Origin of the sequence: Exiguobacterium sp. s36, from assembly GCF_018618345.1 — a bacterium.
Lineage (GTDB): Bacteria > Bacillota > Bacilli > Exiguobacteriales > Exiguobacteriaceae > Exiguobacterium > Exiguobacterium chiriqhucha.
Map to the genome: position 1 here is coordinate 1 of NZ_JACSLW010000010.1, position 53,572 is coordinate 53,572.

Sequence of the window (53,572 nt, forward strand, 5' to 3'; positions counted from 1 at the left end):
TTCGTCCTGAGCCAGGATCAAACTCTCCAAAGAATTTGATATAGCTCTTTAAAAATGACGAAGCTTGCGCTTCATTCAAAAATTGTAAATCATTTTTGCCTCATCGTTCAGTTTTCAAAGACCAAATGTTGTCGTGTTAGCGACTTTTTAATAATAGCGATTTGACTTTTTAAAGTCAACCGTTTTTTATTATTTTTTTAATTCGCTTTCTGTTGTTCGTGTGTGAACAGCAGCGACGTTTATTAATATATCAACGCTCCCCATTTTCGTCAACTGTTTTTCTAAAAAAACTTTATTTTTTGTTTTACACTCTGTAACTGAACGAAGAACGTTTCAAACAAACAAGCCCAGACGAATGTCTGAGCTTGTACTAGTACGCTGTCACGATGATTTAGATGACACACGTTTCTTCGTTTTGGCCTTTCCCGCTGTCGACGGTTTGACGCTCTCTGCCTGAGCAGGCGCTTGGAAGCGATGCAGCATCAAGACTTGATACGCATTGGCAAACACGAGCGTCGCTAACGCCGGCCACAAGAGGGCGATTTCATCCGTCGCCTGTAGGGCTGGAATCCATTCGATCAACGTGATGACGATCATCAAGAAGAGCGTCGGGATGAACGCACTCGCGTTCGTCTGTTTCGCCTTACTCGTCGCGATAATCCAAGATACCATCACCAACACGACCATTTCACCGATATAGCGCCACATATGATCGTTGCCGAACGCGAGCATGCGAAGATATACCGCATCAAATAACGCAAAGGCGATCAATAGCACTTGCACGCGATTCCATAACCTTGGTCCTCGGAACAAGTCCAATCCAACCCGGTGGACAATCAAATAAGCAAAGAATCCCATCATGCTAATTCCCGTCCACGTGCTCGAGTAGCTAAGCGCCGTGACGATCGCTTCCCAAGATTGACTCACTAAATAACCTGGATTGGCCAGTAAGTTCATCACAAACCCAAATAACGTCCCGAAGACGAGCGTCGTCCAAAACAACCTTAAAAATCCTTGTACCTTCATTTGTGAACCATTACCCTTCTATCTGTTGAATGACCGCTTGTGCCAATCCATCGTATGTTTTCTCAAACGGATGCCCGTCCCGATAAACCGATGGGGCAAAGTCTTCTTCGTTTTCGTACGGCTGACCGAGCGGAATTTGAGCGAGCAACTTGCTCTTCAATGCCTCGGACAACTTTTCGCCTCCGCCGTAACCGAAGACATACTCTTTCTCTCCAGTCACTTTGCTTTCGAAGTGCGCCATGTTCTCGATGATGCCAAGCACTTTGTGGTTCGTCTTAATCGCCATCGCCCCAGCCCGTGCAGCGACGAACGCAGCCGTCGCATGCGGTGTCGTGACAATCAACTCTTGGCATGCCGGGAGCATCGAATGAATATCGAGCGCGACATCACCCGTCCCTGGCGGTAAATCGAGGAGCAAGTAATCTAGGTCGCCCCATTCGACGTCGTTAAAGAAATTATTTAGCATCTTCCCGAGCATCGGTCCACGCCAGATGACCGGCGCGTTATCTTCGACAAAGAAGCCCATTGAAATGACTTTCACACCGAACCGCTCGACCGGGATGATTTTTTCTCCACGCACGACTGGTCGTTCTTCGATTCCGAGCATATCCGGCACACTAAAGCCATAAATGTCCGCATCAATCAATCCGACTTTTTTCCCGGCCCGCGCGAGCGCGACGGCTAAGTTGACGGAGACCGTCGATTTCCCGACGCCGCCTTTCCCTGATGCGATTGCGATGAACGTCGTACCGGCGTTCTCACGAAGAATCGCCGGCTTTGTCGCTTCTTTCAAGCTCTCGTCATTGAGCGCCTCGAAGCGGAGGCCGACCGTCTTGAAACCTTTTCCTTTGAGCAACGTGACAATCTCTTGTTGAAGTTGAAGCTGTTCCCCGCTCCCGGTTTGACCGAGCGCGACTTTAACACTGACATAATCTTCTTTAATGCGAATATCCTTCACGCCAGCTGTATCTCCAAGCGTACGGTTGATTGTTGGATCGATCAACCCCGCCAATTCTTCACGAACTTGTTCTACTGTAAGCATGTGGTTTCCCCCTAATTTCTGTCTCGCTAACAGTATATCAAAAAAAGCGTTTTCTTGAGGGAACGGAATGCAACAATTTCATGAGCAACAAAAAAACTCTCCGCCCCAATGGACAGAGAGTTTGAACCAAATTGTTCGAAGATTAACGCTTCGAGAATTGTGGTGCGCGACGTGCAGCTTTAAGACCGTATTTTTTACGTTCTTTCATGCGAGCGTCACGAGTCAAGAAGCCTTTTTCTTTGAGGCTTGGACGGAATTCTGGGTCCGCTTGAAGAAGCGCACGTGATACGCCGTGGCGAATCGCTCCAGCTTGTCCTGTGAATCCACCACCGTTAACGTTAACGATTACATCGTATTTACCTTCTGTTTCAGTCAATACGAGTGGTGATTTTGCCATCATGATCAAAGTCTCATGACCGAAGTATTCTGAAATATCACGGCCATTTACAACAACTTTGCCGTCACCTGCAACGAGGTGAACGCGAGCCACCGAGTGTTTGCGGCGGCCTGTTCCGTAGTAACGTACATCTGCCATCGTTTAGTTCCTCCCTGTGTCCCGATTAACCGCGAAGTTCGTAAACTTCTGGTTTTTGTGCTGCGTGGTTGTGCTCAGCTCCAGCGTAAACGTGGAGTTTGTTGAATGATTGACGACCAAGTGATCCTTTTGGAAGCATCCCTTTGATTGCGAGTTCAAGCATACGCTCTGGACGTTTTGCGAGAAGCTCTTTTGCAGTTTGTGATTTCAAACCGCCTGGATGACCTGAATGACGGTAGTAAATCTTGTCGTTCAATTTGTTACCAGTCAAGTGGATTTTCTCAGCGTTGATGATGATGACGTGGTCTCCGCAATCAACGTGTGGTGTGAAAGTCGGCTTGTGCTTACCGCGAAGAAGTGATGCTACTTCACTAGTCAAACGACCAAGTGTTTTGCCTTCTGCGTCGATAAGGAGCCATTTGCGTTCTACTTCAGATGCTTTTGCCATGAATGTCGTGCGCATGTGGAATACCTCCTAAAATGTCTGTTTACTTAATTTTTTTAGTGCTTGTTTGATGCTTTATCATAATCCTAGTTTACGGGGCTAAGATTGTGGTTCATCTCTCAATGTGAAAATGAAATGCCAATGAATATAATACGATTTTATAGGGGGAATGTCAATCTACTTTTTCATAATTCACATTCCACAAATATAGACCGTGCGGTGGGGCTGTAATCCCAGCGCTACGCCGGTCTTTAGAAGCGAGCATTCGACTCACATCTGCCGGCTCATATTTCCCTCGCCCGACCTCAAGCAACGTACCTACCATAATCCGAACTTGGTTATAGAGAAAGCCCGAGCCGACGAATCGGAAGTACATCTCATCGCCTGCTCCAACGAGCTCCGCTTCATAAATTGTTCTGACGCGGTCCTCCACTTCCGCCTTCGTCACCGAGAAGGACGTGAAGTCGTGGGTCCCGACTAATAGACGAAGCGCCTGGCGCATCCGCTCATGATCGAGCGTATACGTAACCGTCACGGCATGGTGGCGTCGGAACGGATCGGCGTCGCTTCGGAAGAAATAGCGATACTCTTTCCGTTTCGCCCCGTACCGTGCGTGAAACGAAGCATCGACTTCTTCAGCCGCTTGGACGAGGATATCATCCGGTAACATCGCATTCAACGCTTTGACGAACCGATCGACCGGCATCGAGAGGTGCGTATCGAAGTGCAAGACTTGCCCTCTCGCGTGGACCCGAGCATCCGTACGCCCCGAGGCCACGACTTTCACGGCTCGGCTATGCATCCGCGCCAAGACGGCCTCCACTTCGGCTTGAATCGTGTTTCCGTTCGGTTGTACCTGATAGCCTGCATAGTTCGTCCCGTCATACGCTACCGTCAGTTTGATTCGCTTCATCCAATCCCTCGCAATCCGATTAGAATGAGTGTCACGATGACGAAGATGAGGAGTAACGCCGTATCACGGCGATGCCACGTCATCTCACGCAACCGCGTCCGCCCTTCACCCCCACGGTACCCTCGAGCTTCCATCGCCGTAGCGAGGTCCTCAGCACGTTTAAACGCAGATACGAATAAAGGGATCATGAGCGGGACGACCGCCTTGAGGCGATCCATGATTGGACCGCTCTTCAAATCGACTCCTCGTGCCTGTTGGGCCTTCATGATCCGATCCGTCTCGTCGGCCAACGTCGGCAAGAACCGGAGCGAGATGGACAACATGAGGGCGATCTCATGGGCCGGTACCCGGAACCGCTCTAACGGACGGAGCCCGGCCTCAATCGAGTCGGTCAGTTCCATCGGCGTCGTCGTCAGCGTCACGAGCGTCGTCAACATGACGAGATAGAAGAAACGGAGCGAGACGATTAAGCCCATGCGGACACCTTCCGAATAAATGGCGAACGGTCCGAATGAAATCAACTCGGTTCCCTCGCGATTAAAGAACAACTGCAACAACAGCGTAAATAGGATCAGGAATAGAATCATCTTCAGTCCGTTCCATAAATACCGCCACGACAGTTGAGACAATCGCACGGCGAACAACGTGAAACCGAGCAAAAATACGTTCGTCCATAAGTTATCCGCCAAAAAGACGATGGGAATGAAGGCGAGGATAAACAACGTCTTGGCTCGCGCGTCGAGTGTGTGGAGCCAAGAGTGTCCGGGAATGTACTGTCCGATAATCAAGTCGCTCCCCCCCTTCCTAGCTCGAGCGCAATCCAGTCCGCCAATTCGGTCTCTGTTCGGAGAGACGGTGTGGCGACCCCAAACACAGGGGCGAGTTCAGTGGCGAAACGGAGCACGTGCGGAATCTCGAGCTGGAGTGACTCGACAAGCGCCTCGTCTTTGAATAAGTCGAACGGATCTCCGTCAAAGGCGACCTGTCCGCGTTCCATGACGACGACACGTTCCGCATAGGCCAACACATCATCCATATCGTGTGAGACGAGGATGAGTGTCAAATCAAGTTCTTGTTTTAATCGTTTGAATAACGCCAGCATCTCGCGACGGCCGAGCGGATCGAGCCCTGCCGTCGGTTCATCCACGACGAGAACGTCCGGACGGCTCGCGAGTACTCCGGCGATGGCGACACGGCGCATCTGTCCGCCGGAGAGATCGAACGGCGAACGGCTCCAAAGCGCTTCATCGAGCCCGACAAGGCGTAAGGCGACATGAGCCCGTTCTTTCGCTTCGTCTTCAGACGCCCCGAAGTTACGTGGACCGAACATGACGTCGCGTTCGACCGTCTCTTCAAATAATTGATGTTCCGGATATTGAAAGACGAGCCCAACGCGGCGCCGAAGCGGGAGTAAGCTTTGCTTTTTATCGCGACGCTTCGTGATCGCACGGACTTCGATATCATCGACAACGACACGACCTTTTGTCGGCCGCAACAGGCCGTTCATATGTTGAACGAGCGTTGATTTTCCAGAGCCGGTGTGGCCAAGAAACGCAACAAGCGCCCCCGACGGAATCATCACATTCACATCGCGCAGCGCGGTTCGTTCAAACGGAGTATTCAATTGATATTGGTAAGTCACTTCTTCAATGCTAATCGGCATAGATGGTTCACCAACTCCGAATGTTGTAGCATCAGACGATCGAGTGGTATGCCCCGTTCCTTCAGTTCGAGTTGCATCCGGACAATAAACGGTACGTCGAGCTGAATGGCTCGTAACGCCTCCGGATTTTGAAACACGTCTTCGGGTGTGCCGGTCATCGCAATCTTGCCTTTCGACAACGCAATGATACGGTCGGCAAACAACACTTCGTCGAGCTCGTGGGTAATGGCGACAACGGTCATCCCTTCTGAGACGAGCTGTTGCACCGTTTCAATCACCTCTTTGCGCCCAATCGGGTCGAGCATCGAGGTAGCTTCATCGAGCACGAGGACATGCGGGCGCATTGCGAGAGCCGAAGCAATCGCAACACGCTGCTTTTGTCCACCGGATAACTGATGCGGTTCACGGTCCGCTAGTTCCGATAATCCAACGCGCGCTAGACTGTCATCAATTCGACGAACCATTTCTTGACGTGGAAGTCCCATGTTTTCGAGAGAGAATGCCACATCATCGCGCACGGTCGCCCCGACAAACTGGTTGTCAGGATTTTGGAAGACGACACCGATCCGTTTCCGAACGTCCCACACGTCTGTGGCGTCCGTTGGATCGAGTGTCTCAACCCGGACTTCTCCTTCTTGAGGAAGCAAAAGCCCATTCCACAACTTCGTCAAAGTCGACTTGCCAGAACCGTTATGGCCAACGATTGCGAGCCATTCCCCTTTGTATACGTCGAGTGACAACCCATTGAGGGCTGGCTCGGTCTGTCCCGGGTAACGAAACACGATATCGCGTACCATAATTTGAGATTCCATCTGCCGACTCCTTTCCGATGTGGAAACAGGGCAATACGTCACCGCATGCCCTGTTGACTGCCTAATGAATTAGACGAGTTCGATGATTACGACTTCCGCACCATCACCGCGGCGTGGGCCGACTTTCATGATGCGTGTGTATCCACCTTGACGTTCAGCGTAGCGTGGTGCCACGTCTTCGAACAATTTTTGGATTGCGTCTTTTTCTCCAGCGTTCTCTTTGCGAACGAATGAAGCTACTTGACGACGGGCATGAAGATCGCCACGTTTCCCAAGAGTGATCAATTTTTCAACGACTGGGCGAAGTTCTTTCGCTTTTTGTTCAGTTGTTTGAATGCGCTCGTTGATAATAAGGTCAGTTGCAAGATCACGTAAAAGTGCCTTACGTTGCGAGCTTGTACGGCCGAGTTTCGAATAAGCCATTACATTTCCCTCCTTCGTTTGAACTTAGTCTTCTTTACGCAAGCCCAAACCGAGTTCGTCCAACTTGAGTTGAACTTCTTCGAGTGATTTACGTCCGAGGTTACGAACTTTCATCATCTCTTCCTCAGATTTGTTTGCGAGTTCTTGAACCGTGTTGATGCCAGCGCGCTTCAAGCAGTTGTACGAACGAACTGAGAGATCGAGTTCTTCAATCGTCATTTCGAGTACTTTTTCTTTTTGGTCTTCTTCTTTCTCGACCATAATTTCTGCATTGAGAGCTTCGTCAGTCAAGCCAACAAAGATGTTCAAGTGTTCTGTCAAAATTTTCGCCCCGAGCGATACCGCTTCTTCCGGACGGATTGAACCATCTGTCCACACGTCTAATAGAAGCTTATCGAAGCTAGCATCTTGACCGACACGTGTTTTATCTACTTCGTAGTTCACGCGTTGAATCGGTGTGTAGATCGAATCGATTGGAATTACGCCAATCGGCATATCATCACGTTTGTTATCTTCTGCCTGGACATAACCACGACCACGGCGAGCAGTCAAACGCATGCGAAGCGTCGCGTTGTCAGCGAGAGTCGCGATGTGGAGCTCAGGATTCAAGATTTCAACGTCGCTATCATGGGTAATGTCTGCCGCAGTGACAGCACCGGCACTTGAAACGTTAATCTCAAGCGTTTTCTCTTCGTCCGAGTACACTTTGAGTGCTAACTTCTTGAGGTTAAGTACGATTTGCGTGACGTCTTCGACGACTCCGTCAATCGTAGAGAACTCATGAAGTACGCCATCGATTTGAACCGCTGTTACCGCTGCACCAGGGAGCGATGACAAAAGAATTCGACGTAGTGAGTTGCCGAGAGTAGTGCCATATCCACGTTCAAGCGGTTCCACCACGAATTTACCAAACGTAGCATCCTCGCTGATTTCGACCGTTTCGATCTTTGGTTTTTCAATCTCGATCATCTGAACCCCTCCTTGAGTGTATCCTGCCATGCAGCGCGAGCTGCATTGTATATGCTGTTTGTGCTAGGTAAGCCCTTCACACGCACAAGCGATTATACGCGGCGACGTTTTGGAGGGCGGCAACCGTTGTGCGGAACTGGTGTTACGTCACGGATTGCAGTTACTTCAAGACCAGTAGCTTGGAGGGCACGGATAGCCGCTTCACGTCCAGCACCAGGACCTTTAACGTTAACTTCTACTGTACGCATACCGTTGTCCATTGCAACTTTCGCTGCAGTTTCAGCAGCCAATTGTGCTGCGAACGGAGTCGATTTACGTGATCCTTTAAATCCAAGGTTACCAGAAGTAGCCCATGAGATCGCGTTACCTTGCGTGTCAGTGATTGTAATGATTGTGTTGTTGAAAGTAGAACGGATGTGTACCACACCGACTTCAACATGTTTTTTGACTTTACGTTTTGAACGTACATTTTGCTTACGTTTCGCCATTGTTCAATTCCCTCCTTTACTTCTTCTTGTTCGCTACTGTACGGCGTGGGCCTTTACGAGTACGCGAGTTGTTCTTCGTGTTTTGTCCGCGAACAGGGAGACTACGACGGTGACGAACACCGCGATAAGCGCCGATCTCGATCAAACGTTTAATGTTGAGTGAAACTTCACGACGAAGGTCACCTTCAACTTTGATTCCGTCAATTGCTTCACGGATACGGTTGATTTCGTCTTCTGTCAAATCACGTGTGCGTGAATCTTCAGATACGTTTGCAGTCTTCAAAATTTCTTGTGCTCTTGTTTTACCAATACCAAAGATGTATGTGAGCGAAATAACGATACGTTTTTCGCGTGGAATATCTACACCAGCAATACGTGCCATGTGTGCACCTCCTCTTAGATTAACCTTGTTTTTGTTTGTGTTTCGGGTTTTCGCAAATTACCATTACTTTACCCTTACGACGAATAACTTTACATTTTTCGCAGATCGGTTTTACCGACGGTCTTACTTTCATGATTATACCCTCCTCCTGGAAAAATCGGAGTTACTTGTAACGGTACGTAATCCGCCCGCGAGTCAAGTCGTACGGAGACAACTCGACAGTTACGCGGTCACCTGGAAGGATTCGAATATAGTGCATCCGAATTTTCCCTGAGACGTGCGCGAGCACCGTGTGGCCGTTTTCTAACTCCACTTTAAACATTGCGTTTGGAAGTGGTTCGACAACAGTGCCTTCCACTTCAATGACATCTTGTTTCGCCATCATTTATTCCCCTTTCTATATGAAGATATTTAGGAGCACAGACGATCTATCGCATTGTACTGTGAGAGAAGGATCCGTTACGGATCAGCACGAAGCAATAGAGCCTCATTCACCGGAATCGAGTTTCGTTAAAATCTCGTATCCATCGTCTGTGATGGCGATGGTGTGCTCAAAGTGGGCGCACATGCTACCGTCCACTGTCACAACTGTCCAGTTGTCAGCCAGTGTTCGAACATAGCGTTGACCAGCATTGACCATTGGTTCAATGGCTAACGTCATTCCAGTCTTCAGGCGCGGCCCTTTCCCCGGTGGACCATAGTGCGGAATTTGCGGTTCTTCATGCAAATTTTGTCCGACACCATGACCGACGTATTCGCGGACGACAGAGAAATCATGAGATTCCACATACGCTTGAATCGCATGCGAAATGTCTGTCAGACGCTGCCCAGCCTTAGCGTGCTCCAATCCTTTATACAGACTTTCTTCAGTTACGTCAAGTAACTGCTGCGTCTCTGCTGAGATTGTTCCCACTGGATACGTCCAAGCGGAATCTCCATGGTATCCGTTATAGTAGGCACCGATGTCGATTGAGATGATATCTCCATCGTTCAATACCCGCTTTCCGGGAATCCCATGAACAAGCTCTTCGTTCACTGAAGCACAAACGCTACCGGTAAACCCGTTGTAGCCTTTGAACGACGGTGTCGCACCTTGGCTGCGAATGTATTCTTCCGCGATCCGGTCGAGCTCAAGCGTCGTAATACCTGGTTTGATGTGCTCTTTGAGCACCTGGTGTGTTCGAGCAACAATTTGCCCAGCCTCACGCATAATCGCTATTTCACGAGGCGTCTTCGTGATGATCATTCAGTACCACCGAGTAACGCTTTGACATCGGCGTATACGACATCGATTGGACGATCTCCATCCAATGTACGAAGATACCCTTTTTCAGCGTAAAAGTCAATGAGTGGTTTCGATTGCTCGATGTTGACGTCAAGGCGACGGCGGACCGTTTCCTCTTTATCGTCTTCACGTTGCATGAGAGCCGACCCATCCACATCACAGATGCCTTCCACTTTAGGTGGGTTGAAGATCACATGATATGTCGCACCGCACGTTGGGCAGATCCAACGACCTGTCAAACGCGGGACGAGAATTTCCGCATCCACATCGATATTCACGACATGGTCAATCTGTTTTCCCAAATCTTTAAGCAAACTTTCGAGTGCCTCTGCTTGAGCAACAGTACGCGGGAATCCATCGAGTAGGAAGCCGTTTTTCGTATCATCTTGACTCAAACGCTCACGTACGATTCCGATTGTTACCTCATCCGGTACGAGTTCGCCTTTATCCATGAACGATTTTGCTTCTTTGCCGAGTGGCGTTCCGCCTTTGATTGCCGCACGAAACATGTCGCCTGTCGAAATGTGTGGGATTTGGTACTCTTCGACGATTTTAGCCGCTTGAGTCCCTTTCCCTGCACCCGGTAAGCCCATGAGTACTAGATTCATCTCAGTTAGCCTCCAGTTTTGATTTTCACAACACGTCGTAAACACGACAGGAAGGAAGGGTGTACCCTTCCTTCCGCTTTAACGGATAAAGCCTTTGTAGTGTCGTTTTACAAGTTGACTTTCGATTTGTTTCATCGTTTCGAGGGCTACCCCGATCACGATCAACAAGCTCGTTCCTCCGATTTGCACCGAAGTTGGGAGACCGGCAAGCTTAATGAAGATTGTCGGCATGATCGCAACGAGCGATAGGAAAATCGCTCCGAAGAATGTCAAACGATAGAGCAACTTCGTGATGTACTGTTCTGTTTGCGCCCCAGGACGAATCCCAGGAATATAGCCACCTTGCTTCTGCAGGTTTTCTGCCATCTGTTCAGGATTGACCTGAATGAATGTATAGAAGTAAGCGAACGCGATGATGAGCGCTACGTAGATTGACATTCCGATTGGAGCTGTCGTATCGAAGTAGGTCTGCAACTTCTGCGTCGTTTCCGGAGAAGCAATGAAGCTTGCAACAGTTGGTGGTGTCACCATGAAGGAAATCGCGAAGATAACCGGGATGACACCGGCAGCGTTTAGTTTGATTGGCAAGTGCGTCGACTGTCCGCCCACAGGGGTACGGTTCGCCGTGCGTTTTGCGTATTGAATCGGAATTTTGCGAGCGGCCTGTTGAACATAAATGATCCCCATAGTCACCGCAAGGATAACGAGCAATAGCACAACCAAGTAAACGATGTTAATGAATAACGCATCTCCAGCATTTTGGAGCTTCGTCTCATAAATCTGCGTGAAGATTCTTGGGAACCCAGCGACGATACCGGCGAAGATAATGATGGAAATACCATTCCCAACACCCTTCTCCGTCGTCATCTCACCAAGGAACATCAAGAACGCCGTACCGGCAGTCAGTACGATCGCGATCACGAAATAGGTTGCCGTGCCCCACGTCTCATTGACGAGACCTGGATAGAGGCGGTTAAATCCAAACGACAATGAAGTCGCTTGAATAAACCCTAAGATGATCGTCCCATAGCGCGTGACCGTCGCTAGCTTTTTACGTCCAGACTCGCCTTGTTTTGCCCATTCGGCAAACTTCGGAACGACGTCCATTTGTAAGAGCTGCACAACGATCGATGCCGTAATATACGGCATGATCCCCATTGCGAACAGGGAGAAGTTCTGTAAAGCATTTCCTCCAAACAAGTTCAAGAAGTCGAGTAGACCTCCTGAGTCAAAACGCAACACATCCGTATTCACCATCGGCACCGGGATATGGGCCCCGATGCGGAAAATGATGATGATTGCGAGTGTGAAGAGAATACGCTGTCGAATATCTTTCACGCGCCACATATTGGAGATCGTCTGAAACATCAGATCACCTCAACTGAACCGCCAGCTGCTTCGATCGCTTCTTTCGCTGCACCCGAGAATTTGTTGGCTTTTACAGTCAATTTTGTTTCAAGCTTGCCGTTAGCAAGTACTTTGATTCCGTCTTTAGCAGAGCTGACAACACCAGTCTCGATTAAGAGTTCTGGAGTAACTTCAGTACCTGCTTCGAAACGGTTAAGCGTGTCTAGGGAAACAACTGCATACTCTTTACGAGTAGGGTTGTTGAAACCGCGTTTTGGAAGACGACGGTAAAGTGGGTTTTGCCCACCTTCAAATCCTGGACGAACGCCACCGCCCGAACGAGCTTTTTGACCTTTATGTCCACGGCCAGAAGTTTTACCGTTACCAGTCGCCATACCGCGACCGACACGGTTGCGTTCGTGACGCGAACCTGGAGTTGGCTTCAATTCATGGAGTTTCATAGTGGCACCTCCTTATTTAGTAAAATCTTTATTATTCGTTGATTTCGTTTACAGTCACAAGGTGCGACACCTTTTTGATCATACCACGCATCGCTACGTTGTCAGGGACAACGACAGTCTGATGCATTTTACGAAGACCGAGTGTACGTACTGTTACACGCTGATCCTCAGGACGACCAATAGTGCTGCGTGTGAGGGTGATTGCGAGTTTCGCCATGTCTAATTCCCTCCCTTATTTAAGAAGTTCTTCTACGCTTTTACCGCGTAGTTTAGCAACTTCCTCTGCTTTTTTAAGCTCTGTCAAGCCTTTAACCGTCGCACGGACGATGTTGATTGGTGTGTTAGATCCAAGCGATTTCGAAAGGATGTCACCTACACCTGCAAGTTCGAGCACTGCACGAACCGGTCCACCTGCGATAACCCCAGTACCTTCAGAAGCTGGTTTCATGAATACACGACCTGCTCCGAATACTCCTGTGATTTCGTGTGGAATTGTTGTACCAACCATCGGTACTTGAACCATGTTTTTCTTAGCGGCTTCAATAGCCTTGCGGATCGCTTCTGGCACCTCTTGTGCCTTACCTGTACCGAAACCGACGTGACCATTCTTGTCACCTACGACGACGAGAGCGGCGAAACGGAAGCGACGGCCACCTTTCACGACTTTCGCGACGCGGTTTACGGTAACAACGCGTTCTTCAAGTTGTTCCATGTTAACGTCTAACTGGCGCATCGAGTGTCCCCTCCTTTTTGTTAGAATTTAAGACCTGCTTCACGAGCTGCTTCAGCAACAGCTTTGACGCGGCCATGATAGAGGTATCCACCACGGTCGAACACAACAGTGTCGATACCTTTCTCGAGTGCACGTTCAGCTGCAAGTTTACCAACAGCTTTCGCTGCTTCAACGTTGCCGCCGTTTGTAAGATCGAGAGCTTTATCTTTCGAAGATGCTGACACAAGCGTTGTTTGTGCTGCATCATCGATGAGTTGAACGTAGATGTGCTTGCTCGAGCGGAATACGTTCAAACGTGGACGAGCTGCTGTCCCCGTGATCGTACGACGTACACGAGCATGACGTTTCTTACGAACTGCATTTTTGTCTGCTTTTGTGATCATTTATGCCACTCCTTTCCGTTCATTTCGTGACGAATTACTTACCAGTCTTACCTTCTTTACGGCGAATACGTTCATCAGAGTAACGAACACCTTTACCTTTGTAAGGTTCTGGAGCACGGTACGAGCGGATTTGAGCTGCAACGTGACCGACGCGCTCTTTGTTAATCCCTTTAACGATGATTTGCGTGTTTGAAGGAACTTCAATCTCGATACCTTCTTCAGCAACGTACTCGATTGGGTGCGAGTAACCGAGGCTGAGGACGAGTTTGTTACCTTGCTTAGCTGCACGGTAACCAACCCCTGAGATCTCAAGTGTTTTCTGGAATCCGTTAGACACACCTTCCACCATGTTGGCGATAAGGGCACGTGTCGTACCGTGGATCGTACGGTTCTCTTTCGAGTCATCCGGACGAACAACAGTCAATTCGTTTTCTTCAACTTTGATTTCCAAGGCTGGGTTAGCTGAAAGCGAAAGTTCACCTTTAGCACCTTTTACTGTGACCGTGTTGTCTTCTGCAACCGATACAGTAACGCCAGCTGGAATCGTAACTGGTTTTTTACCAATACGTGACATTGATTACACCTCCGTTCTTGTTAGAAAAGTGACTTACCAGATGTAGGCGAGCACTTCGCCGCCGACTTGTTGTTGGCGAGCTTCTTTATCAGTCATAAGACCTTTTGATGTCGAAAGAACTGCGATACCGAGTCCTCCGAGTACTTTTGGTACTTCATCTGCTTTTGCGTATACACGAAGACCTGGTTTCGAAATGCGTTTGAGACCAGTGATAACACGTTCGTTGCTTGCTCCGTACTTAAGGAACAAACGAAGTGTACCTTGCTTAGCGTCCTCGATATATTCAACATCGCGAATGAAACCTTCACGCTTGAGGATCTCTGCAACCTCACGTTTGATATTAGAAGCTGGAAGCTCTAATTTTTCATGGCGAACCATGTTAGCGTTACGGATACGTGTAAGCATATCTGCAATTGGGTCTGTCATTACCATGCGATGTACCTCCTTTCACACTGTTAGTGGATTACCAACTTGCTTTTTTAACACCAGGGATTTGACCTTTGTATGCAAGATCACGGAACTTGATACGGCTGATCCCGAATTTACCCATGTAACCATGTGGACGACCTGTGATGCGGCAACGGTTATGAAGACGCACAGGTGAAGAGTTACGTGGCAATTTGCTGAGTCCGATGTAGTCGCCTTCAGCTTTCAATTGTGCACGTTTCTCAGCGTACTGGGCAACGAGTTTCTCGCGTTTTTGTTCGCGATTCACCATTGACTTTTTAGCCATGTTGTCGACCTCCCTTTAGATTATTTTTGGAATGGCATTCCGAGAAGTGTGAGCAATTCACGAGCTTCTTCGTCTGTGTTCGCTGTTGTAACAACAACGATATCCATACCGCGTACTTTTGTTACTTTATCGTAATCGATCTCAGGGAAAATAAGTTGCTCTTTCACACCAAGCGTGTAGTTACCGCGTCCGTCGAATGCTTTCTTCGATACACCGCGGAAGTCGCGTACACGTGGAAGTGAAACAGTTACCAATTTGTCGAGGAAATCGTACATACGCTCGCCACGAAGAGTAACCTTCGCACCGATTGGCATGCCTTCACGAAGTTTGAAACCAGCGATTGATTTCTTAGCCTTCGTTACGAGTGGTTTTTGACCAGAAAGAATTGATAATTCTTCCACTGCCATGTCAAGAGCCTTCGAGTTCGAAACAGCGTCACCTACACCCATGTTGATGACGATCTTGTCGACCTGTGGGACTTGCATAACTGAGTCATAGTTGAATTTATCCATCATCGCTTTCACGATGTCGCTTTTATACTTCTCTTGCAAACGGTTCATAGTCGAATGGACCTCCTTTCGTCACGTTCTTCTTATTTATCGAGTACTTCGCCCGATTTCGCGACACGAACTTTTTTACCATCGACTACTTTGAAACCAACGCGAGTTGGTTTGCCCGTTTTAGGGTCGAGTGGCATGACGTTCGAGACGTGAATTGGTGCTTCGATTTCAAGGATACCGCCTTGTGGATTCGCTTGTGATGGTTTCGAGTGTTTTTTAATCACGTTGATACCTTCTACGACTACGCGGTTCTTGCTTGGCATAGCTTTGAGGATAACCCCTTGCTTGCCTTTATCTTTACCAGACATTACCTGGACTGTATCGCCTTTTTTAACATGCATCGTTTTGCGCACCTCCTTATAGGATTGAAATTGGAAATTAAAGTACTTCCGGTGCCAACGAAACGATCTTCATGAATTCTTTTTCACGAAGTTCACGTGCAACTGGCCCGAAGATCCGAGTGCCGCGTGGGCTCTTGTCATCTTTGATGATGACTGCTGCGTTCTCATCGAAACGGATGTACGAACCATCTTTACGACGAGCGCCGCGTTTTGTACGAACGACAACTGCTCTGACAACGTCACCTTTTTTAACAACGCCACCTGGTGTTGCTTGTTTTACCGTTGCGACGATAATGTCACCGATGTTGGCAGTCTTACGACCTGAACCACCGAGGACTTTAATTGTCAACAGTTCACGCGCGCCAGAGTTGTCTGCTACTTTCAAGCGAGATTCTTGTTGAATCATGCGAGTGTACCTCCCTCCGGATGTTTATAGATCCGAACTGTTATTAGATGATTACTGACTCTTCTACTACTGTTACGAGACGGAAACGTTTGTCTTTAGAAAGCGGACGTGTTTCCGCGATGCGTACCACATCGCCGATTTTAGCGACATTGTTCTCATCGTGTGCTTTAAATTTCTTCGTGTAGTTTACACGTTTGCCATAAAGCTTATGACGTACTTTTGTTTCAACTGCAACGACGATCGTTTTGTCCATTTTGTCAGACACGACGCGTCCAGTGAGTACTTTACGCTTATTGCGTTCCATGAGTGTTACCTCCTCTTAAAGAATCCGATTAGATTAGCCGTTGTTGATGCCGAGTTCGCGTTCACGAAGAATCGTTTTAGCACGCGCAATCGACTTGCGTACTTCACGGATACGAGCAGGATTCTCAAGCTGACCTGTAGCCAATTGGAAACGAAGGTTAAAGAGTTCTTCTTTCCACTCGCCTACTTTACCGTTGAGCTCTTCAGTTGTTGATTGACGGAGATCAGTTGCTTTCATTCGTATCACCACCATTTTCTTCACGTTTCACGAACTTACATTTAACTGGAAGTTTGTGTGCAGCAAGACGAAGCGCCTCACGTGCTACTTCCTCAGATACACCCGCGATTTCAAACATAACTTTGCCAGGCTTAACTACAGCTACCCAGCCTTCTGGAGCACCTTTACCCGAACCCATTCGGACTTCGAGAGGCTTTTTCGTGTATGGCTTGTGTGGGAAGATCTTGATCCACACTTTACCACCACGTTTCATATAACGTGTCATTGCGATACGTGCTGATTCGATTTGACGGTTTGTGATCCAGCTCGCTTCGAGCGATTGGAGACCGAATTCACCGAAATGAACTGTTGTGCCGCGTTTTGCATTTCCGCGCATTTTACCACGGTGTACACGACGATATTTCACGCGTTTAGGTAACAACATAGTGTGTTGCCTCCTTCCTGAAAGAGTGTTTATTATTCAGCGTTTTTAGCTGTGTTGTTTTTTGTTGGAAGAACTTCACCATGGTACAACCAGACTTTAATTCCGATTTTACCATAAGTTGTGTCAGCTTCAGCTGTTCCGTAGTCGATGTCGGCACGGAGCGTGTGAAGTGGAACTGTTCCTTCCGAGTACTTCTCTGAACGAGCGATATCAGCGCCACCAAGACGACCAGAAACTTCTGTTTTGATCCCTTTGATGCCAGTGCGCATCGAACGTTGGATTGATTGTTTCATTGCACGACGGAATGACACACGGCCTTCCAATTGACGAGCGATGTTTTCAGCAACAAGTTTAGCGACAGCGTCCGCGTTTTTCACTTCAACAACGTTGATGTGAACACGTTTGCCTTCAGCAAGCTTGATGATGTTTTTACGGAGTGATTCGATTTCCGAACCACCTTTACCGATAACCATACCTGGTTTCGCAGTGTGAAGTGAAATGTTTACGCGATTTGCAGCGCGTTCGATTTCTACTTTAGAAACACTAGCATCCTTCATTTTGTTTTCGATGTATTCACGAATAACGAAGTCTTCATGAAGGAGATCTGCGTAGTCTTTCTCAGCGTACCAACGCGAATCCCAGTCTTTGATAATACCAACGCGAAGACCGTGCGGATTTACCTTTTGACCCACTACATATCCCTCCTTATTTCTCAGTTACCACGATGTGGATGTGGCTTGTGCGTTTGTTAATGCGGCTTGCGCGACCCATCGCACGTGGGCGGAAGCGTTTGAGTGTTGGACCTTCGTTGACGAAGATTTCCGACACTACAAGGTTCTCAATATTCATATCGTAGTTGTGCTCTGCGTTTGCAATCGCTGACTTCAATACTTTTTCAACGATTGGCGACGCTGCCTTGTTCGTGTGAGCAAGGACAGAGAGCGCTTCGCCGACTTGTTTCCCGCGAATTAAGTCTACAACGAGACGTGCTTTGCGAGGAGCAAGACGGACCATATTAGCTGATGCTTTAGCTTGCATGGATTTGACCTCCCCTCAAATTACCGTTTCGTTTTCTTGTCTGATCCGTGACCTTTGTACGTACGTGTTGGAGCGAATTCACCAAGTTTGTGACCGACCATGTCTTCTGTCACGAATACTGGTACGTGTTTACGACCATCGTGTACACCGAACGTGTGACCCATGAATTCTGGGAAGATTGTCGAGCGACGTGACCAAGTTTTGATGACTTGCTTCTCACCAGATTCGTTAAGTTTGTCAACTTTAGCGAGCAAATGGTGATCTGCGAATGGACCTTTTTTCAAGCTGCGACCCATGATAGAACCTCCCTTTGGAATGATTCGGGAACGGCCCTTTCGAACCGCCCGAGAATCATGTAGTAATTATTTCTTACGGCGACGAAGGATGTACATGTCGCTCGATTTGTTTTTCTTACGTGTTTTAAGACCAAGAGCTGGTTTACCCCAAGGAGTAAGTGGGCCCGAACGACCGATTGGCGCACGACCTTCACCACCACCGTGTGGGTGATCAACCGGGTTCATTACAGAACCACGTACTGTTGGGCGTTTGCCTAACCAACGTGAACGTCCTGCTTTACCGATGTTTACGAGTTCGTGTTCTTCGTTACCAACTGAACCGACTGTCGCGCGGCAAGTGCCGAGGAACAAACGTGATTCACCTGATTGAAGACGAACGATAACGTACTTGCCGTCACGTCCTTGGATTTGTGCCGATGCACCAGCCGCACGAACAAGCTGACCGCCCTTACCAGGCTTAAGCTCGATGTTGTGGATAGTAGTACCGACAGGGATGTTCATAAGTGGAAGAGCGTTCCCCACTTTGATATCCGCTTCTGGGCCAGCCATGATTTCCATGCCTACTTTGATGCCCTTAGGAGCGAGGATGTAACGTTTCTCACCATCTGCATAGTTGATGAGGGCGATGTTTGCTGAACGGTTTGGATCGTATTCGATCGTAGCAACGCGTCCGACGATGCCATCTTTGTTACGTTTGAAATCGATGATACGGTATTTACGTTTGTGTCCGCCACCTTGGTGACGTACTGTCAAACGACCTTGGTTGTTACGACCGCCTTTTTTCGAAAGCTTTTCAGTTAACGATTTTTCAGGGCGATTCGTTGTGATCTCTGCAAAGTCGAGAGATGTCATGTTACGGCGACCGTTAGTGGTCGGCTTAAACTTTTTAATTGCCATCGAGGATTCCCTCCTTTTCTTCTAAGGTAGTAAATTAACCGAGGAAGTCGATTGTGTTGCCTTCAGCAAGAGTTACGATCGCTTTTTTACGACGCGATGTGTAACCAGAGTGACGACCGACACGTTTCGCTTTCGGTTTCATGTTCATTGTGTTTACCGAAGCAACTTTCACGTTGAAGATTGTTTCGATAGCGTGCTTCACTTGTGATTTAGTCGCTTTAACGTCGATCTCGAAAACGTATTTGTTAGCTTCCATGAGGCTAACAGAACGCTCAGTGATGATAGGACGTTTGATGATATCGTATGCTTGAGCCATTATGCAAGCACCTCCTCTACCTTCGCAACCGCATCTTTAGTGAAGATGACTTTGTCGTTAGCAACGAGGTCAAGAACGTTAACGCCGGCTGCTTCGATCACAGTCACTCCTGGGATGTTACGAGCTGCGAGAGCGATAGTCTCATTGTAGTCCGCTGTGACTACGAGAGCCTTACGTTCTACTGATAGGCCAAGAAGTACAGCGACCATATCTTTTGTTTTTGGTGCATCGAAAGCAAGGCCTTCGAGGACGATCATTTCGTTGTTTTTCACTTTTGACGACAAAGCCGAGAGAAGTGCAAGACGACGAACTTTTTTAGGAAGCTTGTAAGAGTATGAACGTGGTGTTGGACCGAAGACTGTACCACCACCAACCCATTGTGGTGAGCGGATAGAACCTTGGCGCGCACGACCAGTTCCCTTTTGTTTCCATGGTTTACGGCCGCCACCGCGTACTTCCGAGCGACCTTTCGTATCGTGAGTACCTTGACGGCGTGATGCTTGTTGCATAACGATCGCGTCATAAAGTACTGAGTCATTTGGCTCGATACCGAAGATGGCTTCTGCCAATTCGATTTCGCCAACTTGTGAACCTGTTTGGTTAAGCAAAGCTACTTTAGGCATTCGTAATTCCTCCTTTCCGTGCAGTTAATTAGTTACCCTTTACCGCTGTTTTGATGATGACGTTCGACTTGCGAGCGCCTGGGATTGCGCCTTTAACGAGTACAAGGCCGCGTTCCACGTCAACTTTGACAACTTCAAGGTTTTGAATCGTTTTACGCTCGCCACCCATTTGACCAGGAAGAAGCTTCCCTTTAAATACGCGGTTAGGAGCTACAGGACCCATCGAACCAGGACGACGGTGGTAGCGCGAACCGTGAGCCATTGGTCCACGTGATTGTCCGTGACGCTTGATCGCACCTTGGAATCCTTTACCTTTCGATGTACCTGTTACGTCTACTAATTCACCTGCAGCGAAAATGTCCGCCTTGATCTCTTGACCGATTTCGTATCCTTCTACTGAAGTACGAATCTCTTTGATGAAGCGCTTAGGTGTCGCACTTGCTTTCGCAGCGTGACCTTTTGCTGGTTTGTTTTGACGTGATTCTTTGATGTCTCCGAAACCGAGTTGAAGTGCCTCGTAACCGTCTGTTTCAACCGTTTTAAGTTGAAGAACGACGTTTCCTTCGACAGCAACTACTGTTACTGGTACGACTTCGCCTGCTTCGTTGAAGATTTGAGTCATACCGAGTTTTGTTCCTAAGATTCCTTTAGCCATGAGATACACCTCCTGTTTAATAATTATTGTCTCTTCTGGCTAGTATCTACTATATGAAGAATTAAAGTTTGATTTCGATGTCCACACCTGATGGTAATTCGAGACGCATAAGCGCATCAACCGTTTTTGGTGTTGGGTTAACGATGTCGATCAAGCGTTTGTGTGTACGCATTTCGAACTGTTCACGAGCATCTTTGTACTTGTGAACGGCACGAAGGATCGTGTAGATCGATTTGTCAGTTGGAAGCGGGATTGGTCCCGAAACCTTTGCACCTGAACGCTTCGCAGTATCAACGATTTTCTCAGCTGATTGATCGAGTACGCGATGGTCGTATGCTTTTAAACGAATACGGATTTTTTCATTTGCCATGTAAGTTTCCCTCCTTTGTCGCCTATTTTTAAAAATAGACAGTTCTCCGCGGAAATTTCCACACCGGCCATGGCAAAGCTGCCTGGCGTGTCATAACCTCCCGCTTCATCGCAGCGTGCTTGTGTCAGCAGAGGTATCCGATCATTGCAAATCAACGATTGGACCCGATTTCTGCTGTAAAGTCTCTCACCACTCGCACAAACACTTAATCATTATATCGAATCTACATATGAAATGCAAGATTTGATTTTTTAATTGTGCCGGATGTCTGATGAGTTGTTCAACGTTCACTAATGTAACAAGATTCGAACCCATTTGCAAGCTATTTTCCTTCTTTTGTTGAACTATTTCTTTCGAGAACCGCCGTGCCAACTCGACCTAGCGTTTCATATAGGTTCCGAAGCGTTCGGTGACGGCTTCAATGACCGAGGCGGGGGCTCGTTTGAGGCATGTTTGGACAATCCCTTCATTGAGCTCATGCGTCTCAAAATAATCCGCCAGTCGATTAAGCCGATCTTCCCGACCGATGACCGTATACAGCACGACCCACTCTTCGAGTCGCATCCAGCTGCCGACCGGTTCAATGTAGGGATGCGTATAAATCCCATCGGTACACTTCATCCGGAAACTGGCCATCACATCGATGTCGCCCCCTTCAAACACATATTCACTAAAGTATGTCGTCATGTAGTCGGCATGCGGTTTCGTTTCAACTTTCTCGCCGACTCGGCTCAACACTTGATCCAATCGTTCGAATTGATCCGGCTCCACGAATACATCCAAGTCATTCGTCGTTTCGATGAGTCCATGATGCTTCAATAACGTCGACCCACCGAACCGACACGCAATCCCGTTCAGCCGGCATAACGTCTCGACTTTTTTTTCCATCCTCGTCACCCCTTCCTGCAACATATGTCCCATCTTACCACGTCTCGCCATAAAACAAAAAAGCAGCCCGCAAAATGCGGACTGCTTGAAAGGTCAGTGTATCAATCGATTACTCGATGATTTCAGTTACTGAACCAGCGCCTACTGTACGGCCACCCTCACGGATTGAGAAACGTGTTCCGTCTTCGATCGCGATTGTAGAAATCAATTCGATCGTCAACTCGATGTTGTCTCCTGGCATTACCATTTCAGTACCTTCTGGAAGGTGAACGATACCTGTTACGTCAGTTGTACGGAAGTAGAACTGCGGACGGTAGTTCGCGAAGAATGGCGTGTGACGGCCACCCTCTTCTTTAGAAAGAACGTAGATTGAAGCTTTGAACTTTGAGTGCGGCGTGATTGAACCTGGCTTAGCAAGTACTTGTCCACGCTCGATGTCTTCACGTGATACACCACGGAGAAGAGCACCGATGTTGTCGCCAGCTTCAGCGTAGTCGAGAAGCTTACGGAACATCTCTACACCAGTACATACAGTTTTCTTAGTTTCTTCTGTAAGACCAACGATTTCAACTTCGTCGTTGACGCGGAGAACACCACGCTCAACACGACCAGTCGCTACAGTACCGCGACCAGTGATTGAGAATACGTCCTCAACTGGCATCATGAATTCTTTGTCCGTGTCACGAACTGGCTCAGGGATGTACTCATCAACTGCGTTCATGAGTTCCATGATTTTTTCTTCCCACTGTGGCTCGCCGTTAAGCGCGCCAAGTGCTGAACCTTTGATTACAGGGAGGTCGTCGCCTGGGAAGTCGTACTCAGAAAGAAGTTCACGGATTTCCATTTCAACGAGCTCAAGGAGTTCTTCGTCGTCAACCATGTCAACTTTGTTCATGAATACGACGATGAAAGGAACACCTACTTGACGTGAAAGAAGGATGTGCTCACGTGTTTGTGGCATTGGGCCATCAGTTGCCGAAACAACGAGGATCGCGCCGTCCATTTGTGCAGCACCAGTGATCATGTTTTTAACATAGTCAGCGTGACCTGGGCAGTCAACGTGTGCATAGTGGCGTTTGTCAGTTTCGTACTCGATGTGAGCTGTTGCGATTGTGATACCGCGCTCACGCTCTTCAGGAGCACCATCGATTGCGTCAAACTTTGTAGCTGTTTTACCTTGTGCTTTTGAAAGTACAGCTGAGATCGCTGCAGTCAAAGTTGTTTTACCGTGGTCGACGTGGCCGATTGTACCAACGTTAACGTGCGGTTTAGAACGGTCGAATTTTTCTTTACCCATTCTAGATTCCTCCTCTATTAGACAATTAGTTTTTTATTTAACTAGGAAGACGTAGGCTACTTTTAACATACGTCCTCCTTAGCTTACAACAATCAATTAAGCGTTACAACCGTTATTAGCCGTTCGCTTTTTTGATGATTTCTTCTGCGATTGACTTCGGTACTTCTTCGTAGTGATCGAAGTGCATCGAGTACGTTCCGCGTCCTTGCGTACGTGAACGAAGCGATGTCGCATATCCAAACATTTCTGAAAGTGGAACCATTGCTTTAACGACTTGAGCGTTACCGCGTGCTTCCATACCTTCTACGCGTCCACGGCGTGACGTGACGTCACCCATGATGTCTCCCAAGTATTCTTCTGGGATAACAACTTCGACACGCATCATTGGCTCAAGGATTACAGCTTTCGCTTGTTCCTTAAGTTGTTTAACCGCCATCGAAGCAGCAACTTTAAACGCCATCTCGTTCGAGTCGACATCGTGGTACGATCCGAAGACGAGGGCAGCTTTAACGTCAACTACTGGGTAACCAGCGAGGATACCGTTTTCGAGAGCTTCTTCAATCCCGTTCTGAACAGCTGGGACGTATTCACGTGGTACAACACCACCGACGATCTTGTTCTCGAATGCGAATCCAGCGCCTTCTTCGTTCGGCTCGAATTCTACGACAACGTGACCGTACTGACCGCGTCCACCTGATTGACGTACGAATTTCGAATCGATCTTCGCAGCGCCACGGATTGTCTCACGGTAAGCAACTTGTGGTGCACCAACGTTAGCTTCTACTTTGAATTCGCGACGCATACGGTCAACGAGGATATCAAGGTGAAGCTCACCCATACCAGAGATGATCGTTTGACCAGTCTCTTGGTTTGTTTCAGTGCGGAAAGTTGGATCCTCTTCTGCGAGTTTCGCGAGGGCTTGACCCATCTTGTCTTGGTCAGCTTTCGATTTAGGCTCGATAGCGACCGAGATAACCGGTTCTGGGAATGTCATTGACTCGAGAACGACGTTGTCTTTCTCTGAGCAAAGCGTATCACCAGTCGTAGTATCTTTAAGACCAACGGCTGCGGCGATGTCACCAGCGAATACCATTGGGATTTCTTCACGGCTGTTCGCGTGCATTTGAAGGATACGACCGAGGCGCTCACGCTTACCTTTAGTCGAGTTCTTCACATACGAACCAGCTTGTGCTGTACCAGAGTACACGCGGAAGAACGTCAATTTACCGACGTAAGGATCCGTCATGACTTTGAACGCAAGTGCCGAGAACGGAGCTTCGTCAGAAGGCTCACGCGTGATTTCTTCTTCTGTGTCGAGGTTAACACCTTTGATTGACTCAACATCAACTGGTGATGGGAGGTAATCAACAACAGCGTCCAACATCAATTGAACACCTTTGTTTTTGAAGGCAGAACCAACGAGTACAGGGTAGAATTCTACGCTGAGTGTTGCTTGACGGATACCAGCTTTGAGTTCTTCGATTGAGATCTCTTCGCCTTCGAGGTATTTCATCATCAACTCTTCGTTGTAGTCAGCAACCGCTTCGATCAATTGACCGCGAAGTTCTTCAGCTTCGTCAGCCATGTCAGCTGGGTAGCCATCCGTTACTTCGATGTCAGTACCGAGGTCGTTCGTGTACATGTATGTCTTCTTCTCAACGAGGTCGATGATTCCTTTGAATTCATCTTCCGCACCGATTGGAAGTTGGATTGGATGTGCGTTTGCGTGTAAACGTTCGTGAAGTGTTTTCACCGAGTACAAGAAGTCCGCACCGATCTTATCCATCTTGTTGACGAATACGACACGTGGAACACCGTAAGTCGTCGCTTGACGCCATACAGTTTCTGTTTGTGGTTCAACACCTGACTGAGCGTCAAGTACCGCAACAGCGCCATCAAGTACACGGAGTGAACGTTCAACTTCAACTGTGAAGTCTACGTGTCCAGGTGTATCGATGATGTTTACACGGTGGCCATTCCACTGTGCAGTTGTCGCTGCAGAAGTGATCGTGATTCCACGCTCTTGCTCCTGCTCCATCCAGTCCATTTGTGAAGCTCCTTCATGAGTTTCACCAATCTTGTGGATACGACCTGTGTAATAAAGAATACGTTCAGTTGTTGTCGTCTTACCGGCATCGATGTGAGCCATGATCCCGATGTTACGAGTATTCTTTAGGGAGAATTCTCTTGCCATACTGGGTATTCTCCTTCCGCATGTGTTTTTCGTGTGCTGGCACACGATATGATTATACCCGAAAGCCACTCCATTAAGCCACCGCTTGGTGACGTGGAGTGGTCTTTACGTTTAACTTACCAACGATAGTGAGCAAACGCTTTGTTCGCTTCTGCCATCTTATGCATGTCTTCGCGTTTCTTAACAGACGCACCAGTGTTATTGGCTGCATCCATGATTTCATTCGCGATACGTTGCTCCATCGTTTTCTCGTTGCGGAGACGAGCGTAGTTCACGAGGTAACGAAGACCAAGTGTCGTACGGCGCTCTGGACGAACTTCAACAGGAACTTGGTAGTTTGCTCCACCAACACGGCGAGCTTTAACTTCAAGTACAGGCATGATGTTGTTCATTGCTTCTTCGAACACTTCCATAGGCTCTTTGCCTGAGCGTTCAGCGATGAGGCCAAATGCGTTGTAAATGATAGTTTGAGCTGTACCTTTTTTACCGTCTAACATGACACGGTTAATGAGGCGAGTTACCAATTTCGAGTTGTAGATCGGATCTGCGATAACGTCACGACGTTCTGCACGGTTTTTACGCATCCGAGTACCCTCCTTTCAAAATTTCAGTAGTTTTTAGTTTTGCGAGAATTACTTCTTCGCAGCTTTCGGACGTTTCGTACCGTATTTAGAACGGCCTTGCATACGTCCGTCAACACCTGCAGTGTCAAGCGCACCACGAACGATGTGGTAACGTACCCCTGGTAAGTCTTTTACACGTCCTCCACGGATAAGAACAACGCTGTGCTCTTGAAGGTTGTGGCCAATACCTGGAATGTACGCAGTCACTTCGATTTGGTTAGTCAAACGAACACGAGCATACTTACGTAATGCCGAGTTCGGTTTCTTCGGAGTCATTGTACCAACACGTGTACAAACACCACGTTTCTGTGGCGAGCTCACGTTAGTTTGTGACTTGATGAAACTGTTGTAACCTTTGTTAAGTGCTGGAGAGTCAGATTTAACGACTTTCGATTTACGTCCTTTACGGACTAACTGGTTGATAGTAGGCATCTTTGAAGATCCTCCCTTCCTGAATTATGCTATTTTCTAGACCCACCGACCCGGGTGGTTCATTTAAGGTCATAACGAAACGCTTTTACGAGGCGTAGGCATTCCATGACCTCGCAAAAACGTGAGTTATACCTTGAAAGTGGCAATAATAGCAGCCAAACCTTTCCGGAGAAAGATCGGGTGACGTCCAAGTAGCTTGCCGACTGCTGGACACCGTTGTCATCGACAACAACCGATTGGCGGCACTAAATCATAGTAGCACCGCCAACCCATGCTGTCAAGACGTTTTTATTCTACTGTCGTGTCTTCGAGAACGGCTTTCGTCTCTTCTTCTTTGAGTTTAACATCACGGTAAACCGGCATCCCAGTACCAGCTGGAACGAGTTTCCCGATGATGACGTTCTCTTTGAGTCCGAGGAGATAGTCGCGCTTGCCTTTGATGGCAGCGTCTGTCAATACACGAGTCGTTTCTTGGAACGAAGCGGCCGAGAGGAACGAATCTGTCTCAAGCGACGCTTTTGTGATTCCGAGAAGGACCGGTTTCGCTGTTGCCGGGCTCTTGCCTTCGCGAAGCGTATCTTTACACGCTTCTTTGAAGACGCTGATATCGACGAGCGAACCAGGGAGAAGTGGCGTGTCACCAGACTCGATGACTTTGACGCGGCGAAGCATTTGGCGAACCATGACTTCGACGTGTTTGTCGCCGATTTCTACCCCTTGCATGCGGTAAACTTTTTGTACTTCTTGGAGCAAGTAGTTTTGAACACCAGATACACCACGGACGGCGAGCAATTCTTTCGGATCGATCGAACCTTCCGTGAAGACTTCTCCAGCTTCTACTGTATCTCCGATTTGAACACGAAGACGTGCTCCGAACGGAATCGTGTACGTACGTGTCTCACTGAGTCCTTCGACGGTGAGTTCACGCTTGTCACGCGATTCTGTGAAGTCGATGACCGTACCAGGGATTTCCGAGATGACCGCTTGCCCTTTCGGGTTACGAGCCTCGAATACCTCTTGGATACGTGGAAGACCTTGTGTGATATCATCTCCGGCTACCCCACCTGTGTGGAAGGTACGCATTGTAAGCTGCGTTCCTGGCTCACCGATTGATTGCGCGGCGATGATTCCGACAGCTTCGCCGACTTCAACGTTCGAGCCAGTCGCCAAGTTGCGGCCGTAACATTTCTTACATACGCCGTGTGACGTGTTACATGTAAAGGCTGTACGGATTTCAACTCGTTCGATTCCAGCGTCGACGATGTCGCGAGCGAGATCTTCGGTAATCAATTGGTTCTTCTCGACCATGACTTCACCCGTTTCCGGATGTGCCACTGTCTCGAACGCTGTACGGCCGACGAGGCGGTCATACAAGTTTTCGATTTCTTCCGTGCCTTCGCGGAGAGCGGCAACGCGGATTCCGCGGTCCGTTCCACAATCTTCTTCACGGATGATGACATCTTGGGCTACGTCAACAAGACGACGCGTCAAGTAACCTGAGTCAGCCGTCTTAAGGGCTGTATCGGCAAGACCTTTACGCGCACCGTGCGTCGAGATGAAGTACTCTTGTACCGTCAGACCTTCACGGAATGAAGATTTGATCGGAAGTTCGATGATGCGGCCAGATGGAGCGGCCATCAAACCACGCATCCCTGCGAGCTGCGTGAAGTTGGACGCGTTACCACGGGCACCTGAGTCAGACATCATGAAGATTGGGTTCAAGCGATTGAGGGATTTCATCAATCGTGATTGAATCTCATCCTTCGCTTCGTTCCAAGAGCGTACAACGCGCTCGTAACGCTCATCTTCAGTGATGAGACCGCGACGGAATGACTTCATGATTTGATCGACTTGAGTTTGCGCTTCATCAAGGATTTCTTGTTTGTCCGGAAGAACGATGATATCAGCGATTCCGACCGTCACACCGGCTTTCGTCGAGTGTTTGAAGCCGAGATCTTTCATCCGGTCAAGCATGCGGCTTGTTTCAGTCGTTTCGAACTTCTGGAACACTTCCGCGATGACTTTTCCAAGGAATCCTTTTTTGAACGGCTCGACCAAAGGACGTGAGGCGATTTCTTCTGCCACGTTGGCACCTTTGTCGATGAAGTACTTGTCAGGCGTTGCTTCCTGTAAGTTTTCCATCGTCGGCTCGTTCAAGTATGGGAACGTGTTCGGCAAGATCTCGTTAAAGATCATCTTACCGACCGTTGTGATCAACATTTTCTCGTTTTGCTCATCTGTGAACGTCGGGTTGTTGAGCGTACGTGCTGGAAGAGCGACACGTGTATGCAAGTGGACATAGCCATTTTGATACGCGATGAGCGCTTCGTTCACGTTCGACAAAATTTTCCCTTGTCCGACGGCATCGTCGCGTTCAAGCGAGATGTAGTAGTTACCGAGGACCATATCCTGCGATGGTGTAACAACTGGTTTTCCGTCTTTCGGGTTCAAGATGTTTTGCGCTGCGAGCATGAGAAGACGAGCTTCAGCTTGCGCTTCAGCAGAAAGTGGTACGTGAACCGCCATTTGGTCACCATCAAAGTCGGCGTTATAGGCCGTACATACGAGCGGGTGAAGGCGAATCGCGCGACCTTCGACGAGAATCGGTTCGAAAGCTTGAATCCCTAGGCGGTGAAGCGTTGGGGCACGGTTCAAGAGAACCGGATGCTCACGAATGACTTCTTCGAGGACGCCCCAGATTTCTGGTTGCATCTTCTCAATCTTACGTTTGGCGTTCTTGATGTTCGACGCGATGCCGCGACCGACAAGTTCTTTCATCACAAACGGCTTGAAGAGTTCAAGGGCCATCTCTTTCGGGAGACCACATTGGTACATCTTCAAGTTTGGACCAACGACGATAACCGAACGTCCTGAATAGTCGACCCGTTTACCAAGAAGGTTTTGACGGAAACGACCTTGTTTCCCTTTCAACATGTGTGAAAGTGATTTAAGGGGACGGTTACCTGGTCCTGTGACCGGACGACCACGACGACCGTTGTCGATGAGGGCGTCAACCGCTTCTTGAAGCATACGCTTCTCGTTTTGCACGATGATGTTCGGCGCGCCGAGATCGAGCAAACGTTTAAGACGGTTGTTTCGGTTGATGACTCGACGATACAAATCGTTCAAGTCAGATGTCGCAAAGCGTCCACCGTCGAGCTGCACCATCGGGCGAAGCTCTGGCGGAATGACAGGAAGTACTTCAAGAATCATCCAATCTGGATCATTACCTGACGTGAAGAACGCATCGAGCACTTCAAGACGTTTAATCGCACGTGTACGACGTTGGCCTTGAACCGTCTTCAATTCTTCGCGGAGTTCTCCGACTTCCTTCTCGAGTTGAACGTCTTGAAGGAGTGTGCGGATTGCTTCTGCACCCATGTCTGCTCTGAAGTCACTGCCGTATTTTTCACGGTAGAGACGGTATTCTTTTTCCGAGAGAAGTTGTTTCTTCTCAAGCGGAGTGTCACCTGGCTCCGTCACAACGTACGACGCGAAGTAGATTACTTCTTCGAGCGCACGTGGTGACATATCGAGAACAAGCCCCATTCGGCTTGGAATCCCTTTGAAGTACCAGATGTGCGAAACTGGTGCCGCGAGCTCGATATGGCCCATACGCTCGCGACGCACTTTCGCTTTCGTCACTTCAACGCCACAACGGTCACAAATGACTCCTTTATAACGGATTCGTTTGTATTTCCCGCAGTAACATTCCCAGTCTTTCGTAGGACCGAAGATTCGTTCACAGAACAATCCGTCCTTCTCTGGTTTAAGTGTACGATAGTTGATCGTTTCCGGCTTTTTGACTTCCCCGTAAGACCACGAACGGATCTTCTCGGGTGAAGCCAAGCCGATTTTCATATATTCAAATCGATTAACATCTACCAAGGGGCCGACCTCCCTTTTCGCCTTATTCCTCTTCCGTAACAGTCGGTTGAACGACTTGTTCTAACGCCGATGTTGCGTTCGGGATGTTGTCGTCATCTTCATCTTTCATTTCAACTTCTTCATCGTCCGCAGACATCATCTTGACTTCCATACCGAGCGCTTGGAGCTCTTTGATCAAGACGCGGAACGACTCAGGAACGCCCGCTTTCGGAACGCTCTCACCTTTCACGATGGCCTCGTATGCTTTCACACGGCCAACCGTGTCATCCGACTTGATTGTAAGGATCTCTTGGAGCGTGTAGGCTGCGCCGTACGCTTCAAGTGCCCATACTTCCATCTCACCGAAACGCTGTCCACCGAACTGTGCTTTACCACCGAGCGGTTGTTGCGTGACGAGCGAGTATGGCCCTGTCGAACGAGCGTGAAGTTTATCATCAACCATGTGCGCGAGTTTGATCATATACATGACACCGACCGAGACGCGGTTATCGAACGGTTCACCAGTACGACCGTCATAGAGACGAGTCTTGGCGTCTTTGTCCATTCCAGCTTCTTCAATCGTTGCCCATACGTCTTCCTCACGTGCACCATCGAATACAGGTGTCGCCACTTTGATGCCGAGCTTTTTAGCCGCCATTCCAAGGTGGAGTTCGAGTACCTGACCGATGTTCATCCGTGATGGTACACCTAGTGGGTTAAGCATGATGTCAATCGGTGTGCCGTCCGGCATGTATGGCATGTCTTCTTCAGGGAGAATGCGCGAGATAACACCTTTGTTACCGTGACGTCCCGCCATCTTATCCCCTTCGTGAATCTTACGTTTTTGAACGATGTAGACACGAACCATTTGGTTCACGCCTGGTGAGAGTTCGTCACCGTTTTCACGATCGAACACTTTGACGTCCAAGATGATGCCGTCGCCGCCGTTTGGTACACGGAGTGACGTATCACGGACTTCACGTGCCTTCTCACCGAAGATTGCGTGCAAGAGACGCTCTTCCGCCGTCAATTCAGTCACACCTTTAGGCGTAACTTTACCGACGAGGATATCGCCATCCTTGACTTCCGCACCGATGCGGATAATCCCACGGTCGTCCAAGTTGCGAAGTGCGTCATCACCGACGTTTGGAATATCACGTGTGATTTCCTCAGGTCCGAGTTTCGTGTCGCGTGACTCTGATTCGTACTCTTCGATATGAATCGACGTGTACACATCATCTTTCACGAGGCGTTCACTCATGATGATCGCATCCTCATAGTTGTAACCGTCCCATGTCATGAAGGCGACGACGACGTTACGACCGAGCGCGAGCTCACCCATATCCATCGACGGTCCGTCAGCAAGGATTTCTCCTTTTTCGACACGGTCACCAGCAGCGATGATCGGCTTCTGGTTGTAGCATGTCCCTTGGTTCGAACGGACATACTTTTGAAGTTTGTAGCGGTCAAGGTCACCTGATACCTCAGAACCGTTCACGTCAGACGTGCGGCGGACTAAGATTTCGCGTGCTGTGACACGCTCGACGACACCTGGGAATTTCGCGATAATCGCGGCCCCAGAGTCTTTCGCTGACACGTACTCCATCCCAGTACCGATAATCGGTGAATCTGGTTGAAGAAGTGGTACAGCTTGACGCTGCATGTTCGCTCCCATGAGGGCACGGTTCGAGTCATCGTTCTCAAGGAACGGGATACATGCCGTTGCGGCAGAAACAACCTGTTTCGGCGAGACGTCCATGTAATCGACTCGGTTCGGCTCAACTGACAAGTTTTGTCCGCGGAAACGGCAAAGGACTTGTTCGTTGGCGAATCCGCCTTCTTCTGTGAGCGGCATGTTCGCCTGAGCGACGACGTAGAGATCTTCTTCATCCGCCGTCATATATTGAATCTCGCTCGTGACGAGACCTGTTTCAGGGTCGACTCGACGGTACGGAGCTTCAATGAAGCCGTACTCGTTTACTTTCGCATAAGACGAAAGCGAGTTGATGAGACCGATGTTTGGTCCCTCCGGCGTTTCGATTGGACACATCCGACCGTAGTGCGAATAGTGAACGTCTCGAACTTCGAAACCGGCACGCTCACGTGTCAAACCACCCGGTCCAAGTGCAGAGAGACGACGCTTGTGCGTGAGCTCTGCGAGCGGGTTTGTTTGGTCCATGAACTGTGACAACTGCGAACTACCGAAGAACTCTTTTAGCGACGCGATAACTGGGCGAATGTTGATTAACGCCTGTGGTGTGATCGCGTTTTGATCTTGAATCGACATCCGTTCTTTAACGACACGTTCCATACGAGAAAGCCCGATCCGGAATTGGTTTTGGAGAAGTTCTCCGACTGAACGAAGACGACGGTTTCCTAAGTGGTCAATGTCATCTGTTGTTCCGACTTCGTGTAATAAGTTAAAGAAGTAGTTGATCGATGCGATGATATCAGCCGGTGTGATGTGTTTCACGCTACGGTCGATATTGCCGTTACCGATAATGTTCAAGATACGCTCTCCATCTGGGTCATCTGGTGAGATTACTTTGATCGATTGAAGACCGAACGGTTCACCTTCAGCGACGCCGCCTGTCGGCTCAGCATCCATATAACCAAGGCCGTTCTCCAAGTGTGGAAGAACGCGGTCAAGGTTGCGACGATCGAGGACAGTTCCAGCTTCGGCGATGACTTCACCTGTTTCTGGGTCAACGAGCGTCTCGGCCAATTTTTGACCGAAGAGACGGTTTTTAAGATGAAGTTTTTTGTTCATCTTATAGCGACCGACGTTTGCAAGGTCGTAACGTTTTGGGTCGAAGAAACGAGAAACGAGAAGTGACTTCGCGTTCTCAACCGTTGGTGGTTCACCAGGGCGGAGACGCTCGTAAATTTCGATTAACGCTTTTTCTGTTGATTCTGTATTATCTTTTTCAAGGGTGTTACGAAGATACTCGTCATCCCCGAGAAGGTCGATAATCTCTTGGTCCGTACCGAAACCGAGGGCACGCAACAACACCGTTACCGGGATTTTGCGGGTACGGTCAATACGAACGTAAACGATATCTTTGGCATCTGTCTCAAGTTCGAGCCATGCACCACGGTTCGGAATAACAGTCGCTCCGAAGCCACGCTTACCGTTTTTATCGAGTTTCGCGTTGTAATAAACGCTTGGTGAACGAACGAGCTGGGAAACGATAACGCGTTCTGCACCGTTAATGATAAACGTTCCCGATTCTGTCATGAGCGGGAAATCCCCCATGAACACTTCTTGTTCTTTGAGCTCACCTGTCTCTTTGTTTTGCAAACGTACTTTTACGCGCAATGGCGCAGAGTAAGTTACGTCTCGCTCCTTCGACTCATCGATCGAATACTTCGGCTCACTGAGCGAATAGTCGATGAACTCGAGCACGAGGTTTCCGGTGAAGTCGGAGATTGGCGAAATGTCCGTAAACATCTCTTTCAATCCTTCACGCAAGAACCACTCGTAAGAAGCAGTTTGAATTTCAATCAAATTCGGAAGCTCTAATACCTCACTGATACGGGCAAAGCTTCTTCTCTGACGGTGACGACCGTACTGAACAAGTTGACCAGTCAACTGATTCACCTCTCAGACCCCCAATTCTCTATCGAATTTTTCGGGCGTAATAATCGAACATTGTCATTGAATGTCGCCTCTTTTCCGCGTCTAAAAAGCGGCAAACGCGGCAGTTCAAAGCGAATTCCATTCCAATGGCATTTTATAATGTTAGCATATACGTTATAGCGAGTCAACAAGACTTCACCGTTTGTCAAGAGCGAATTGCCCGGAAAATGAAATAGCCCTTTTCTTTCGCAACCGTCTCGACTTTACCGAACACATCTTCAAGCAACTTCTTGGCAGAAGGCGCTCCTTGTTTCTTTTGAATAACGACGTAGAGCGCTCCACCTACGACAAGGTGTGTATACGCATCGCGCAAAATCGTGTGGACCACTTGCTTCCCGGCCCGAATCGGCGGATTGGTCACGATTGCGGCGAACTGTTCATCACCGACTCCGTCATAAGCGTGGCTGAGTCGCGTCTCAATCGTCACCCCATTTTGGGCGGCGTTTTGCTCTGACAAGGCAAGCGCTCGCTCGTTCACGTCGACGAGGAGTGCTTCACGCCCAGAGGCGTCGGCAAGCGAGATCCCCATCGGACCGTAGCCGCAGCCCACATCTAAAATGCGTCCTTCAACATCAGGCACTTCAAATGATTCGATTAAGAGACGTGACCCAAAATCGACCGATCCTTTCGAGAACACGCCGCGGTCCGAGGTGAAGCGATATGTCTTCCCTCGCAACTCAAACGTCCATGTCTCAGGGGCACTTTTCGAACTAGGGTCGTTCGTATAGTAATGATCTCCCATGCATTGAACCTCCTAACCCACTCTTCAAGGAAATAAAAGAAGCTCGCCATAGCGAGCTTCTATAGGTTGTAGAAGTAAAAGTTAGATTACTTAACTTCGACAGTTGCGCCAGCTTCTTCAAGCTTAGCTTTGACTGCGTCTGCATCTTCTTTAGAAACGCCTTCTTTGACTGGAGCTGGAGTTCCGTCAACGAGTGCTTTCGCTTCTTTAAGACCGAGGCCTGTAAGTTCACGTACCGCTTTGATGACGTTGATTTTACCAGCGCCAGCGTTTGTGAGGATTACGTCGAATTCAGTTTGCTCTTCAGCTACTGCTGCGCCTGCACCTGCAACTGCTACTGGAGCTGCTGCTGATACGCCGAATTCTTCTTCGATTGTTTTTACGAGTTCGTTAAGTTCGAGAACCGTCATTGATTTGAGGTCTTCGATGAATTGCTCTTTGTTGAAAGCCATTATGGTTTTCCTCCTTTGATGTTGTAAAGATTGGTTTTTGTTACGCTACGAGACAAAAATTAAGCAGTTTGCTCTTCTTTTTGTTCTGCGATTGCGTTTGTTGCGACTGCGAGCCCACGGATTGGAGCTTGAAGTACGCTGAGAAGCATCGAGAGAAGACCTTCGCGTGATGGAAGTTCTGCAAGGGCTTTAACTTCTTCAAGTGAAGAAACTTTGCCTTCGATGATTCCGCCTTTCAATTCGAGCGCTTTGTGCTCTTTCGAGAAGTCGTTCAAGATCTTCGCTGGAGCTACAACGTCTTCGTTCGAGAACGCGATTGCTGTAGGGCCAGTGAAGACTTCGTCAAGACCTTCGAAGTTCGACTGAACTGCTGCGCGGCGAAGAAGACCGTTTTTGTATACTTTGAACTCGATTCCAGCGTCACGGAGTGATTTACGGAGTGTAGTCACTTCTTCAACTGTAAGTCCACGGTAGTCAACAACGATTGTCCCAACGCTTGCTTGCATTTTCTCAGCGATTTCATCGACGAGTGCCGATTTCTGAGATACGATTTTTTCGCTTGCCATGTGTTTGCACCTCCTAGTCAATTCTTATACCGGACGAGAGGCTGCTCTTCAAAAAGAAATCCCTCGTATGAAGACATACGAGGGCGTAATTGTTTGAAAGTAAACCTGTGACAACAGGCTCAAGTTCGAGCAAAGACACCTCGGAAGGGTTTACGGACCGATGCCCACCTTCTGTCTACGGTAATCCAACATATTCGGTTGAACGTGTATTACTTTAACAGCGGTATCACACGTTGTCAACAGTTTATTTCAAGTAGATTACTTGATGAAGTCGGCAGTCGCGACACGGATCCCAGGACCCATTGTCGAAGAAAGCGCGATGTTTTTAAGGTAAGTTCCTTTTGCAGTAGCAGGCTTCACTTTCATGAGCGTCTCGATGATTGTCTCGATGTTCTCAGTAAGTTTAGTTGCTTCAAACGATTTCTTACCAACTGGTACGTGGATGTTACCGGCTTTGTCAACGCGGTACTCTACTTTACCAGCTTTGATGTCCGCGATTGCTTTCGTCACGTCGAACGTAACTGTGCCTGTTTTCGGGTTAGGCATGAGGCCTTTTGGTCCGAGAACGCGACCAAGTTTACCAACTTCGCCCATCATGTCAGGTGTCGCAACGATAACATCGAAGTCGAACCATCCTTGTTGGATTTTAGTGATGAACTCAGAGTCACCGACGTAGTCAGCGCCAGCCGCTTCAGCTTCTTTAACTTTTTCGCCTTTTGCGAAGACGAGAACTTTTTGTGTTTTACCAGTACCGTGTGGAAGTACGACGGCACCGCGGATTTGTTGGTCCGCTTTCTTCGGATCTACGCCGAGACGGACAGCAACTTCGATTGTTTCATCGAATTTAGCAGTAGCTGTTTTTTGAACGAGTTCAACGGCCTCAGTGAGTTCGTATGACTTCATGCGATCAACAAGCTTAGCTGCTTCTTGGTGTTTTTTACCCATGATTCTTTTCCTCCTTGTGGTTAGCGGAATTTCCTCCCACATAATGAAGGGATTGAAGGTGAGCATAATATTCACCGACAATCCCAGAGACTAATAAATTAGTCTTCGATTACAATACCCATACTACGCGCAGTACCTTCAACCATAAGCATCGCTGTTTCAACAGACGACGCGTTAAGGTCAGGCATTTTAAGTTCAGCGATTTCGCGAACTTTATCACGCTTAACCGTTGCTACCTTCTTACGGTTTGGTTCACCAGAACCGCTCTCGATACCAGCAGCTTTCTTCAAAAGAACTGCAGCTGGTGGAGTTTTCGTAATGAATGTAAACGAACGATCTTCGTATACCGTAATGACTACAGGAATAATCAATCCGGCTTGGTCTTGTGTACGAGCGTTGAACTCTTTACAGAATCCCATGATGTTAACACCTGCTTGACCAAGTGCTGGTCCTACTGGTGGTGCTGGGTTAGCTTTACCAGCTGGGATTTGAAGTTTAACGAGTTTAGTAACTTTTTTCGCCACGAGACACACCTCCTTAAGTCTAAAATGTGGTTTCTTGGACGTTGTGCGCCCTCCCACTCAATCTATTAGGTCGAGTTTGTACCGAAATAAAGCACAACATCAAACATTTCCGATTGTACCATCCGTTCCCGAGAATGGCAAGTGGGTTTAGTTAATTTTCTGAACTTGTTCGAAATCAAGTTCAATTTTTGTTTCACGGCCGAACATGTCAACGACAACTTTGAGCTTCTCTTTCTCAGTTTCGATTTCATCAATCGTACCTTCAAAGTTCTCAAATGCGCCTTCTTTGACACGGACGAGGTCGCCGAGTTCGTAGTTGTAACGATCTTTCTTCTCGATGAGACCCATCTGTGACAATACGTTCGTCACTTCGTCCGGTTGAAGCGGGATCGGCTTAGCGCCGCCCCCCGTCGAACCGAGGAAGCCGGTGACGTTCGGTGTGTTCCGAACGACATACCATGAATCATCCGTCATGATCATTTCGACGAAGACGTAACCTGGGAAGCTTTTCACTTCTTTTTCTTTAATCTTCTTCTCGCCACTCTTGAGAGTGACTTCTTCTTGCGTTGTTTCAGTCGGAACGAGGACGCGGAAAATTTTATCTTCCATGTTCATCGAACCGATTCGACGTTCTAGGTTTTCTTTGACGTTGTTTTCAAATCCAGAATACGTCTGGACAACAAACCATTGTTTCTCCACGGCTTTCACCTCTTTCCTTAGTTAATCAATAGGTTGACGAGATAACTGACACCAGTATCTACGCCGAACACGAACAGGCCGACCACGACGACCGTCGCGATGACCGTGATGGTATATTTTGTGAGCTCTTTACGAGTCGGCCAACTCGTTTTCTTTAACTCTTTCCATACATCGCGCAAAAAGTTCATGATAGCTTCCTCCTACGTTGAATGCCAATCTACGTTACTTTGATTCTCGATGTGTCGTATGTGCATTGCAACGACGACAGAACTTTTTCAGTTCGAGCCGCGTCGTCACGTCGTCTTGCTTAACGGTCGAATAACCGCTCGACCCGCAATCCGAACACGCGAGACTTACTTTCTTTGCCATTCATAAGCGCCCCTTTCGACAGCTCTCCCACTAAAAAAGAGCGAAAAAAAAACGCCTCCTGTAAATGGCGTCTACGGACAAGGCGCTGCCTTAAAAGTATCACATAGGAGGCTTGCGGTCAATATCGGTTAGCTCGTCAGCGTTTTGACGTCGACATGCCGCTCAAACTTTTTCTTCACGCGCTGTAGCGCATTATCAATCGACTTCACGTGACGGTCGAGGTCGTCTGAGATTTCTTGATACGAACGGCCGTCCAAATAAAGACGTAACACTTTTCGTTCCAAGTCACTCAGGAGCTCTTCCATCTTTTCTTCCATGAACAGTTGCTCTTCACGCGTGACGAGCAAATCTTGCGGGTCTGTCGGATGCGGCGGCAAAATCACATCAAGAAGCGTCCGGTCCGACTCGTCATCAAAAATCGGCTTATCGAGCGAGACGTAAGAGTTGAGCGGAATATGTTTTTGACGCGTCGCCGTTTTAATGGCGGTGATCATTTGACGCGTGATGCACATCTCAGCAAAACTTTTGAACGAAGCGAGCCGTTCGTCCCGATAGTCCCGAACCCCTTTATACAGACCGATCATCCCTTCTTGGACGATATCCTCGTGGTCGGCACCGATTAAAAAATAAGACCGTGCCTTCGCCCGAACGAAATATCGGTAACGTTCAATCAAAAACTCAAGAGCGTCGCTATCCCCTTCGTTACGCGCAAGAAAGACGAGCTCTTCGTCGGACATGTTTTCAAACTGCTCGTATGGCCATCCGTTCATGTTTCCTACCCCCCGGCGATTGATGAACTTATGTAAGTTTGTGCTCTCATTATAGGCGCCGTTTAAAACGACCGTCAAATAAAATTCTAAAAATTCCGTCAATTACAATTCGTGTAACTCATACATGTAATAGTATACAACATTTCTTTCCAAAAAAATGTCAAATTAAAAACAAAGACGAGTCCATTTCATGAACTCGTCCGTGAGTTTCGTCACCGCTTCATTTACGACGACGAATTTCTTCCAATCGGGCCCGCACATCTGGAGTGAGGTCGATTGTTTTTCGGTTGGATCGGTCCTGCTCAAGCGCCGACCGCTCTTGGGCGATTAACTGCTGCGCTTGTTTCCAATCTTTGAGCAGTTCGGCCGCGGGCACGCGGAGGGCGCCTTGACCGAAGATGACCCATTGCTCGGTGAAATCGTTCGTCGCGACGAATAACGTGACGAGACGATCATCGACGAGTTCATGGGCCCGCCGCTCAATCCATTCGTCCGCGGTCTCGTTCTCTTTCGTGTAGATGACCGCGATCCGACTCTGTTTCGCTTTCGACTCTCGTCCATAACGCATATGCGCATCGAAGACAATCGTCACTTCACGACCTGTGACCGCCTGATACTCGGCCATCGCTTCAATCAAGTCGGTACGTGCCTTCTCAAAATCGATGTCGCGCAGTTTGCGAAGGTGTGGCCAAGCGCCAATGATGTTATACCCATCCACGAGGAGCAGTTCCCGTTTCTTGATACTCATGACAATGGGTTACGTGAGCGGTGCACTTCATACAATAGAAGCGCGGCCGCGACCGAGGCGTTCAGCGATGTGACATGACCAACCATCGGCATATGGACGAGGAAGTCACACGACTCCCGCACGAGGCGGCTCATCCCTTTGCCCTCACTACCGATGACAACGACGAGCGGCATGTTCCCATCGAGGCGGCGATAATCTTGGCTCTCGCTCGCGTCCGTCCCGACGACCCATAGTCCTTTCTCTTTCAACTCTTCAAGCGTCCGCGTCAAGTTCGTGACGCGTGCGACCGGGATATACTCAATCGCACCCGTCGAGGCTTTCGCCACCGTCTGCGTCAATCCAACCGAGCGGCGCTTCGGAATGATGATTCCGTGGGCTCCGACCGCATCCGCCGTCCGAAGAATCGAACCGAGGTTGTGCGGGTCTTCGAGCTCATCGAGCAAGATGAAGAGCGGCGTTTCACCTTTCGACTCAGCGAGTGCGAACATGTCTTCAACCGACTTATATTCGTAAGCGGCGACCGCGGCGACAACGCCTTGGTGATGTTCACTGCCGGCCATCTTCTCGAGTTTCGTCTTCGGGACGAATGAGATTTGGACCGACGCCTCGTTGGCCATCCCGATGATTTGGGCGAGTGGCCCTTTCTGTTGGCCTTCCATGATGAAGACCTTGTTCATGTCCCGTCCGCTCCGGAGTGCTTCCATGACCGGGTTGCGCCCGTATAAAAAATCGATTCCTTCTTCCATCACATCGACTTCTTGGTAGTCCGGACGTTCTAGTTTCTGACGTTGCGGACGGTCGTTCCGTTCACCACGTGGGCGGTCATTCCGTTCGCCGCGTGGACGATCGAATGAGCGTTGCTCCCTTGCTCCGTCATGTCGTTTCGAATGACTCGGTTTCGAGCCATGCGAACGCTTGTTCGATGAGTTCTTCAAGACGATCCCTTCTTTCCATTAGATATGTGTAACCAATCAATGCTTCGAACGCGGTCGAGTAGCGATACGTATGAACATCTGTCCGCTTTGGGATTGAACCAGATTTCGCGTTCTTCCCGCGGCGGACGATGGCCGTTTCATCTTCGCTCAAGATGCCTGTCTCGAGCCAGTGGGTCACGACCCCAGCCTGGGCGGCCGCATTTACGTAGCGAATGGCGCCGCGGTGGAGATCGTTCGGCTTCGTCATCCCTTGTCCGAGCAGTCGTTTGCGTACCGCCATCTCATAGACGGCGTCCCCCATATAGGCGAGGGCGAGAGCGTTCAGTTGAGGAGCCTGTTGCTTCATAACCGCTTCCACCGCACCCCTTGGGCCGTATCTTCGAGTTGAATGTTCTGGTCTTTCAAGAGGTCACGAATCTCATCGGCACGCGCGAAGTTTCGCTCCGCCCGGGCCGTGTTCCGCTCTTGAATCAATTGATCGATTTCCGCGTCAAGCAGTTCCACTTCGTTCGCAATCGTTAAACCGAGCACGCCCGTCAATTCTTCGAACAGAGCGATTACGTGTTCCAACGTCGTTTTCGAGACGTGGTCCGCCTTTGCGTAGATATTGGCTTCACGCGCCAAGTCGAATAAGACCGTCACCGCGTTCGCCGTATTGATATCATCATCCATCGCTTCGATGAACGTGGTTTTAATTGTCGCGAGCTTGCGTTCCATCGCTTCACTCGGTTCTTCAAGACCAGCTGTGACCGACAGGCGGTACGCGACGTTTTGGTATGCTTCCTTGATGCGCTCCCATCCGTTCGCCGCTTGTTCAATCAACTCACGACTGTAGTTGATCGGATGGCGATAATGGACCGACAACATGAAGAAGCGGAGCACCATCGCATCGACTTCTTTCAACGCCTCATGGACGAGTAGGAAGTTGCCGAGCGATTTGGACATCTTCTCGTTCTCGATATTGATGAATCCGTTATGCAGCCAATAGTTGGCGAACTTCGTATGGTTGCACGCCTCCGATTGGGCAATCTCGTTCTCGTGGTGCGGGAACTTCAAGTCATGGCCCCCGGCGTGAATGTCGATCGTCGTGCCAAGGTGTTTTTTCGCCATCGCTGAACACTCGATGTGCCAGCCTGGACGACCTTGTCCCCATGGACTCTCCCATGCCGGCTCACCTGGTTTCGCGGCTTTCCACAAGACGAAATCGAGCGGGTCTTCTTTCTTTTCCCCGACGTCGACACGTGATCCCGCGCGTAAGTCTTCAATCGACTGCTGGCTCAATTTGCCATACGTCTCAAACTTACGCGTCCGGAAATAGACGTCCCCGCCTGCTTCATACGCAAAGTCCTGCGTCTCGAGTTCGCGGATGAATGTGATAATCTCTTCCATCGTGTCCGTGACACGTGGATGGACGTCCGCCGGCAATACGTTCAAGGCACCCGTGTCTGCCAAATACGCGTCGATATACCGATTCGTCAACGTACCGACGTCTTCTCCGAGCTCATTGGCGGTCCGAATGATTTTATCGTCGACATCTGTAAAGTTGAGGACGTATTTGACGTCATAGCCTCGATACGTCAAGTAGCGGCGGACCGTATCAAAGGCAATCGCTGGACGAGCATTGCCGACGTGAATGTAATTGTAAACGGTCGGTCCACATACATACATCGACACTTTCCCAGGTACGATTGGTACAAACGGCTCTTTTTTATTCGTGAGGCTGTTGTAAAACTGAATCATGTGTATTCTCCTCCATCCGTTTCTCTAATGAAGCAAGTTTGTCTTCTAGCTGAGCGACGGCACGTTCCAGCCGCTCTTGGCACTCGCGGTCCGGGTCGGGGAAGCGGTGATCGAGATCATGCTGCTTAACCCGCTCACCGTTCCGGATGACGACCCGGCCTGGAATCCCGACGACCGTCGAGTCGGATGGGACGTCTTTTAAAACGACAGAACTCGCCCCGATTTTGACGCAATCGCCAATCGTGATATTGCCGAGCACTTTCGCCCCGGCAGAGATGAGGACATCATTCCCGATCGTCGGGTGACGTTTCCCTTTCTCTTTTCCCGTTCCGCCGAGCGTCACGCCCTGATAAATCGTTACATTGTTACCGATAATCGCCGTCTCACCAATGACGATGCCAAACCCGTGATCGATAAAGAGACGTTCACCGATGACCGCACCGGGATGAATCTCAATTCCCGTCAACCAACGGCTCGTCTGCGCGATTAACTTCGCCATTAACTTGACTTTGCGCGTCCATAGACCGTGCGCGATTCGATGTGCCCACAGGGCGTGTAACCCTGGATAGGTCAAGACGACCTCTATTTTTGATCTTGCGGCCGGGTCGAGTTCGAGCACGTTTCGTATATCGGCGCTCACACTTTTCCAAAATCCCATAATTGTTCTCCTTTTCCATATCAAAAACAAAGACGCCCCTGTGCCAAGGCACAGAGACGCCGTAAGCGCGGTTCCACTCTGTTTGGGAAAGTTCCCCTCTCATGTCTCGTTAACGCCGAGTCGCGGTCCCGACTACGTATCGCCGGAACGGCTCCGAGGTGCACTTCGACGGGGGACGCTTCTAGAACTTCCAGCCTAGGTTCTAGTCTCTGTTAAGTGTCATACCGCTTACTTTCCTCATCGTTGCCTTTAAGCTAATAATGTTGTGAGACGCGCCAAGACACGCTCTTTGCCAATTAGTGAAATGGCGTTCGGAAGCTCTGGTCCGTGCGTCTGCCCGGTCGTCGCGACCCGGATCGGCATGAACAAGTTCTTTCCTTTTTGGCCAGTCGCCTTTTGTGTCGCTTTCGTCGCTGCTTTGACGGCTTCCGGTGTGAAGTCTTCGATTGCTTCAAGTTGAGCCTTGAATTCGGCGAGGACAGCCGGTACCGTTTCTCCAGCGAGGACCGCATTGGCCTCTTCGTCGTATTCGACCTCGTCTTTAAAGAACAGGTCCGTCAACGTCACGATTTCAGCACCGTGTGTCATTTGTTCTTTATAGAGGGCGATCAACGCTGTCGCCCAATCGGCTTGTTCTATCGACAAGGCGTTCGGTAAACGTCCTGCTTCTTGTAAGAATGGTAAACTGAGTGCCACCACTTCGTCAAGCGAAGCCTGTTTCATATAGACGCTGTTGATCCAAGCAAGCTTCTGTTGGTCAAAGACGGCCGGGCTCTTCGACAAACGACTCGCATCAAACATCTCGATGAACGCTTCTTTCGTGAAGATCTCCTCTTCTCCGACCGGCGACCAACCGAGGAGCGAGATGAAGTTAAAGAGTGCCCCTGGAAGGTATCCGAGATCAGCGTATTGTTCGATAAACTGAATAATCGACTCATCACGCTTCGATAACTTCTTATGGTTCTCGTTATAAATCAATGTCATATGACCAAACGCCGGATAGTCCCAACCGAGAGCGTCATAGACCATCATCTGTTTCGGTGTGTTAGCGATATGATCATCCCCGCGCAACACGTGGCTGATTTTCATCAAGTGATCGTCGACGACGACAGCGAAGTTATACGTCGGGATGCCGTCCTGTTTGACGATGACCCAGTCTCCGAAGTCTTTCGACTCGAACGAGACGTCGCCTTTGACGACATCGGTCCACTTATATGTGACCGACTCTGGTACACGAATCCGAATCGACGGTTTACGTCCTTCGGCTTCGAACGCAGCTTGCTCTTCGTCGCTCAAGTTACGATGTGCACCCGAATACCGCGGTGCCTCGCCGCGTGCGATTTGAGCCTCACGCTCCGCCTCGAGTTCTTCAGACGTCATATAGCATTTATAGGCGAGTCCGTTGTCCATCAACTCGTTCACGTATTTATTGTAAAGGTCGAGTCGTTCCATTTGGAAGTAAGGACCATGATCGCCGCCGCGACCTGGACCTTCATCCCAATCGATTCCGAGCCATTCCAAATACTTCATCTGACTCTCGACACCGTTTTCCACGTTCCGCTTTTGGTCCGTGTCCTCGATTCGGAGAATCATCTTCCCGCCGGCATGGCGAGCATACAAATAGTTAAATAGCGCGGTCCGGGCGTTCCCAATATGAAGGTGACCCGTCGGACTCGGCGCATAGCGTACGCGCACTTCACTCATAATATTTCCACCTTTCTTCTCTTCTGCCCAAATAGTATACCACTTTTGTCAAGCGCGGTTGAGCAGGATGACCGCCTGGGCGGCAATTCCTTCTTCACGTCCGGTGAAGCCTAGCTTTTCAGTCGTCGTCGCTTTGACGTTCACTTGGCTGATGTCTGCCTCGAGCAACTCGGCGATGACCGCTCGCATATCGTCGATGTACGTGCGAAGCTTTGGCCGCTCCGCCATCACTGTCGCATCGACGTTGCCGAGCACATAGCCTTCCGCTTTGACGAGTTGCCAGACGTGCTGCAACAACACTTTCGAGTCCGCGTCCTTAAATTCCGGGTCCGTATCCGGGAAATGCTTGCCGATATCCCCCGCCGCAATCGCTCCGAGCGCTGCATCGGCAATCGTATGCAACAAGACGTCCGCATCCGAGTGGCCAAGCAGGCCGCGGTCGTGTGGAATCTCGATTCCCCCTAAAATGAGCGGACGCCCTTCGGCGAACGCATGTACATCAAATCCTTGTCCGATTCTCATCGATAGTCCTCCTTCGTTAAAATCGCTTCACCAAATAATAAATCTTCCGGGGTCGTCATTTTAATGTTGTGGTAATCCCCCGGGATAATCGTCACCCGTTGCCCGGTCCATTCGAATAGACTGGCATCATCCGTCCCGATAAAACGAGCAGCTTCTGCCCGCTCATGGGCGGCTTGAATGGCGCCTGCCGGAAACGCTTGGGGCGTCTGCGCCAACCATAGTGCCTCACGCGGCACCGTCTGCGTGATGTGTCCGTCCGTCACTTGTTTAACCGTATCTTTGACCGGAACAGCGAGAATCGCCCCTGCCGTCTTGGCCGCTTCGGCGATGGCATGAAGTTGGTCAAGGCGCACAAATGGCCGTGCCCCGTCATGAATCAAGACGACATCTTCGGGATTGACGACTTGCAATCCGGCTCGAACGCTCTGTTGTCGTTCTTCCCCACCCGTCACATATGTAATCGGGGTTTGGACATGACGCAACTGCTGCTCGAACCACGCTTGCTCCTCAGGACGCACCGCGAGCACAATGCGCGCGCACCATGCATCTCTCGCGAACGCTGCCACGGTCCACACGATAATCGGTTTTCCTTGCAGCGTCAGCATCAACTTATTCTCATCGGCTCCCATCCGCTTTCCTTTTCCTGCGGCCGGAATGACAACCGTATAGCGTACCATTCCATTCACCCCTTTTCGCGAAAAAAGAGAGCGCCGATGCGTCTCTTTTTCCACTTATTTATTCAGGACGAGCAAAAATCATGCGGCCAGCCGACGTCTGAAGCACGCTCGTGACGACAACGGGTAACGTCTTCGAGATCAGCTTGCGCCCACCTTCAACGACGACCATCGTGCCATCTTCGAGATAGGCGACACCTTGATTTTGTTCTTTTCCTTCTTTAATGACCGTCACGACCATCTCTTCTCCTGGAATGACGATCTGTTTGACCGAGTTGGCCAAATCGTTAATGTTCAATACTGGGACGTTCCGAACTTCACACACTTTGTTCAAGTTGTAGTCGTTCGTGACGACGATGCCTTTTTTCAATTCGGCCAACTTGATCAATTTGATATCCACTTCGGCGACGTCTTCAAAATCCCCATCATAGATTTCCACTTCGATCCGATCGTTGTCTTGTAACTCTTTTAAAATATCAAGACCGCGACGGCCCCGGTTACGCTTCAGCGTATCCGACGAGTCCGCAATATATTGAAGCTCACCGATGACGAACTGCGGCACGATGAGTGTCCCTTCGATGAAACCGGTCTTCGAGATATCAGCGATTCGACCATCGATGATGACGCTCGTATCCAAAATTTTATCGTTAGAGCGGCGCAATGGTTCCGCGGCCGGCTTCTCTCGTTCACTTTTGACGAACAGTTTAATCCATTCATTCCGCTTCCGGTAACCGACGGCAAAGCCGAAGTAACCGAACAGAGCGGTCACAAAAATCGGTACAATCTTGCTGAGCAAGAAGATATTCGTCACTTCTAACGAGACGCTGATCAAAAAGGCGATCAACAAACCAATAATCAATCCGATCGAGCCAAACAAAATATCGCCGACCGGCAAACGGACAAGCCGTTCTTCGATAAAACGGATAAATTTAACGACCCCATCGGTCAAGAACAAACTAAGAATGAAGAAGATAAGTCCACCAATCAAACTAGCAACGTAAGGAATCGTCAACCAAGCCGGTACACTCACACCAAGGTCGCCTAATAGCAACATCGCTTCGATAATTCCAAACCAACCGACGACGAGTCCAATCAATATAAATCCGATTCGTACAGCAATCTTCACTCATTCCACCTCCTTCATTATGAATTAAAATTTCAAGAAATTAACACTTTCATTGTAACACGGTTCTTTTGAAAGCGTTCGTTACAAAGCGTTAAAAACTGCCGGAAGCGCCCCGTCAGAACGGGATAGCGAGTTGGAGCGCTTCATCGACAGTACTGACACCGACGACATCGATACCAGGCGGGGCCGTCCAGCCCCCGAGGTTGTTTTTCGGAATGATGGCCCGGGTGAAACCAAGCTTGGCCGCTTCAGCGACACGTTGCTCAATCCGTGACACACGCCGTACCTCACCGGTCAAACCGACTTCACCGATACATACATCCGTCGGACGGGTCGGACGGTCCCGGAAGCTTGATGCGATCGAAATACAGATGGCCAAGTCGATGGCTGGTTCGTCCAATTTAACGCCCCCGGCCGCCTTCAAATAAGCGTCTTGCGTTTGGAGCAAGAGACCCGAACGCTTCTCGAGCACAGCCATGAGAAGTGCGACCCGGTTCTGGTCAATCCCGGTCGCCATCCGGCGCGGATTCCCGAACGAGGTCGGCGAGATGAGCGCCTGTAACTCGACGAGCACGGTCCGCGTCCCTTCCATCGATGCGACGACGGTGGAGCCCGAGACGCCAGCAGTTCGTTCTTCCAGGAAGATTTCAGACGGATTGAGCACTTCTTCGAGCCCGCCTTCTTTCATTTCAAAGATGCCAATCTCGTTCGTCGAACCGAACCGATTTTTGACGGCCCGTAAAATTCGGAATGTATGGTGACGCTCCCCTTCGAAGTAAAGGACCGCATCCACCATATGCTCGAGCAGACGAGGACCGGCAATCGAACCTTGTTTCGTCACGTGACCGACGATAAAGACGGCCACTCCTCGCGTTTTAGCGATTTTCATGAGCGCCGCTGTACATTCTCGGACTTGAGCGACACTACCTGGCGCTGATTGAATTTCATCCATATAAACGGTTTGAATCGAGTCGATGATGACGAACCCCGGTTCTTCTTCATCGATGACTCGTTCAATCATCAACATGTCCGTCTCTGCGAGGACATATAAGTCTTCAGTCGGCAGACCGAGCCGTTCGGCTCGGAGTTTCGTCTGTTTGAGCGATTCTTCCCCGGAAATATAGAGCACTTTCCGTCCACTATGAGCCAAATGGGCACTCACTTGAAGCAGAATCGTCGACTTCCCGATTCCCGGGTCCCCACCGACGAGGACGAGCGAGCCTGGGACAATACCGCCACCGAGCACCCGGTCAAACTCTTGACTGTTCGTATGGACGCGCGTCTCTTCTTGCGACACGACGTCCGACAGACGTTCTGGCTTCAACTGTCTCGAGGAGCTATGGACGAATGCGGCTCCCCGCTTCGCCTTTTTCTCTTCGACAAATTCTTCGACGAGCGTATTCCACTCGTTACAACCTGGGCAACGTCCCATCCATTTTGCGGATTCGTATCCGCATGACTGACATACATACTTCGTTTTAATTTTTGCCATGATGTTCCTTTCCGTCTAAAAAAGCCCCCTCACACGAGAGAGGGAGCCTTGTAGTTACTGAACGACACCTTCATTACGGACGACGAATTCGCCATCTTGTACATCGAGCGCCACTTTGCTGCCTTTTGTGATGCTGCCACTGAGCATCGCTTCTGAGAGTCGGTCCTCAACCTCACGCTGGAGCGCACGGCGGAGTGGACGAGCCCCGTATTCCGGATCGTACCCGACTTCGGCGATTTTCTCGAGCGCCGATTCCGTCAAGCTGAAATCAATCCCTTGTTCTCCGAGACGTTTTGTAAGTGTCTCGGCCATAAGTTTGACGATTTCTTGGATGTGTTCTTTTTGGAGCGAGTGGAAGACGGTGATTTCGTCAATCCGGTTCAAGAACTCAGGACGAAACGCCTTCTTCAACTCTTCCATAACTTTATCTTTCATTTCCGTATATTCACGCTTCACGTCATCTTCAACCGTGAACCCGACGTACTTGTTCCGTTTGAGCGCTGCCGCACCGACGTTTGACGTCATGATGATGACCGTGTTCCGGAAGTCGACCGTACGCCCTTTCGAGTCGGTCAAGCGACCGTCATCGAGCACTTGGAGCAAGATGTTGAACACTTCAGGGTGAGCCTTTTCAATCTCATCAAGCAAGATGACCGAATATGGTTTGCGGCGAACTTTCTCTGTCAATTGACCGCCCTCTTCATAACCGACGTAACCTGGAGGCGATCCAACGAGACGACTCGTCGCGTGTTTCTCCATGTACTCCGACATGTCGATTCGGATGATGGCGTCTTCGTCACCGAACAACGCTTCAGCTACAGCACGAGCCAGCTCGGTTTTCCCGACACCAGTTGGTCCGAGGAAGACGAACGAACCAATCGGACGTTTCGGATCTTTCAATCCAGCACGTGCTCGGCGAATCGCCCGCGAAATCGATTTAACGGCTTCATCTTGACCGATGACTCGGCCGTGGAGAATTGATTCGAGTTTGAGGAGACGGTCTGTCTCTTCTTCAGCAATCTTCGTCACAGGTACTCCTGTCCAGTTGGCGACGACTTGCGCGATATCTTCTTTCGTTACTTCGAGTTTTTCGTTCCCTTGCTTATTCTGCCATTCCGATTTGAGCTGTTCGAGTTCATCTCGAAGTTTCTGTTCGGTATCGCGTAGTGAGGCCGCCTTCTCGAACTCTTGACTCTGTACAGCCGAATCTTTTTCTTTGCGAATCGACTCAAGACGAGCCTCGAGTTCTTTCAAGTTCGGCGGTGCCGTGAATGAGCGAAGTCTTACTTTCGAAGCAGCCTCATCGACGAGGTCGATCGCTTTATCTGGAAGGAAGCGGTCCGAGATGTAGCGGTCCGAGAGAACAACGGCCTCATGAATCGCTTCATCTGTGATTGTGACGCGATGGTGCGCCTCGTAACGATCACGTAACCCGAAGAGAATTTGTTCTGCCTCATCCGTCGTCGGTTCATTGACTTGAATTGGTTGGAAGCGACGTTCGAGCGCGGCATCCTTCTCGATATATTTACGATACTCATCGAGTGTCGTCGCACCGATACATTGAAGTTCGCCACGTGCGAGTGACGGTTTCAAAATATTCGATGCATCGATGGCGCCTTCTGCACCCCCAGCACCAATTAACGTATGCAACTCGTCAATGAAAAGAATGACGTTCCCAGCTTGGCGAATCTCATCCATCACTTTTTTCAAACGATCTTCAAATTCACCGCGGTACTTCGTTCCAGCGACGAGTGTACCCATATCGAGCACCATGACGCGTTTATTCCGAAGTGTTTCCGGTACTTCATTGTTGATGATCTGTTGGGCGAGCCCTTCGACGACTGCCGTCTTCCCGACCCCTGGTTCCCCGATGAGGACCGGGTTGTTTTTCGTCCGGCGTGATAACACTTCGATGACACGTTGAATTTCGCCTGAGCGACCGATGACCGGATCAAGACGGGATTCTCGCGCTTGCTGTGTCAAATCACGAGCTAAGCCGTCAAGCGTCGGTGTAGCAGCACTTGTACCTGGTTGTGATGCATTAGCTGACGACTCAGTGTTTCCTAAGAGCTGGAGCACTTGCTGACGCGCCTTCGTCAAGCTGATCCCAAGGTTGTTCAAGACTCGAGCTGCCACCCCTTCTCCTTCGCGAATGACGCCGAGGAGAATGTGTTCAGTCCCGACATAAGAGTGACCAAGTTTCCGTGCTTCATCCATCGATAGCTCAATCACTTTTTTCGCACGTGGCGTATAGTGAATCGTCGATCCATTTTCTGAACCTCGTCCGATGAGTGCCTCCACTTCTTGCTGAATCTTTTCAGACGTAAGTCCGAGAGCGAACAGTGCCTTAGCGGCAATCCCTTCTCCCTCGCGAACAAGTCCGAGTAAAATGTGTTCCGTACCGATATTATGATGGCCAAGCCGTACTGCTTCCTCTTGTGCTAAAGCTAATACGCGCTGAGCTCGTTCTGTAAATCGACCAAACATCATTGACAAAACCTCCTTAAAGTTGGATCAAACTAACCCATGATCTAACGTTCGACGAACGAGCGTCGCACGTTCGCGATCTCGTTCTTTCGTAGATAATGTTTTCCCGAAATGCTTTTGTAGGAAACCTGATTGAAGCTTTACAATCAATTCGTGAAACTGAGGTGGACTCCAATCCGATAAAATACCCAGGTCACTCGCCAAGTGAAGATCGGATAGGCGTTCGACAGCTTCTGTTGACGATAGCAGTTTTGCATAACGTAAAATCCCATACGAGCGATAAAACTGATCTTCTAACTCGTCCTGGTTGCGAGCCAATAACTCTTCGCGGGCTTGTCGCTCTGCCTGAATGACTTGTTCCGTAATCTCCATGAAGTCGGTTAACAGTTGGGTTTCATGGCTCCCTAACGTGCGTTGGTTCGATAATTGGAACAGTCGCCCCGCCGCATCACTGCCTTCCCCGTAACGTCCCCGAATCGTATATCCGAGCTTCCGAAGTTCTTTTAGAATAGGAGTTATCCGTCCGGTTAACGTCAGTCCTGGTAGATGAAGCATCACCGAGGCTCGTAAACCCGTCCCGATATTACTCGGACATGTTGTCAAATAACCTAGCTGTTCATCAAATGCGTAAGGAAGGGACTCCCCACAGAGAGCATCGACACGTCTTGCCAGTTCGAAAGCCTCTTCTACTTGATAACCTGGGAGTAGAGTTTGAATTCGTAAATGGTCTTCTTCATTGATGAGTACGCTGATCGTCTCATCATCACTTAAAAAGACGGCACTTTGTTCTTTCGCGGCAATCGTAGGGCTAATCAAATGCTTTTCAACGAGCGCTTGTCGGGTCACCTGATCATAAGCACCCATATGCAAATACTCAAAACCTTGCAATCCTCCAAGTGACGCTTCAATCCGTTCACAAAGTTGTTGCTGTCCTTCCTCCGATAATACAGGAGAAAAGACGGTGTCTTTTAAATTGCGCGCTAGACGAATGCGAGTCGAGATGACCAAATCATCTAACTTGGCTCGCTCTCTCATTTTAGGACCAAGTGGATGTTTAAGATAAGACTCCATCACGCCTCACCTCGCCCTTTCAATTGATTGATCTCTTTTTTCAGCCTGGCTGCGCGTTCATAATCTTCTTGTTCGACGGCTCGTTCCAACTCCCCTGCTAACTTTGCAAGTCGCTCTTCGATTCGCTCGTCGGGAGTCCGTAACGCATCTGGCATCGAACCTACATGTTCATCATGGCCTTGTTGATACTGACGTGTGATTTTAATCAATTCTTCGCGAAAGACGGTATAACAAGTGGTACAGCCCGCTTTTCGAAGATGAGCTAATTCAGTTTGTGTCAATTGACAGCCCGGGCACCGTTTCACAGCTGGTACGTAACCTGCCATCAGTTCAACTGTACATTGACGACATAGTCGTCTCGTCACCGGTATCCCGTTCTCGACTACTTGGATCTCATTGATGGCAGGTCGCCGTTTGCATCGTTCGCATAACATCTCTTTATGCCTCCGTCGGTCAATGGTAACTAAGTAACTTCATTAATGCGAGTAACTGTTGTCTTCGAATCAAGTGACGATCGTCAGCGTGTAACCCAAGCGCTTCATCAGACAATAAATGATACAACAAGCGCACTTCCCGCTCACTCAACATCCCTTCTTCAAATAAGCGAATCAAGATGTTCTCGACAAGCTGTTCGGAAAGACGAGGATGGTCTTGTAAAATATCCATCAAGCTGACCAACACGTCTTGCTTTTCATGTAAAATTACGCGGCGAATGCGAATATATCCCCCGCCCCCACGCTTACTTTCGACAAGATAGCCCTTCTCGACCGTAAAGCGCGTATTGATGACGTAGTTGATTTGAGACGGAACACATTCGAAACGCTTGGCAATATCTTGCCGTTTAATCTCGATTGCTTCGGCCTGGCTCTCCTTCAGCACTTGTTTTAAATACTGTTCGATTACATCCGATATGTTTCTCATCTCCACCACCCTCTGACCATCTTTGACTTTTGACTATATTCTATCATTGATTCAAAAAAAGGCAAACGAAAAGCGATGTCGCAACTGCGACACCGCTTTAAACAGAAAAAAGACGACCGAGCGGATGCTCGATCGTCTTTCGCGTTGGCCTGGCAACGTCCTATCCTCACAGGGGGAGACCCCCAACTACTTTCGGC

General features: G+C 49.2%; 68 protein-coding genes and 2 other annotated features. All 68 genes read right to left on the minus strand.

Annotated features, from left to right (window positions below):
- Positions 1-381: 381 nt before the first annotated feature.
- Positions 382-1,002: a KinB-signaling pathway activation protein gene (locus tag KNP95_RS14675; protein WP_021066633.1), complete on the minus strand. Its 621-nt coding sequence runs from the start codon at positions 1,000-1,002 to the stop codon at positions 382-384.
- A gap of 34 nt (positions 1,003-1,036) precedes the next feature.
- The gene (locus tag KNP95_RS14680) at positions 1,037-2,068 is read right to left on the minus strand and encodes a P-loop NTPase (protein WP_214838137.1); all 1,032 of its coding nucleotides are present in this window, start codon (positions 2,066-2,068) and stop codon (positions 1,037-1,039) included.
- Between the two features lie 142 nt (positions 2,069-2,210).
- A complete protein-coding gene (gene rpsI / locus KNP95_RS14685) occupies positions 2,211-2,603 on the minus strand; it encodes a 30S ribosomal protein S9 (RefSeq protein ID WP_021066631.1) in 393 nt (130 codons plus the stop codon).
- Positions 2,604-2,628: 25 nt separating this feature from the next.
- The gene (rplM, locus tag KNP95_RS14690) at positions 2,629-3,066 is read right to left on the minus strand and encodes a 50S ribosomal protein L13 (protein WP_021066630.1); all 438 of its coding nucleotides are present in this window, start codon (positions 3,064-3,066) and stop codon (positions 2,629-2,631) included.
- 154 nt (positions 3,067-3,220) lie between these two features.
- Complete coding sequence (gene truA / locus KNP95_RS14695) at positions 3,221-3,961, minus strand: tRNA pseudouridine(38-40) synthase TruA (RefSeq protein ID WP_214838140.1); 741 nt, start codon at positions 3,959-3,961, stop codon at positions 3,221-3,223.
- Positions 3,958-4,749: an energy-coupling factor transporter transmembrane component T family protein gene (locus tag KNP95_RS14700; RefSeq protein WP_214838142.1), complete on the minus strand. Its 792-nt coding sequence runs from the start codon at positions 4,747-4,749 to the stop codon at positions 3,958-3,960. The genes truA and KNP95_RS14700 overlap by 4 nt, the downstream gene beginning before the upstream one ends.
- A complete protein-coding gene (locus KNP95_RS14705) occupies positions 4,746-5,624 on the minus strand; it encodes an energy-coupling factor transporter ATPase (RefSeq protein ID WP_214838145.1) in 879 nt (292 codons plus the stop codon). Before KNP95_RS14705 ends, KNP95_RS14700 begins: the two co-directional genes overlap by 4 nt.
- The gene (locus KNP95_RS14710) at positions 5,600-6,436 is read right to left on the minus strand and encodes an energy-coupling factor transporter ATPase (protein ID WP_021066626.1); all 837 of its coding nucleotides are present in this window, start codon (positions 6,434-6,436) and stop codon (positions 5,600-5,602) included. Before KNP95_RS14710 ends, KNP95_RS14705 begins: the two co-directional genes overlap by 25 nt.
- 69 nt (positions 6,437-6,505) lie before the next feature.
- The gene (gene rplQ / locus KNP95_RS14715) at positions 6,506-6,859 is read right to left on the minus strand and encodes a 50S ribosomal protein L17 (protein WP_012727650.1); all 354 of its coding nucleotides are present in this window, start codon (positions 6,857-6,859) and stop codon (positions 6,506-6,508) included.
- A gap of 24 nt (positions 6,860-6,883) precedes the next feature.
- Positions 6,884-7,828 (minus strand): DNA-directed RNA polymerase subunit alpha, encoded by a 945-nt coding sequence (locus tag KNP95_RS14720; protein WP_021066625.1) that lies wholly within the window; start codon positions 7,826-7,828, stop codon positions 6,884-6,886.
- A gap of 92 nt (positions 7,829-7,920) precedes the next feature.
- Positions 7,921-8,316, minus strand: coding sequence for a 30S ribosomal protein S11 (gene rpsK / locus KNP95_RS14725; protein WP_021066624.1), 396 nt, complete (start codon positions 8,314-8,316; stop codon positions 7,921-7,923).
- A gap of 16 nt (positions 8,317-8,332) precedes the next feature.
- Entirely contained in the window at positions 8,333-8,698 is a 366-nt protein-coding gene (gene rpsM / locus KNP95_RS14730; protein ID WP_021066623.1) for a 30S ribosomal protein S13, read from the minus strand.
- Positions 8,699-8,717: 19 nt separating this feature from the next.
- Positions 8,718-8,831 (minus strand): 50S ribosomal protein L36, encoded by a 114-nt coding sequence (gene rpmJ / locus KNP95_RS14735; RefSeq protein ID WP_003156543.1) that lies wholly within the window; start codon positions 8,829-8,831, stop codon positions 8,718-8,720.
- Between the two features lie 30 nt (positions 8,832-8,861).
- Complete coding sequence (infA, locus tag KNP95_RS14740) at positions 8,862-9,080, minus strand: translation initiation factor IF-1 (protein ID WP_021066622.1); 219 nt, start codon at positions 9,078-9,080, stop codon at positions 8,862-8,864.
- 105 nt (positions 9,081-9,185) lie between these two features.
- A complete protein-coding gene (map, locus tag KNP95_RS14745; protein WP_021066621.1) occupies positions 9,186-9,944 on the minus strand; it encodes a type I methionyl aminopeptidase in 759 nt (252 codons plus the stop codon).
- The gene (locus KNP95_RS14750; RefSeq protein ID WP_029594431.1) at positions 9,941-10,591 is read right to left on the minus strand and encodes an adenylate kinase; all 651 of its coding nucleotides are present in this window, start codon (positions 10,589-10,591) and stop codon (positions 9,941-9,943) included. The genes map and KNP95_RS14750 overlap by 4 nt, the downstream gene beginning before the upstream one ends.
- A 78-nt stretch (positions 10,592-10,669) precedes the next feature.
- Entirely contained in the window at positions 10,670-11,959 is a 1,290-nt protein-coding gene (gene secY, locus KNP95_RS14755) for a preprotein translocase subunit SecY (protein ID WP_021066619.1), read from the minus strand.
- Positions 11,959-12,399: a 50S ribosomal protein L15 gene (rplO, locus tag KNP95_RS14760; RefSeq protein WP_021066618.1), complete on the minus strand. Its 441-nt coding sequence runs from the start codon at positions 12,397-12,399 to the stop codon at positions 11,959-11,961. The genes secY and rplO overlap by 1 nt, the downstream gene beginning before the upstream one ends.
- 31 nt (positions 12,400-12,430) lie before the next feature.
- Positions 12,431-12,616 (minus strand): 50S ribosomal protein L30, encoded by a 186-nt coding sequence (gene rpmD / locus KNP95_RS14765; RefSeq protein WP_021066617.1) that lies wholly within the window; start codon positions 12,614-12,616, stop codon positions 12,431-12,433.
- A gap of 15 nt (positions 12,617-12,631) precedes the next feature.
- The gene (rpsE, locus tag KNP95_RS14770; protein ID WP_021066616.1) at positions 12,632-13,132 is read right to left on the minus strand and encodes a 30S ribosomal protein S5; all 501 of its coding nucleotides are present in this window, start codon (positions 13,130-13,132) and stop codon (positions 12,632-12,634) included.
- Between the two features lie 20 nt (positions 13,133-13,152).
- Complete coding sequence (rplR, locus tag KNP95_RS14775) at positions 13,153-13,515, minus strand: 50S ribosomal protein L18 (protein ID WP_012727661.1); 363 nt, start codon at positions 13,513-13,515, stop codon at positions 13,153-13,155.
- Positions 13,516-13,549: 34 nt separating this feature from the next.
- Complete coding sequence (gene rplF / locus KNP95_RS14780) at positions 13,550-14,089, minus strand: 50S ribosomal protein L6 (RefSeq protein ID WP_021066615.1); 540 nt, start codon at positions 14,087-14,089, stop codon at positions 13,550-13,552.
- Positions 14,090-14,122: 33 nt separating this feature from the next.
- Positions 14,123-14,521, minus strand: coding sequence for a 30S ribosomal protein S8 (gene rpsH / locus KNP95_RS14785; RefSeq protein ID WP_021066614.1), 399 nt, complete (start codon positions 14,519-14,521; stop codon positions 14,123-14,125).
- Positions 14,522-14,552: 31 nt separating this feature from the next.
- Entirely contained in the window at positions 14,553-14,822 is a 270-nt protein-coding gene (rpsN, locus tag KNP95_RS14790; protein WP_021066613.1) for a 30S ribosomal protein S14, read from the minus strand.
- 20 nt (positions 14,823-14,842) lie between these two features.
- Positions 14,843-15,382 carry a 50S ribosomal protein L5 gene (gene rplE, locus KNP95_RS14795; RefSeq protein WP_016508927.1) on the minus strand — a complete coding sequence of 180 codons (540 nt, stop codon included), beginning with the start codon at positions 15,380-15,382 and terminating at the stop codon, positions 14,843-14,845.
- Between the two features lie 32 nt (positions 15,383-15,414).
- Positions 15,415-15,723: a 50S ribosomal protein L24 gene (gene rplX / locus KNP95_RS14800; protein WP_021066612.1), complete on the minus strand. Its 309-nt coding sequence runs from the start codon at positions 15,721-15,723 to the stop codon at positions 15,415-15,417.
- Positions 15,724-15,760: 37 nt separating this feature from the next.
- Positions 15,761-16,129, minus strand: a complete 369-nt coding sequence (gene rplN / locus KNP95_RS14805; protein ID WP_012727667.1) for a 50S ribosomal protein L14 — start codon at positions 16,127-16,129, stop codon at positions 15,761-15,763.
- Positions 16,130-16,172: 43 nt separating this feature from the next.
- On the minus strand, positions 16,173-16,433 hold the full coding sequence (gene rpsQ / locus KNP95_RS14810) for a 30S ribosomal protein S17 (protein ID WP_021066611.1): 261 nt from the start codon (positions 16,431-16,433) through the stop codon (positions 16,173-16,175).
- 33 nt (positions 16,434-16,466) lie between these two features.
- Positions 16,467-16,670, minus strand: coding sequence for a 50S ribosomal protein L29 (gene rpmC, locus KNP95_RS14815; protein ID WP_012727669.1), 204 nt, complete (start codon positions 16,668-16,670; stop codon positions 16,467-16,469).
- Complete coding sequence (gene rplP / locus KNP95_RS14820; protein WP_016508922.1) at positions 16,657-17,094, minus strand: 50S ribosomal protein L16; 438 nt, start codon at positions 17,092-17,094, stop codon at positions 16,657-16,659. The genes rpmC and rplP overlap by 14 nt, the downstream gene beginning before the upstream one ends.
- A 32-nt stretch (positions 17,095-17,126) precedes the next feature.
- Complete coding sequence (gene rpsC, locus KNP95_RS14825; RefSeq protein WP_021066610.1) at positions 17,127-17,786, minus strand: 30S ribosomal protein S3; 660 nt, start codon at positions 17,784-17,786, stop codon at positions 17,127-17,129.
- A 13-nt stretch (positions 17,787-17,799) separates the two neighbouring features.
- Positions 17,800-18,132: a 50S ribosomal protein L22 gene (rplV, locus tag KNP95_RS14830; RefSeq protein ID WP_021066609.1), complete on the minus strand. Its 333-nt coding sequence runs from the start codon at positions 18,130-18,132 to the stop codon at positions 17,800-17,802.
- 20 nt (positions 18,133-18,152) lie between these two features.
- The gene (gene rpsS, locus KNP95_RS14835; protein ID WP_012727673.1) at positions 18,153-18,428 is read right to left on the minus strand and encodes a 30S ribosomal protein S19; all 276 of its coding nucleotides are present in this window, start codon (positions 18,426-18,428) and stop codon (positions 18,153-18,155) included.
- 66 nt (positions 18,429-18,494) lie between these two features.
- Entirely contained in the window at positions 18,495-19,325 is an 831-nt protein-coding gene (gene rplB, locus KNP95_RS14840; RefSeq protein ID WP_021066608.1) for a 50S ribosomal protein L2, read from the minus strand.
- A gap of 34 nt (positions 19,326-19,359) precedes the next feature.
- A complete protein-coding gene (gene rplW / locus KNP95_RS14845) occupies positions 19,360-19,641 on the minus strand; it encodes a 50S ribosomal protein L23 (protein ID WP_021066607.1) in 282 nt (93 codons plus the stop codon).
- On the minus strand, positions 19,641-20,264 hold the full coding sequence (rplD, locus tag KNP95_RS14850) for a 50S ribosomal protein L4 (protein WP_021066606.1): 624 nt from the start codon (positions 20,262-20,264) through the stop codon (positions 19,641-19,643). The genes rplW and rplD overlap by 1 nt, the downstream gene beginning before the upstream one ends.
- A 28-nt stretch (positions 20,265-20,292) precedes the next feature.
- Entirely contained in the window at positions 20,293-20,919 is a 627-nt protein-coding gene (rplC, locus tag KNP95_RS14855; RefSeq protein WP_021066605.1) for a 50S ribosomal protein L3, read from the minus strand.
- Between the two features lie 61 nt (positions 20,920-20,980).
- Positions 20,981-21,289: a 30S ribosomal protein S10 gene (gene rpsJ, locus KNP95_RS14860; RefSeq protein ID WP_021066604.1), complete on the minus strand. Its 309-nt coding sequence runs from the start codon at positions 21,287-21,289 to the stop codon at positions 20,981-20,983.
- A 378-nt stretch (positions 21,290-21,667) separates the two neighbouring features.
- Entirely contained in the window at positions 21,668-22,177 is a 510-nt protein-coding gene (locus KNP95_RS14865; RefSeq protein WP_214838148.1) for a hypothetical protein, read from the minus strand.
- A gap of 109 nt (positions 22,178-22,286) precedes the next feature.
- Complete coding sequence (gene tuf / locus KNP95_RS14870; RefSeq protein ID WP_021066602.1) at positions 22,287-23,474, minus strand: elongation factor Tu; 1,188 nt, start codon at positions 23,472-23,474, stop codon at positions 22,287-22,289.
- Positions 23,475-23,589: 115 nt separating this feature from the next.
- The gene (fusA, locus tag KNP95_RS14875; RefSeq protein ID WP_029594429.1) at positions 23,590-25,668 is read right to left on the minus strand and encodes an elongation factor G; all 2,079 of its coding nucleotides are present in this window, start codon (positions 25,666-25,668) and stop codon (positions 23,590-23,592) included.
- 116 nt (positions 25,669-25,784) lie between these two features.
- Positions 25,785-26,252: a 30S ribosomal protein S7 gene (gene rpsG, locus KNP95_RS14880; protein WP_021066600.1), complete on the minus strand. Its 468-nt coding sequence runs from the start codon at positions 26,250-26,252 to the stop codon at positions 25,785-25,787.
- A gap of 48 nt (positions 26,253-26,300) precedes the next feature.
- Positions 26,301-26,723, minus strand: a complete 423-nt coding sequence (rpsL, locus tag KNP95_RS14885) for a 30S ribosomal protein S12 (protein WP_012727683.1) — start codon at positions 26,721-26,723, stop codon at positions 26,301-26,303.
- A 288-nt stretch (positions 26,724-27,011) separates the two neighbouring features.
- On the minus strand, positions 27,012-30,611 hold the full coding sequence (gene rpoC / locus KNP95_RS14890; protein ID WP_021066599.1) for a DNA-directed RNA polymerase subunit beta': 3,600 nt from the start codon (positions 30,609-30,611) through the stop codon (positions 27,012-27,014).
- Positions 30,612-30,633: 22 nt separating this feature from the next.
- Positions 30,634-34,182 carry a DNA-directed RNA polymerase subunit beta gene (rpoB, locus tag KNP95_RS14895; protein WP_058765118.1) on the minus strand — a complete coding sequence of 1,183 codons (3,549 nt, stop codon included), beginning with the start codon at positions 34,180-34,182 and terminating at the stop codon, positions 30,634-30,636.
- Between the two features lie 193 nt (positions 34,183-34,375).
- Entirely contained in the window at positions 34,376-34,972 is a 597-nt protein-coding gene (locus KNP95_RS14900; RefSeq protein WP_214803773.1) for a class I SAM-dependent methyltransferase, read from the minus strand.
- Positions 34,973-35,058: 86 nt separating this feature from the next.
- Positions 35,059-35,424, minus strand: coding sequence for a 50S ribosomal protein L7/L12 (gene rplL / locus KNP95_RS14905; RefSeq protein WP_021066596.1), 366 nt, complete (start codon positions 35,422-35,424; stop codon positions 35,059-35,061).
- A 59-nt stretch (positions 35,425-35,483) separates the two neighbouring features.
- Entirely contained in the window at positions 35,484-35,990 is a 507-nt protein-coding gene (rplJ, locus tag KNP95_RS14910; protein WP_021066595.1) for a 50S ribosomal protein L10, read from the minus strand.
- 45 nt (positions 35,991-36,035) lie between these two features.
- Positions 36,036-36,189: a sequence feature (ribosomal protein L10 leader region), on the minus strand.
- Between the two features lie 59 nt (positions 36,190-36,248).
- Complete coding sequence (gene rplA, locus KNP95_RS14915) at positions 36,249-36,935, minus strand: 50S ribosomal protein L1 (RefSeq protein WP_021066594.1); 687 nt, start codon at positions 36,933-36,935, stop codon at positions 36,249-36,251.
- 98 nt (positions 36,936-37,033) lie between these two features.
- Positions 37,034-37,459 (minus strand): 50S ribosomal protein L11, encoded by a 426-nt coding sequence (gene rplK / locus KNP95_RS14920; protein WP_021066593.1) that lies wholly within the window; start codon positions 37,457-37,459, stop codon positions 37,034-37,036.
- 147 nt (positions 37,460-37,606) lie between these two features.
- Entirely contained in the window at positions 37,607-38,158 is a 552-nt protein-coding gene (gene nusG / locus KNP95_RS14925; protein WP_021066592.1) for a transcription termination/antitermination protein NusG, read from the minus strand.
- Between the two features lie 17 nt (positions 38,159-38,175).
- Positions 38,176-38,346: a preprotein translocase subunit SecE gene (gene secE, locus KNP95_RS14930; protein WP_021066591.1), complete on the minus strand. Its 171-nt coding sequence runs from the start codon at positions 38,344-38,346 to the stop codon at positions 38,176-38,178.
- Positions 38,347-38,380: 34 nt separating this feature from the next.
- Positions 38,381-38,527 carry a 50S ribosomal protein L33 gene (gene rpmG / locus KNP95_RS14935; protein ID WP_214828449.1) on the minus strand — a complete coding sequence of 49 codons (147 nt, stop codon included), beginning with the start codon at positions 38,525-38,527 and terminating at the stop codon, positions 38,381-38,383.
- 128 nt (positions 38,528-38,655) lie between these two features.
- Complete coding sequence (sigH, locus tag KNP95_RS14940) at positions 38,656-39,297, minus strand: RNA polymerase sporulation sigma factor SigH (protein ID WP_021066589.1); 642 nt, start codon at positions 39,295-39,297, stop codon at positions 38,656-38,658.
- A gap of 220 nt (positions 39,298-39,517) precedes the next feature.
- On the minus strand, positions 39,518-40,045 hold the full coding sequence (locus KNP95_RS14945; RefSeq protein ID WP_029594425.1) for an NYN domain-containing protein: 528 nt from the start codon (positions 40,043-40,045) through the stop codon (positions 39,518-39,520).
- Positions 40,042-40,791 (minus strand): 23S rRNA (guanosine(2251)-2'-O)-methyltransferase RlmB, encoded by a 750-nt coding sequence (gene rlmB, locus KNP95_RS14950; protein WP_029594424.1) that lies wholly within the window; start codon positions 40,789-40,791, stop codon positions 40,042-40,044. Before rlmB ends, KNP95_RS14945 begins: the two co-directional genes overlap by 4 nt.
- Before the next feature lie 127 nt (positions 40,792-40,918).
- A complete protein-coding gene (locus tag KNP95_RS14955; RefSeq protein WP_214838151.1) occupies positions 40,919-41,326 on the minus strand; it encodes a Mini-ribonuclease 3 in 408 nt (135 codons plus the stop codon).
- Complete coding sequence (gene cysS / locus KNP95_RS14960) at positions 41,323-42,720, minus strand: cysteine--tRNA ligase (protein WP_214838154.1); 1,398 nt, start codon at positions 42,718-42,720, stop codon at positions 41,323-41,325. The genes KNP95_RS14955 and cysS overlap by 4 nt, the downstream gene beginning before the upstream one ends.
- Complete coding sequence (gene cysE / locus KNP95_RS14965; protein WP_021066584.1) at positions 42,689-43,378, minus strand: serine O-acetyltransferase; 690 nt, start codon at positions 43,376-43,378, stop codon at positions 42,689-42,691. Before cysE ends, cysS begins: the two co-directional genes overlap by 32 nt.
- 49 nt (positions 43,379-43,427) lie before the next feature.
- Positions 43,428-43,631, minus strand: a binding site (T-box leader).
- On the minus strand, positions 43,628-45,085 hold the full coding sequence (gltX, locus tag KNP95_RS14970) for a glutamate--tRNA ligase (RefSeq protein WP_198922703.1): 1,458 nt from the start codon (positions 45,083-45,085) through the stop codon (positions 43,628-43,630). Its footprint overlaps the feature before it by 4 nt.
- Positions 45,086-45,130: 45 nt before the next feature.
- Entirely contained in the window at positions 45,131-45,604 is a 474-nt protein-coding gene (ispF, locus tag KNP95_RS14975) for a 2-C-methyl-D-erythritol 2,4-cyclodiphosphate synthase (protein WP_021066582.1), read from the minus strand.
- Positions 45,601-46,281, minus strand: a complete 681-nt coding sequence (ispD, locus tag KNP95_RS14980; protein WP_214838156.1) for a 2-C-methyl-D-erythritol 4-phosphate cytidylyltransferase — start codon at positions 46,279-46,281, stop codon at positions 45,601-45,603. Before ispD ends, ispF begins: the two co-directional genes overlap by 4 nt.
- A 58-nt stretch (positions 46,282-46,339) precedes the next feature.
- Complete coding sequence (locus KNP95_RS14985) at positions 46,340-47,404, minus strand: PIN/TRAM domain-containing protein (protein WP_021066580.1); 1,065 nt, start codon at positions 47,402-47,404, stop codon at positions 46,340-46,342.
- 115 nt (positions 47,405-47,519) lie between these two features.
- Positions 47,520-48,896: a DNA repair protein RadA gene (radA, locus tag KNP95_RS14990; protein WP_021066579.1), complete on the minus strand. Its 1,377-nt coding sequence runs from the start codon at positions 48,894-48,896 to the stop codon at positions 47,520-47,522.
- Between the two features lie 54 nt (positions 48,897-48,950).
- Positions 48,951-51,386 (minus strand): ATP-dependent protease ATP-binding subunit ClpC, encoded by a 2,436-nt coding sequence (gene clpC, locus KNP95_RS14995; protein WP_029594418.1) that lies wholly within the window; start codon positions 51,384-51,386, stop codon positions 48,951-48,953.
- A 24-nt stretch (positions 51,387-51,410) separates the two neighbouring features.
- Positions 51,411-52,454 carry a protein arginine kinase gene (locus KNP95_RS15000; RefSeq protein ID WP_021066577.1) on the minus strand — a complete coding sequence of 348 codons (1,044 nt, stop codon included), beginning with the start codon at positions 52,452-52,454 and terminating at the stop codon, positions 51,411-51,413.
- On the minus strand, positions 52,454-52,888 hold the full coding sequence (locus KNP95_RS15005; RefSeq protein WP_029594416.1) for a UvrB/UvrC motif-containing protein: 435 nt from the start codon (positions 52,886-52,888) through the stop codon (positions 52,454-52,456). Before KNP95_RS15005 ends, KNP95_RS15000 begins: the two co-directional genes overlap by 1 nt.
- 19 nt (positions 52,889-52,907) lie before the next feature.
- A complete protein-coding gene (locus KNP95_RS15010) occupies positions 52,908-53,375 on the minus strand; it encodes a CtsR family transcriptional regulator (protein ID WP_021066575.1) in 468 nt (155 codons plus the stop codon).
- Positions 53,376-53,572: the final 197 nt, after the last annotated feature.

What these genes read in the sequence shown, in the direction of transcription:
- KNP95_RS14705 (WP_214838145.1), bottom strand. Translation starts at nt 5,624, where the DNA reads ATGCCGATTAGCATTGAAGAAGTGACTTACCAATATCAATTGAATACT.
- KNP95_RS14750 (WP_029594431.1), bottom strand. Translation starts at nt 10,591, where the DNA reads ATGAATCTAGTACTCATGGGCTTACCGGGTGCAGGGAAAGGGACTCAA.
- rplJ (WP_021066595.1), bottom strand. Translation starts at nt 35,990, where the DNA reads ATGGCAAGCGAAAAAATCGTATCTCAGAAATCGGCACTCGTCGATGAA.
- KNP95_RS15005 (WP_029594416.1), bottom strand. Translation starts at nt 52,888, where the DNA reads ATGTTATGCGAACGATGCAAACGGCGACCTGCCATCAATGAGATCCAA.
- rpsM (WP_021066623.1), bottom strand. Translation starts at nt 8,698, where the DNA reads ATGGCACGTATTGCTGGTGTAGATATTCCACGCGAAAAACGTATCGTT.
- rplW (WP_021066607.1), bottom strand. Translation starts at nt 19,641, where the DNA reads ATGGCTCAAGCATACGATATCATCAAACGTCCTATCATCACTGAGCGT.
- rplE (WP_016508927.1), bottom strand. Translation starts at nt 15,382, where the DNA reads ATGAACCGTTTGCAAGAGAAGTATAAAAGCGACATCGTGAAAGCGATG.
- KNP95_RS15010 (WP_021066575.1), bottom strand. Translation starts at nt 53,375, where the DNA reads ATGAGAAACATATCGGATGTAATCGAACAGTATTTAAAACAAGTGCTG.
- rpsI (WP_021066631.1), bottom strand. Translation starts at nt 2,603, where the DNA reads ATGGCAGATGTACGTTACTACGGAACAGGCCGCCGCAAACACTCGGTG.
- rplA (WP_021066594.1), bottom strand. Translation starts at nt 36,935, where the DNA reads ATGGGTAAAAAACACCAAGAAGCAGCTAAGCTTGTTGATCGCATGAAG.
- rplL (WP_021066596.1), bottom strand. Translation starts at nt 35,424, where the DNA reads ATGGCTTTCAACAAAGAGCAATTCATCGAAGACCTCAAATCAATGACG.
- clpC (WP_029594418.1), bottom strand. Translation starts at nt 51,386, where the DNA reads ATGATGTTTGGTCGATTTACAGAACGAGCTCAGCGCGTATTAGCTTTA.
- rpsE (WP_021066616.1), bottom strand. Translation starts at nt 13,132, where the DNA reads ATGCGCCAGTTAGACGTTAACATGGAACAACTTGAAGAACGCGTTGTT.
- rplB (WP_021066608.1), bottom strand. Translation starts at nt 19,325, where the DNA reads ATGGCAATTAAAAAGTTTAAGCCGACCACTAACGGTCGCCGTAACATG.
- rpsL (WP_012727683.1), bottom strand. Translation starts at nt 26,723, where the DNA reads ATGCCTACTATCAACCAGTTAGTCCGTAAAGGACGTAAATCGAAAGTC.
- KNP95_RS14955 (WP_214838151.1), bottom strand. Translation starts at nt 41,326, where the DNA reads ATGAAGCAACAGGCTCCTCAACTGAACGCTCTCGCCCTCGCCTATATG.
- rplR (WP_012727661.1), bottom strand. Translation starts at nt 13,515, where the DNA reads ATGATCACAAAAGCAGACAAAAATGCAGTTCGTAAGAAACGTCATGCT.
- sigH (WP_021066589.1), bottom strand. Translation starts at nt 39,297, where the DNA reads ATGAACGGATGGCCATACGAGCAGTTTGAAAACATGTCCGACGAAGAG.
- secE (WP_021066591.1), bottom strand. Translation starts at nt 38,346, where the DNA reads ATGAACTTTTTGCGCGATGTATGGAAAGAGTTAAAGAAAACGAGTTGG.
- rpsH (WP_021066614.1), bottom strand. Translation starts at nt 14,521, where the DNA reads ATGGTAATGACAGACCCAATTGCAGATATGCTTACACGTATCCGTAAC.
- rplQ (WP_012727650.1), bottom strand. Translation starts at nt 6,859, where the DNA reads ATGGCTTATTCGAAACTCGGCCGTACAAGCTCGCAACGTAAGGCACTT.
- radA (WP_021066579.1), bottom strand. Translation starts at nt 48,896, where the DNA reads ATGGCAAAAATTAAAACGAAGTATGTATGTCAGTCATGCGGATACGAA.
- rpmG (WP_214828449.1), bottom strand. Translation starts at nt 38,527, where the DNA reads ATGGCAAAGAAAGTAAGTCTCGCGTGTTCGGATTGCGGGTCGAGCGGT.
- tuf (WP_021066602.1), bottom strand. Translation starts at nt 23,474, where the DNA reads ATGGGTAAAGAAAAATTCGACCGTTCTAAACCGCACGTTAACGTTGGT.
- fusA (WP_029594429.1), bottom strand. Translation starts at nt 25,668, where the DNA reads ATGGCAAGAGAATTCTCCCTAAAGAATACTCGTAACATCGGGATCATG.
- rpmC (WP_012727669.1), bottom strand. Translation starts at nt 16,670, where the DNA reads ATGAAAGCAACTGATCTCCGTCAATCAACAACTGAAGAGCTCAACGGT.
- cysS (WP_214838154.1), bottom strand. Translation starts at nt 42,720, where the DNA reads ATGATTCAGTTTTACAACAGCCTCACGAATAAAAAAGAGCCGTTTGTA.
- truA (WP_214838140.1), bottom strand. Translation starts at nt 3,961, where the DNA reads ATGAAGCGAATCAAACTGACGGTAGCGTATGACGGGACGAACTATGCA.
- rplP (WP_016508922.1), bottom strand. Translation starts at nt 17,094, where the DNA reads ATGTTGTTACCTAAACGCGTGAAATATCGTCGTGTACACCGTGGTAAA.
- ispF (WP_021066582.1), bottom strand. Translation starts at nt 45,604, where the DNA reads ATGAGAATCGGACAAGGATTTGATGTACATGCGTTCGCCGAAGGGCGT.
- infA (WP_021066622.1), bottom strand. Translation starts at nt 9,080, where the DNA reads ATGGCGAAACAAGATGTCATTGAAGTGGAAGGCACTGTTGTCGAACCA.
- rpsQ (WP_021066611.1), bottom strand. Translation starts at nt 16,433, where the DNA reads ATGGAACGCAATAAGCGTAAAGTACTCACTGGACGCGTCGTGTCTGAC.
- rplF (WP_021066615.1), bottom strand. Translation starts at nt 14,089, where the DNA reads ATGTCACGTATTGGTAAAAAACCAGTTACGATTCCAGCTGGCGTTACT.
- rpmJ (WP_003156543.1), bottom strand. Translation starts at nt 8,831, where the DNA reads ATGAAAGTAAGACCGTCGGTAAAACCGATCTGCGAAAAATGTAAAGTT.
- cysE (WP_021066584.1), bottom strand. Translation starts at nt 43,378, where the DNA reads ATGGGATTTTGGAAAAGTGTGAGCGCCGATATACGAAACGTGCTCGAA.
- KNP95_RS14720 (WP_021066625.1), bottom strand. Translation starts at nt 7,828, where the DNA reads ATGATCGAGATTGAAAAACCAAAGATCGAAACGGTCGAAATCAGCGAG.
- rplO (WP_021066618.1), bottom strand. Translation starts at nt 12,399, where the DNA reads ATGAAACTCCATGAATTGAAGCCAACTCCAGGTTCGCGTCACGAACGC.
- rpsG (WP_021066600.1), bottom strand. Translation starts at nt 26,252, where the DNA reads ATGCGTAAAAACCGTGCAGAACGTCGTGACGTTATCGCAGATCCGATC.
- secY (WP_021066619.1), bottom strand. Translation starts at nt 11,959, where the DNA reads ATGTTTCAGACGATCTCCAATATGTGGCGCGTGAAAGATATTCGACAG.
- KNP95_RS14710 (WP_021066626.1), bottom strand. Translation starts at nt 6,436, where the DNA reads ATGGAATCTCAAATTATGGTACGCGATATCGTGTTTCGTTACCCGGGA.
- rplC (WP_021066605.1), bottom strand. Translation starts at nt 20,919, where the DNA reads ATGGCTAAAGGAATCTTAGGAACAAAACTCGGTATGACTCAAATCTTC.
- KNP95_RS14945 (WP_029594425.1), bottom strand. Translation starts at nt 40,045, where the DNA reads ATGAGTATCAAGAAACGGGAACTGCTCCTCGTGGATGGGTATAACATC.
- KNP95_RS14900 (WP_214803773.1), bottom strand. Translation starts at nt 34,972, where the DNA reads ATGGGAGATCATTACTATACGAACGACCCTAGTTCGAAAAGTGCCCCT.
- KNP95_RS15000 (WP_021066577.1), bottom strand. Translation starts at nt 52,454, where the DNA reads ATGGAGTCTTATCTTAAACATCCACTTGGTCCTAAAATGAGAGAGCGA.
- rplN (WP_012727667.1), bottom strand. Translation starts at nt 16,129, where the DNA reads ATGATTCAACAAGAATCTCGCTTGAAAGTAGCAGACAACTCTGGCGCG.
- rpsS (WP_012727673.1), bottom strand. Translation starts at nt 18,428, where the DNA reads ATGGGTCGCAGCTTGAAAAAAGGTCCATTCGCAGATCACCATTTGCTC.
- KNP95_RS14865 (WP_214838148.1), bottom strand. Translation starts at nt 22,177, where the DNA reads ATGGAAAAAAAAGTCGAGACGTTATGCCGGCTGAACGGGATTGCGTGT.
- rpsJ (WP_021066604.1), bottom strand. Translation starts at nt 21,289, where the DNA reads ATGGCAAATGAAAAAATCCGTATTCGTTTAAAAGCATACGACCATCGC.
- rplD (WP_021066606.1), bottom strand. Translation starts at nt 20,264, where the DNA reads ATGCCTAAAGTAGCTTTGCTTAACCAAACAGGTTCACAAGTTGGCGAA.
- rpmD (WP_021066617.1), bottom strand. Translation starts at nt 12,616, where the DNA reads ATGGCGAAACTCGCAATCACCCTCACACGCAGCACTATTGGTCGTCCT.
- rlmB (WP_029594424.1), bottom strand. Translation starts at nt 40,791, where the DNA reads ATGGAAGAAGGAATCGATTTTTTATACGGGCGCAACCCGGTCATGGAA.
- ispD (WP_214838156.1), bottom strand. Translation starts at nt 46,281, where the DNA reads ATGGTACGCTATACGGTTGTCATTCCGGCCGCAGGAAAAGGAAAGCGG.
- rpsK (WP_021066624.1), bottom strand. Translation starts at nt 8,316, where the DNA reads ATGGCGAAACGTAAGCAAAATGTACGTTCAAAACGTAAAGTCAAAAAA.
- KNP95_RS14680 (WP_214838137.1), bottom strand. Translation starts at nt 2,068, where the DNA reads ATGCTTACAGTAGAACAAGTTCGTGAAGAATTGGCGGGGTTGATCGAT.
- rplM (WP_021066630.1), bottom strand. Translation starts at nt 3,066, where the DNA reads ATGCGCACGACATTCATGGCAAAAGCATCTGAAGTAGAACGCAAATGG.
- rplV (WP_021066609.1), bottom strand. Translation starts at nt 18,132, where the DNA reads ATGCAAGCTAAAGCATCAGCTAATATGGTCCGTCTTGCTCCTCGCAAA.
- rplX (WP_021066612.1), bottom strand. Translation starts at nt 15,723, where the DNA reads ATGCATGTTAAAAAAGGCGATACAGTCCAGGTAATGTCTGGTAAAGAT.
- map (WP_021066621.1), bottom strand. Translation starts at nt 9,944, where the DNA reads ATGATCATCACGAAGACGCCTCGTGAAATAGCGATTATGCGTGAGGCT.
- rpsN (WP_021066613.1), bottom strand. Translation starts at nt 14,822, where the DNA reads ATGGCTAAAAAGTCAATGGTGAATCGCGAACAAAAACGCGAGAAACTC.